The organism is Streptomyces sp. NPDC090108, from assembly GCF_044747185.1.
GTDB lineage: Bacteria > Actinomycetota > Actinomycetes > Streptomycetales > Streptomycetaceae > Streptomyces.
The window spans coordinates 1-57,077 of record NZ_JBIVDQ010000008.1; the positions used below are offsets into that span (position 1 = coordinate 1).

The window sequence follows — 57,077 nt, forward strand, 5'->3', positions numbered from 1 at the left end:
CGGTCGGGGATACCGGCGCGCGGGCCGGCGCCGCGGCCGGGCCCGGCCGGCCGGCCGCGGCCGCGGGGGGGGGGGGGCCGGGGGGGCGGGCCCCCCCCCCCCCCCCGGGGGGGGCGGGGGGGGGGGCCCCCCGGGGGGGGGGGGGGGGGCCCGGCCGGGGGGGGGGGGGGGGGGGGGCGCCGCCCCCCCCCCCCCCCCACTGTGGGCCTGCGCGGAGGTCAGCGCTTGCCGGCCAGCTTCCAGGCCGCGGGCAGCGCGCCCATCGCCAGGGCGGCCTTGACGGCGTCGCCGATGAGGAACGGCACGAGACCGGCCGCGACGGCCTGGGACGCGGACATGTGCGCGGTCAGGGCCAGGTAGGGGACGCCGACGGCGTAGATGACGGCCTCGCCGAGGAGCATCGTGCCGGCCATCCGCAGCGGGGAGCGGTCGGCGCCGCGGCGGGCGAGGGCGCCCACCATGGCGGAGGCCAGCAGCATGCCGAGGATGTAGCCGAAGGAGACACCGGCGCCCGAGGTGCCGCCCGCGAACCACGGCACGCCGACGAGGCCGGCCACGGCGTACAGGGCGAGGGAGAGCAGGCCGCGGCGGGCACCGAGCGCCGTGCCGACGAGCAGCGCGGCGAAGGTCTGGCCGGTCACCGGGACCGGGGAGCCGGGCACCGGCACCGCCAGCTGGGCCGCGAGGCCGGTGAGGGCGGCGCCGCCGAGCACCAGGGCCACGTCGCGCACGCGGGACGCGGGGAGGAGGTCGGCGAGGACGGCACCGGGACGGGCGGTGACAGTGGCGGTGCTCATGTGGACTCCGCAAGTGTGGGCACAGGGGGACACGGTGACGCTATACCGGGGCCCGCGCGCCGATCACCGTCAGCGCTCGACAAAGGGGGAGCCGACCGCTTGGTCGGCTCCATACAAAGATCCCTGGTCACACCGGGTGCGAAGTGATACCGGTCACTGCGCGTGGGCGGCCCGGCTCACTCCGGCGCGGTGGGCGCGGAACTGTAGGTACCCTCCAAACAGGCCGTATGCCCCGTTCCGCGGCCGCCTCTGACCGCCTACCGCACTGGACCCGCCGCTCCCATGCCCAGCAGCACCACCGCTCCGCCCGAGACGCCCCCGCAGCAGCGGGACGGCACCGGCCTCTCCTCCGGTCTCAAGCAGCGCCACCTGTCGATGATGGCCCTGGCCGGCGTGATCGGCGCCGGCCTGTTCGTCGGCTCGGGGGCGGGCATCGCCGCCGCCGGTCCGTCGATCGTCCTCGCCTACGCCCTGTCCGGGCTCCTCGTCATGCTCGTGATGCGGATGCTCGGCGAGATGTCGGCGGCGTACCCGTCGTCGGGCTCCTTCTCCTCGCACGCCGGACGGGCGATCGGCCCCTGGGCGGGCTTCGCCACGGGCTGGTCCTTCTGGATCCTGCAGTGCACGGTCGTCGGCCTGGAGGGCATCGGCGCCGCGCACATCGTCACCGGCTGGCTGCCCGGCACCCCGCAGTGGATGTGGGTGGCGGTCTTCATGGCCGTCTTCTGCGGCACGAACCTGGCCGCCGTGAAGAACTTCGGCGAGTTCGAGTTCTGGTTCGCCGCGCTGAAGGTCGGCGCGATCGTGCTCTTCCTGGCCCTGGGCGCGCTGGCCGTCGCGGGCGTGCTGCCCGGCACGGACGCGCCCGGCGTGTCCCACCTGACCGACTTCATGCCGCACGGCGGCCAGGGCCTGGTGATCGGCATCCTCGCCTCGGTGTTCGCCTACGGCGGCCTGGAGACGGTCACGATCGCCGCGGCGGAGTCGGAGAACCCGGCGCAGGCGGTGGCGAAGGCCGCCCGCACGGCGATGTGGCGCATCGCGCTGTTCTACATCGGCTCGATGGCGGTCGTCGTCACCCTCGTGCCGTGGGACTCGAAGGAGATCGTCGAGAAGGGCCCGTACGTGGCGACCCTCGACCACCTGGGCATCCCCGGCGCCGGCCAGCTGATGAACGTGGTGGTGCTGGCGGCGCTGCTGTCCGCGATGAACGCCAACATCTACGGCGGCTCGCGCATCGCCTACTCCCTGGTCGAGCGCGGCCAGGGTCCGAAGGCGCTGGGCAGGGTGACCGGTGGCGTGCCGCGGGTCGCGGTGCTGGTCTCCTCGGCCGTCGGCTTCTTCTGCGTGCTGCTCAGCTACTGGCGGCCGAAGGACGTCTTCCCCTGGCTGTTGAACGTGATCGGCGCGGTCACACTCATCATCTGGATCGTGATCGCGGTCTCCCAGCTGGTGCTGCGCCGCCGTCTGGAGCGCGAGGAGCCGCAGCGGCTGGTCGTGCGGATGTGGGCGTTCCCGGTCCTCACCTGGGTGGCGCTGGCCGGTATGGCCGCGGTGTTCGTGCTGATGGCCCGGCAGGCCGACACCCGTGTGCAGCTGTACTCGAGCGGCGCGACGACCCTGGCGCTGGCCGTCGCCGGCTACGTCTGGCAGCGGGCGCGCGCCCGGCGCTGAGTCGCGCCGCGCACCGCGCACGCCCCGCCGTGCCCCGAAGGCCCCCACGGACGACACCGTGGGGGCCTTCTCTCATGCGCGGGGCACGTCGAGGTCTCAGCGCGGGGCACGTCGAGCTCTCATGCGCAGGGCACGTTGAGGGAGAGCAGCGCGGTCTCCTCCCCGGTGAGCCGGACCTCGGTCACGGCCGTGTTGGCCAGCCGCGGCAGCACCCGGCGGTATCCGGCCAGCGGGATGTCCAGGAGGGAGCAGAGGGTCAGGCGCAGGAGGGTGTTGTGGGCGACGACCAGCACCCGCTCGCCGGGGTGCGCGGCGGCGATCCGGCGCAGGGCGGCCGACCCCCGCCCGGCCGCCGCCGCCGGGTCCTCGGCGCCGGGGAACGGGTGGGCCACGGGGTCGGCGCGGAAGGCCGCCGCCGCCCGCGGGTCCTCCGCCCCGAACTCGGCGAGGGTACGGCCCTCCACCACGCCGAAGTCGCACTCCCGCAGGTCGCTCTCGCGTCGCGGGGCGAGCCCGAGGGCGCGGCAGGCGGGCTCGGCGGTGACGACGGCCCGTGACACCGGGGAGGTCCAGACCGCGTCCACCGGGCGGGCCGCCGCCCAGCGGCCGAGCTCCTCGGCCTGGGCCCGCCCGGTGTCGGTGAGGGCGACGTCGCTGACTCCCGCGTACCGGTTCTCGGCGTGCCAGACGGTCTGACCGTGTCGGACGAGGAGGAGGGTGGTCGGCTTGGCCATGGGGGCAGTATCCCGGGTCCCGGCGGCCTTCCTCGCGGGGGCACGGGGAGCACCGGGCGCACGGAAAGCGCCGGGCGGCGCACGGGGCGGGACCGCCGCGCGCCCCTGGGGAACCCCGTGACGGGCCCCGAGGGGCTCAGTCCGTCCCGTCGCCCCGGAGCCGGTCGCGGGCGTGGGCCGCCACCGGGGCCGGCAGCCAGCCCCGGGATTCGAGGGCGTCGACCAGCCGGGCGTAGGGCTCGGCGAAGCGGGCGGTGCGGGCGGGGCGGGGGTCGACGGTCGTGCCCGGGCTCGTCATCGCGCGGGCGGCCGCGGCGAGCGTGGGGGCGGCGCCGGTGCCGTGGCGGGCCAGGACGGCCATGCCCAGGGCGGGTTCGGTGCGCCCGGGGACGCGGACCGGGCGGCCGAGGACGTCGGCGCGGAGCAGGTTCCAGTAGGCGCTGCGGGCCGCGCCGCCGGTGAGGGCGAGGGGGCCTTCGAAGGGGGCGCCGAGGTGGTGGAGGTAGTCCAGGCAGAGGCGTTCGGTGAAGGCGACGCCCTGCAGGAGCGCGGCCCAGTGGTCGGCGTCCGAGACGGGGTCGCCGAGGAGCAGTGCCGTCGCCCGCGGGGCGTGGAAGGGGAAGCGCTCGCCCGGGGAGACGAGGGGGTAGGCGATCGCGCCCGAGGGTTCGAAGGCGGCCGCCGCGGCGTCCAGGGCGGCCGCGTCGGCGCCGGGGAAGCGGGCGGCGAGGGCTCCGGCGCCCACACTGGAGGCGCCGCCGGGGAGCCAGGTGCCGTCGGGGGCGCGGTGGTTGTAGACCACGCCGGCCGGGTCGCGCACCGGCTCGGCGGCGGCGCCCTTCAGCACCAGGGTGGTCCCGAGGACGGAGTTCCAGGCGCCCTCGCCGAGCGCGCCGGCGGCGATCTGGGCGGCGCAGCCGTCCGTCATGCCGGCGACGACGGGGGTGCCCGCGGGGATGCCGGTCGCGTCGGCGGCGGCCGGGCAGACCTCGCCGAGCAGGGTGCCGGGGCGGACGACGTCCGGGAGGGTGCCCTCGGGAAGTCCGGCGGAGCCGGGCCAGCGGCCGCGTCCGACGTCGTACGCCGTCTTCAGGGCGTGGCTGGAGTCGGCGGGCACGGGGTGGCCGGTGAGCCGTGCGTTGATCAGGTCGGGCTGGTGGCAGAGGCGGCCGGGGCCGTGGCGGGCGGTGAGCCAGTGGGCCTTGGGCAGGGCCCAGCTGTCCTGCACCGCGAGTCCCGCCGCGCGCAGGGCCGCCGCCTCGGCACCCGCCCGGCCGTCGTCGTACATGAGCGCGGGGGTCGTGGGCCGGCCGCCGGGGCCGGTGAGCAGGACGGTCCCGGAGGTCCCGCACACCGCGAGGCCGGCGACCGTCGCCCCGGTGCCGCGCAGCGCGGCCCGGCAGGCGGTACGGACCGCCTCCCACCACTCCTCCGGGTCCTGCTCGTGCCGCTTCCCCTCCCGCAGGTCCCGCAGCAGGGGGGCCGAGCCGCTGCCGGCGACGGTGCCGCCGGCCGTCACGAGCAGGGCGCGCACCCCCTGGGTGCCGAGGTCGATCCCGAGCCATGCCAACGCCATCACGCCTCCCGCGCTCCGCGACCGGCTGTGCGCACTTCCCACGCCGGTCCGAGAGTTCCCCCTGGATTGCCCGCGCACAAGGGATTGACGGCCAACCGTCGGCGCTTCACGCTCAGTTGTCGAATCGCACCGTCGTGTTGACCGGCCCTGCCCCACCGCCGCACCGGAGGTCACGGATGGACAGGCACGCGCACGGCAGCCGCCGCGTCCGCCGCCGCCCTCCTGCCGACTCCCTCGACGGCTCTCTCGCCGACTGTCCCGACGGCACCCGCGACGGCTTCCTCCGCGACCCCTTCTCCGACTCCAGCGGCCTCTTCTCCGACTCCCGCGCCCCTTTCTCCGGCTCCCGCGGCCTCTTCTCCGGCTCCCGCGCCGCCGTCGCCGCCACGGCGCCTCCCCCGTCCGCCCGCACGGCGGCCGCGTCCGTACCGCCCCGGGCCCACCCCCCGTGCCATGTCCGCGACACCGCGATGAACGAGACGACCGAGACGACCGAGACGACCGAGACAGGAGACTCCCCGCGATGACCTCTGCGGACCCCTTACGCGTGGTGGCCGCCGGTGACCGCTTCGTCCTGCCCTCCCTCATCGGGGAGGCCGTCGCGGACGAGCTGCCCGGCGCGTGCGAGGTGCGCGAGCTGACGCTCGGCTGGCCGCTCGAACCCTTCGGACCGGTCGCCGAGGTGAGCGAGGCGAGCGACGCCGAGGACGAGCTCGTCGACGCCCTGGAGGGGGCGCCGGTGCTGGTCACCCAGATGGGCCCGGTCACCGGACGCGTCCTCGCCGCACGCCCCGAACTGCGGCTGGTCGTGGTCTGCCGGGGCGGCCCGGTGAACGTCAACCTGGACGCCGCCGGCCGGCGCGGCGTGCGCGTGTGCTTCGCGCCCGGCCGCAACGCCACCGCCACCGCCGAGTTCACCGTCGGCCTGCTGCTGTCCGCGCTGCGCCGCATCCCGCAGGCGCACGGACTCCTCGCCCAGCAGGGAAGCTGGGCCGGGTCGGCCTACTACACGTACGAGAACAGCGGCCTCGAACTGGAGGACCTGCCGATCGGCCTGATCGGGTACGGCGCGGTGGGCAGCCGGGTGGCGCGGGTGCTGTGCGCGTTCGGGGCGCGGGTGATGGTGTACGACCCGTACGCGCGCGGGGAGGTGCACGGACTGCGGGTGTCCTCGCTGGACGAACTCCTCACCCGCTCGAAGGTGATCACCCTGCACGCCCGGCTGACCGAGGAGACGCGGGGGCTGATCGGCGCGCGTGAACTGGCGCTGCTGCCGCCCGGCGCGGTGGTGGTCAACGCGGCCCGGGGCCCGCTGCTGGACGAGGACGCGCTGTGCGCCGCGCTGGAGGGCGGGCGGCTGTCGGCGGCGGCGCTGGACACGTTCGCGTGCGAACCGCTCCCGGCGGGCTCGCGGCTGCACGCCCTCGCCGACCGCGTCGTCCTCACCCCGCATCTGGGCGGCGCCAGCCAGGAGGTGGCCCGCAGGGCCGCGCGGATCGCGGCCGCCGAGGTGGGCCGCTGGATGCGCGGGGAGCCCCTCGCGCACTGCCTGACCTGAACCGAGGGGGTGCGATGTACGTCGGGATCGATGTCGGCACGTCCACCGTGAAGGCGGCCGCCTTCGACGGCACCGGGCGCGAACTCGCCGTGGAGGCACGGCCGGTGGGCCTGGACCTGCGCGGCGGGACCGTGGAGCAGGACATGGAGGAGGTGTACGCGGCCGTCCTCGACGTACTGACGGCGCTGACCGCGCGCGTGCCCGGGCCGGTGGAGCTGGCCGGGCTGACGGGGCAGGGCGACGGGGTGTGGCTGGTGGACGCGGCGGGCCGGCCGGTGCGCCCGGCGGCCTCCTGGATGGACGGCCGGGCCCACGGCCTGGTGGACGGCTGGCTGGCGGACGGCACCTGGGAGACCGTCTTCCGGCGCACCGGCGGCGCGATGTTCCCGGGCAGTCCGGGGCCGCTGCTGGTCTGGCTCGACCGGCACGAGCCGAAGTCCCTCGACACGGCGGCCGCGGCGGTCTACTGCAAGGACATGGTCTTCCAGCGGCTGACCGGCGGAAGGAGAGCGGTGACGGACGTGTCGGACGCCTCGATGCCGTTCCTGGACCCGCGCACCCGGAGGTACGACAACCGGGTCGTGGAGCTCCTCGGCCTGACCCACCGCCGCGGGCTGCTCGCCCAGGTCAGCGACCCGGTGGCGACGGGCGAGACGACCGGCGCCGCGGGCGGCGGGGCACACGACGGCCCGGACGGCGGGACGGCGGACCGGGGTATCGGTCTGCCGCCCGGCACCCCGCTGGCGAACGGCCCGTACGACCTGCCGGCCTGCGCGCTGGGCGCGGGGGTCACCGAGCCCGGCGACGGCCTGCTGATCGTCGGGACCTGTCTGGCGAGCCTCGTGGCCACCACCGAACTGGACCTGGCCGGGGAACCGGCGGGGCTGTTCATCTCCACCGACCGGCCGGGCCACTGGCTGCGCGCGATGCCCGCGATGGTCGGGACCGCCGCCCTGGACTGGGTGCTCGGCACCACCGGTGTCCGGCACGCCGAGGTCGACGGCCTGCTGGCCGCGACACCGCCGGGCGCCCACGGGGTGCGTGTGCTGCCGTACTTCGCGCCCTCGGGCGAGCGGGCCCCGTTCGTGGAACCGCGGCTGCGGGCCGAACTGACCGGGGTGTCGCTGGAGTCCACGCCGGCCGATCTGATCCGCGCCACCTGCGAGGGCATCGGCTACGCGGCCCGGCACTGCCTGGCGGCGGCGGGCCTCACCGGGACGCTCGCGGTGTGCGGCGGCGGCACCCGCAGCCCCGCCTGGATGCGGCTCCTGGCCGATGTGCTGGGGCGCCCGCTGCGGGTGGTCGAGGGCGAGGTCGGCGCCCGGGGCGCGGTGCTCGCGGCGGCCGGGCGGTACGGCGTCCCGCTGGACGCGGCGGCCTGGACCGAGCCGACGCAGGTCGTGGAGCCGGACCCGGCGCGGGCGGCGTACTACACGAAGGGGTACGAGGAGCACCTGGAACGGCTGGAGCGGGCCCGCCGGCTGTGCCGGTGAGCCCGCCCCGGCTCGCTCCGCCCGGGGCCGGGTGAGGCTCAGAGGTTGCTGAAGTCCGGGCCCTGGGTGCGGGTGCGCTTGATCTCGTAGAAGCCGGGCACGGAGGCGACGGCGAGGGTGCCGTCCCACAGGCGGGCGGCGTCCTCGCCCTTGGGGGCGGGGGTGACGACCGGGCCGAAGAAGGCGATCTGCTCGCCGTCGGGGCCGGGAACCGCGATGACCGGGGTGCCGACCTCCTGGCCGACCTTCTCGATGCCCTCCTTGTGGGAGGCGCGCAGCTCGGCGTCGAACTCGAAGTCCTTCTGCTCGGCGTAGTCGATCAGCTCGGCCGGGAGCCCGACCTCGGCGAGCGCGCCGGCGACGGCCTCCAGGGTCGGGCCCTCGCCGTTGTTGTGGATGCGGTTGCCGAGGGCGGTGTAGAGGGGGCCGAGAACGTCCTCGCCGTGCTTCTGCCAGGCGGCGGTGACCACGCGGACCGGCTGCCACGCCTTGGTGGCGAGCATCTCGCGGTACTCCTCGGGCAGCTGGTCGATCTTGTCCTCGTTGAGGACGGCGAGGCTCATGATGTGCCAGCGGACCTCGATGTCGCGGACCTTCTCCACCTCCAGCACCCAGCGGGAGGTCATCCAGGCCCAGGGGCACAGCGGGTCGAACCAGAAGTCCACGGGGGTCTTGCCGGACTGGGTCACGGTCTCGGACATGTCTCTCCTCGGAAAGAGTCGTTTGAAAGGGCAACATCCGCCCGCGCATCCCCATTCCCGTGAATCCCTGATGTGTCATGTCAGGGGCGCATGGCAGGATCGGTGCTGTTCCAGAGGTTCCGAGGTGTCCAAGCGACCACGAGGGAGTGCCGCCCGTGCCCGGTGAGAATCTGTCCCGCGACGAGGCCCGGGAGCGGGCCGCCCTGCTGTCCGTCGACGGGTACGACGTGTCGCTCGACCTGCGCTCCGCGGTCGGCGACGCCGACGGGGACGGCGGTCCGCGCACGTTCCGCTCGGTGACCACGGTCAGGTTCCGCTGCGCGGAGCCGGGCGCCTCCAGCTTCGCCGACCTGATCGCCCCGGGCGTCACCGCCGTCACGCTCAACGGCCGCGACCTCGACCCCGGCCAGGTCTTCGACGGCTCCCGGATCCTGCTGGAGGACCTGGCCGCGGAGAACGAGCTGACCGTCGACGCGGACTGCGCCTACTCCCGCACCGGCGAGGGCATGCACCGCTTCGCCGACCCCGAGGACGGCGAGGTCTACCTCTACACCCAGTACGAGCCGGCCGACGCCCGCCGCGTCTTCGCCAACTTCGAGCAGCCAGACCTGAAGGCGCCGTACCGTTTCGAGGTGCGGGCGCCCGAGGGCTGGACGGTGTGGAGCAACGGGGCCGGTGAACTGGCCGACGGGGTCTGGAAGTTCGCGGAGACCAAGCCGATCTCGACGTACATCACGTGCGTGGTGGCGGGTCCGTACCACTATGTGACGGACACCTACGAGCGGGTCTTCGAGGACGGCACGAAGCTGGAGATCCCGCTCGGCGCCATGTGCCGCAAGGGGCTCGCCCCGTACTTCGACGCGGACGACGTCTTCCTGGTCACCAGGCAGGGACTGGACTTCTTCCACGACCACTTCGACTATCCGTACCCGTTCGGGAAGTACGACCAGGCGTTCGTGCCCGAGTACAACCTGGGCGCGATGGAGAACCCGGGTCTGGTGACCTTCCGCGAGGAGTACATCTTCCGCGGCAAGGTGACGCGGGCGTCGTACGAGGCGCGGGCGAACGTCATCCTGCACGAGATGGCGCACATGTGGTTCGGCGACCTGGTCACCATGGAGTGGTGGGACGACCTGTGGCTGAAGGAGTCCTTCGCGGACTTCATGGGCACGTTCGCGAACGTCGGCGCCACCCGCTTCAAGGACGCCTGGATCACCTTCGCCAACCGCCGCAAGGCCTGGGCGTACCGCGCGGACCAGCTGCCCTCCACGCACCCGGTCACGGCGGACATCCGCGACCTGCAGGACGCCAAGCTCAACTTCGACGGCATCACCTACGCCAAGGGCGCCAGCGTGCTGAAGCAGCTGGTGGCCTACGTGGGCGAGGAGGCGTTCCTGGAGGGCGCCCGCCGCTACTTCAAGCGCAACGCCTACGGCAACACCCGCCTGGGCGACCTGCTGTCGGTGCTGGGCGAGACCAGCGGCCGCGACATGTCGGCGTGGGCGCGCTCGTGGCTGCAGACGGCGGGTGTCAACTCCCTCACCCCGCAGGTACTGCTGGACGCCGACGGCCGGGTGGCCGAGCTGGCGGTCGTGCAGGACGCCCCCGAGTCGCACCCCGAACTGCGCCCGCACCGGGTCGCGGTGGGCCTGTACCGCCGTACGCCCGAGGGCGCGCTGGAGCGGTACGCGCGGGCGGAGACCGACGTGGAGGGCGCGCGCACGGTCGTCGCGGAGCTGGCCGGCGCCGAGGCCCCGGAGCTGGTGCTGGTCAACGACGACGACCTGACGTACTGCAAGATCCGCTTCGACGCGACCTCGCTCGCGGCGCTGCGCGCGCACCTGGGCGAGGTGACCGACCCCCTCGCGCGCGCCCTGTGCTGGTCGGCGCTGTGGAACATGACCCGGGACGGGCTGCTGCCGGCCCGGGACTTCATCGGCCTGGTGCTGCGGTTCGCGGGCCGGGAGTCCGACATCGGCGTCCTGCAGATGCTGCACGCGTGGGCGGGCACGGCGCTGGTGCACTACGCGGCGCCCGGGTGGCGGGCCGAGGGCGGGGACCTGCTCACGGAGGGCGCGCTGCGGGAGCTGCGGTCGGCCGCCCCGGGCAGCGAGCACCAGCTCGCCTGGGCGCGCTTCTTCGCCTCGGCCGCCTCCGGTGAGGGGGACCTCGCCCTGCTGAAGGGCCTGCTGGACGGCACGGAGGGCATCGACGGCCTGGAGGTGGACCAGGAGCTGCGCTGGGCGTTCCTGGAGCCGCTCGCGAAGCACGGCGCGGCCGACGAGGCGGTGCTCGCGGCGGAACTGGCCCGTGACGACACGGCGTCCGGCAAGCGCCACCAGGTCCGCTGCCTGGCGGCCCGCCCGTCGGCGGCGGTCAAGGCGCAGGCGTGGGCGCAGGTGGTGGAGTCCGACGCGCTGTCGAACGCGCTGGTCGAGGCGACCATCGCCGGGTTCGCCCAGCCCTCGCAGCGTGAACTGACCGCGCCGTACGCGGAGAAGTACTTCGCGGCGATCGAGCGGGTGTGGCGGGAGCGGTCCATCCAGATCGGCATGGACGTCGTGGGGGGCCTGTTCCCCGCGCTCCAGGACCGGGCCGGGACGCTGGACGCGGCGGACGCGTGGCTCGCGGAGCACGCGGACGCGGCCCCGGCGCTGCGCCGGCTGGTCCTGGAGGCCCGGGACGACCTGGCCCGCTCCCTGCGCGCACAGGCGTGCGACGAGCAGGCGGCGGCCGGCTGATCCATGGCCTGAGCTTCCCCGCTCGGTGACCGTTACGAAATTCGGTCAAGCGGAACCGTAACCCCTGGTCCCACCCGATCGGACCAGGGGTTTTCCGTCGCTACTCGGCATCCGAACACCCGTCCTTTAGTACCGCCTTGTCCTCGTTCGTCGACGAGCGTGTAACAGCGGTTAGGGGTGGGGTCCGGCGCGGGCATCCCGTCGCCATGACGCACAACACCCCGCTCTCCCCCCGCCCCCTCCGTCACCTCGCCGAGGTCCACCGCCGCGTCCTGTCGGCCGCCCAGCTCCGTGCCCACGGGGTGACGACGGCCGAGCTGCACGAGCAGTGCCGTACCGGCGGGCCCTGGCGGCTGCTGCTGCCGAACGTGGTCCTGCTCCACCCGGGCGCGGCGACGAGCGAGGAGCGTCTGCACGGGGCCCTGCTGTACGCCACCCGTGAGTCCGCGCCGGGGGTCCCGGCCCAGCCAGGCGCCGACGGGCCGCACCGCCCGGTGTACGCGGAGGCCGCGATCACCGGCCCGGCCGCCCTGGCCCTGCACGGCTTCCCGTCCACGCCGCCGCTGTCCGCCCTGGAGCGGGTCGACGTGCTGGTCCCCCGCCTGCGCAGGCTGCGCTCGACCGGGTACGTCCGTGTCCTGCGCACCGCCGACCTTCCCGCGCCGGTCACGGTGACGGGCCTGCCGGTGGCGCCGGTCCCGCGGGCCGTGGCGGACACGGTCGCGGAGCTGACGGACGCGGACGCGGACACGGTGCGCCGGCTGCTGGCCGAGGCGGTGCGCGGCGGCCACTGCGAACCGGCCGCGCTGGTGCGGGAGCTGACCCGGGCGAAGCTGCTGGTCCGGCCGCACGTGGTGGACGCGGTCGACGCGCTGCTGGCCGAGGGCCGGGCGATCGCCGAGGAGCGCCTGTACGAGATGGTCCGCGGGTACGGCCTGCCCGACCCCGTCTGGAACGTCGACCTGCGCCTGCCCGGCGGCCCCCACCTCGGCGGTCTGGACGCCTACTGGCCCGGCCAGGCGGTCGCGGTGGAGCTGGACACCCGGGCCCCGCGCCAGGACGAGGACGCGCTGTGGTCGGAGTACGCCCGCAAGCGCGAGCACCTGGAGCGCCTCGGCATCACGGTCGTCCACATCACCCCGAGGAAGCTCCGGGAGTCCATGGAGCAGCAGGCGGCGGTGGTCCGTACGGCCCTGATGGCCGCCGACGAGCGCGACCCGGCCGCGTACGTCGTGGTGCTGCCCCGATGACGCCGGGCCGGGGCTGAGCCGGGGGGGCAGGGCGGGGGGCCAGGGCAGGGGCCGGGGCTGGGGCCGGGGGGGGCCATGGCTGGGGGGCCAGGGTCCGGGGGCAAAGGCCCGGGGGGCAAAGGCCCGGGGGGCAGGGCTGGGGGGCCAGGGCTCGGGTCAGGGCTCGGGTCAGGGTCAGGGTCCCGGGGGGGGGGCAGGGGCCGGGGGGTCAGGGGCCGGGGGCAAAGGCCCGGGGGGGGAGGGGCCGGGAGGCGAGGGGCGAGGACGGGGAGGGAGGAGGCAGAGGAGGGGGCAGGGGGCGAGGGGGGCGCGGGACACGGGAGAGGAGGGAGGACGCGGGAGGGGCCGCCGGGGCCGGGGGGTGCCGGCGGCCCCTCCCCGTGCCGTGCCGACACGCCGCGTTACGGGTCCGGCCCAGGTCATGGGGCTACGCTGATGATCCGGGGACGCACCCCGAGTTCCCGCACCGGCTGGACGGAGAACCGCAGGCCCATGCACCCACGTTCCCCCGCTTCCGGACCCGCTCCCGTTCCCGTCACCGACCGGCACCCCGGCGCCCTGCCGGACGCACCGGCGCGGACGGAGGAACCGGTCGCGCTGCGTCCCGTCGCCCAGGCCGACCTGCCGATGCTGGAACGGTTCCTCATCGATCCCGCCGCGTCCGGCCCCTTCCAGTGGTACGGCTACGCGGACCCGGCGCGCTTCCGCCGCCACTGGGCCGAGAACGGGCTGCTCGGCGAGGACGGCGGCCAGCTGATCGTCGAGGACGCGGGACAGCCCGCCGGGTTCGTCGCCTGGCGCAGGGTGGTGGTCTCGCCGTCCAGCCACTGCTGGAACATGGGCGCCCAGCTGCTGCCCGAGGCCTGCGGGCGCGGGATCGGCACCCGGGCCCAGCAGCAGCTCGTCCGCTACCTCTTCTCCCACACCCCCGTGATGCGGATCGAGGCCGACACCGAGGCCGGCAACATCGCCGAGCAGCGGGCGCTGGAGAAGGCCGGTTTCACGCGCGAGGGCGTGCGCCGGGCCGTCGTCTTCCGGGACGGGAAGTGGCGGGACGGCATCTCCTACAGCGTGCTGCGCGACGACCCGCTGCCCGCCGGCGTGTGAGGCGCCCCCTCAGCCCTTCTTCAGGACCAGCTCCGTGTTCCGGTCCGCCGCGGTGCCCGCGAGGGTCTTGCTGGCGCCCGGTGCGTTGAAGGACAGCTCCCGGTAGAGGGCGGCCAGGCCCGTCTGGGAGAGGTCGGTGAAGTCGGTGCGGTGCGGGGCGGCGGACTCGATCAGGGTGGTGAACAGGGAGAGCGTGCCGTCCTTGTTGTCGACCAGCTCGATGACCCGCGCGAGCTGGGGGTGATCGACGTGCGAGGCGGTGGATATCTCCCAGAAGGAGTGGCCGCCGGAGACCTTGTGCGGCGTGATGACGTTCTTGTGGATGTGCCCGTTCACCCAGGCCAGGACGTTGGGGTGGGCGCCCAGCAGGGAGACGACCTCGGTGCCGCCGTGCCGCCGCTCCGCCGGGCGGGCCGGGTCGGGGCGGGTGTTGGTCATGGTCCTGCTGGTGTGGTGGCTGAAGACGATGACGTAGGAGTCCTTGTTGTCCTTCAGCGTCTTCCCGAGCCAGTTCAGCTGGGCGGTGCCGAGGGAGCCCTCGTAGTGGCCGCCCGCGTCGGTGGTGTCGAGGCTGATGCCGACGACGTCGTCGGAGATGCGGAAGGCGTAGTACTGGGTGCCCGCGTCGAGGTTGGCCGAGGAGTAGCCGTGGCCGGCCGGACCGTGTCCCTGGTGGGCGGGGTCCAGGTGGGCCTTGAGGTAGTCGGCCTGGGTGTAGGGGGCGCGCGACTCGTCGGGAGTGACGGAACGCGCCGCGCGGGCGTGGGCCTTCAGGAAGTCGCGGTAGCCGCTGCCCTTCGGGTCCTTGGCGTTCTTGATGGCGTCCTGGAGCTTCTTGGCGTCGGCGGCGGAGACGCTCATCAGTTTCTTCCCGCCGATGGCCGCCTCGGCGAGGTAGGGGTCGGCGTGGGAGCCGTAGCAGCCGAGCGGCAGGGAGTCGTGGTTGCCGACGGTCGAGTACCAGGGCAGGCCGAGGCCGGGGCTGCGCACCTCGCGGGTCGCGGCGGCGAGGAAGCCCTTCAGATGCGGGAAGCCGAGGGCCTTGTCGCCGTCGCGGACGGCCGCGTCGGGCTGCCAGTACAGCTTGAGCCCGCTGGCCTGGACACCTTCGTAGTGCCGGGGATCGCCCGTGTTCGGGGTGATGCGGCCGCCGCTCATCACTCTCATGAACCACTCCAGTTCGGAGTGGGCGTTGTTGTCGGTGTTGTCGCCGGTGGTCATGACGAAGTGCAGCGGGGCGCCGGTGACGGGCGCGCCGCGCAGCGCGTTGACCCGCTCGACGAGCGAGACGGCGCCGGGCACGGTCAGTGCCTCGTGCGGGCGCCAGGCGTGCGGGTCGTGGGAGCGCAGGTACTCCAGGCGCAGCGGGTGCTGCACGTCCATCAGGTGCAGGTCGGTGAACTGCACGAACGCGGCGAGCGCGGTACGGCGGCCGGCACGGCCGGACCTGGCGGCGGCCAGGTCGGCGCGTACGACCTGCTTCCAGCCGGGGCCGTCGCCCAGGCGCCGGAAGCCGGAGCCCGCGCGCGGGGCGGCGACGGAGGCGAGGGTGGTGCCCTTGGTGTAGGGGGCGGGGGAAGCCGCCGGGACGACCTTGCGCGAGGCGGCGACGGGCGCCTCGGACTCGGCGGCGGCCTGGCTGTCGGTGGGCCGGAGGGCGTAGCCGAGACCCGCGGAGAGGGTGACCGCTCCGGCGGCGGCGAGGACGGTACGGCGGTGGACCGCCGAAGCGGAGGTGTCGACAGAGCGTGTGCGCGACATGGCGCGATCTCCCCGGGTGCGAACGCGTCGGCAGTGGTCGCGGGATGCTCGCCGGAGCGAACTCCCCGCTCGCTCTGGATCGTTGGCATCGGGGATGACTCACGCGTGAACGGGGCCGCAACGCGCGGCGCCGATCACCGTACGTCGATCACGGGGTCCCGGAGCCGGTCATGGAGCGGATCGCGGGCGGCCGGGGGCCGGTCACTCCTCGTTCATCTCCCGGGGCAGGGAAGCGTCCGCCGGGGCCAGATGGCCGGTGGGCGGCCGCTCGCTCCACAGCCGCAGGGCGGTGTCGACGAGCGGGATCCGGACCAGGCCCGGCAGGCTGTCCAGGTGCTGCCAGGCGGCCTGGTCGGTGGACCCGCCGACCTCGTTGCGCAGTTCGCCGCCGGTGATCTCGGCGGAGTAGACGAGCCGTACGCCGTGGTGGTCGACGGGCCGGCGGCCGAACCGGCCGGGCAGGGTGACCCGGCGGGAGTCCACGCCGAGGAATCCGGTCACCGCGACGCGGTAGCCGGTCTCCTCCAGGAGTTCGCGGCGGACGGTGTCGTAGGGGTCCTCCCCGAACTCCATGCCGCCGCCCGGCAGTACCCACTCGTGGCCGCCGCCGGGGGCCGGTGAGCGGGCGAGCAGGAGCTGTCCTTCGCGGACACACACGGCGTAGGCCGCCACCCTCAGCTTCCGTCGCATGCGCCGACGTTAGCGCGCGGTCGCGGGGTTGGCGGGGGAATACTCCGGAGCGGACCAGCGCAGCGGCACGGCCGCCTCGGTGGCGAGGACCTCCGTGACGGTGAAGCGGACCGTGCGTGCGCCGTCGGGGCCGAACCCGGTGTGCGCCTCGCCGGTGAGCTGGAGGGTGGTGCCGGTCGTCCAGTCCAGGAGGAGCAGCCCGGCGCGGGGGTCGGTGCGCAGGTTGCCGAGGGTGAGGAACATGGCGTTGCCGGGATAGTCGGGCCAGGTGAGTTCGCGCGGTGAAGCGACCGTCACGAAGCCGGGGTTGCCGCCGCGGTGGCTGACGTCGGCGCCGGCGCCGTGCACGGTGGCGAGGAAGAAGGTGTCGGCGGACTCGACGAACTCCACCTGTTCTGGCGTCAGTTCGGGCGTGCGGCGCGGGAGGCCGGGTGTGCGGCCCCCGAGGAGTTCGAAGGACTCCCTGCGCTGGATGTATCTGGGGCAGTTGGCGAAGACCTGGTCGGCCTCGACGGCGAAGCCCCGGGAAGTGGGGCGCAGGCGGCCGTTGAGGCGCATCCGACGGCGGGTGCGGGGGTCGAGCGCGAGGGTCCCGACGCGGGTGCCGGGGGTGGCCAGGGCGAGGGCGAGCGGACCGCCCGGGGACAGCTCTCCCCCGGCTCCCCCGGCTCCGGCGGCTCCGGCGGCTCCGGCGGTTCCGGCGGTGACGGACGGCTGCCCGGCAGCGGTGGCGCCGGGCACCGGACCGGCAGCGGGCGTCCGCCCGGGGGCCGTGGTGAGGGACGGCCGCCCGGGGCCGGTGGTGAGGGACATCTGCCCGGGTCCGGTGGTGACCGACATCTGTCCGGGGCCGGTGGCCCGGACGAAGCCGGGTGCTCCGGCGAGCGGCGCGGCCCACACGCGCCCGGTGTCCGGGGCGGCCGCGCCCACGATCAGCAGCGGCTGGAGCTCCAGGAAGGCCGCGGCGACCGGCTTGATGTCCCGGCCCAGGGACCGGCCGACGTGGTCGGCCCGCTCGCGGACGCCCGCCAGATCCTGGAGGGCCCGCGAGCCCGCGTGGTAGACGTCCGGGACGCCGGCCGCACCCACGGCACCCGTCACGCTCGTCGCGCCCGCGGCACCCGTCACGTTCGTCGCGTTCGTCGCGTTCACAGCACCTGTCGCGTTCGTCGCGTTCACGGCGTTCATCGCGTCACCGGTCCTCGCGCCTAGAAGAAACCGCAGGTCGGAGTGGCACCGTGCGGGGCCGGGGCACCCTCGGCGCCGTCGGGGACGGAGATCTCCAGGCGGGTGCCGTCGGGGTCGTGGAAGAAGATCCCGCCCGAGGCGCCGCTTTCCCGGTGGGCGACGAGGCCCTCGTGGGCGAAGACCGCTCCGGCGGCGCGCAGCGCGCTCTCGTAGGCCCGGACCCGGTCCGCCGAGTCGGCGGTGAAGGCGAGGTGGTGCAGTCCGGCGCGCCCGGCGTCGTACGCGCCCCGCGCCTGCTGCCAGAGGGTGAGCACGGGAGTGCCGTCCCCGCCGGGGGCGCCGAGGAAGGCGTAGCGGCGGTCGTCCTCCTTGCCCTCGGCGAGCAGCGGGAAGCCGAGGACGTCCCGGTAGAAGGCGAGGGAGCGGTCGAGGTCGGTGACGTTGATGCCGGTGTGGCCGCTGCGCAGGGTCATGGCTCCGCCTTTCGGTGTTTCTGCCGTCGATGCACTTCTAACCTTCTACAGTCACGCTAGAAGGTTAGATGCGAGGCGTCAACCGCTCACGTAACCTTGAACGGTTAGATGAAAGGGAGTGCCCGATGTCCGCTGCCGCCCGTGACCCGCGTCCCCTCACCGGCGAGCCCCTCGCGCTCGACCTGCTCAACACGCGCTGGAACGAGGAGGGCGCCGGCCGGGACCTGTTCGACCGCCCCGACGGGCTCGCGGTGTGGCTGGCGGCCAACGGGCTCGACGCCGCGCACCCGGCCTCCCCGGAGGCACTGAGCCATCTGCGCCGGGCACGCGAGGCGCTCGCGGTCGCGGTGGCCACCTCCCCGGAGGAGGGGGCCCCGCTCGTGGACGCCGTCCTCGCACACGGCCGCGTCCGGCTCCGGCTGACGGCGCGGGGGCCCGCCGAGGAGCCCGAGTTCGCCGACCCGGCCTGGGGGCCGGCGTGGCTCGCCGCCCGGAACTACCTGGACCTGCTCGCGAAGGCCCCGGACCGGATCCGGGTGTGCGCGCACGACAGCTGCGTGCTGCGCTTCTTCGACACGTCCCGCAACGGCACCCGCCGCTGGTGCTCGATGGCGGCCTGCGGCAACCGTGCCAAGGCCTCCCGCCACTACGCCCGCTCGAAGGACGCCTGAGCCCCCGGGAACCCCTCCCCCGGACCGCGCGGGGAGGCGCATGTCACACCCGGGACGGCGCCGGCCGGGCGGGCGGCGCCGGACGGCACAGATTGCGGCGGGGCGCGCCCGGTGAGGGAATATCTGCAGCTCAACGGGGTGTCGGACGAAGGTCCGGAACCGTCCGCCGGGTGCGTATGTCCCACTCTTCGGGCATGCTCCGCAAAGAAGTGGACAGGCTGGCCGGGGTCGGCCGCATGATGGAAAGGCCCGGTCACGCCGGGTACAGGCACAGAACGGACAGAGGGAGTCACCGTGAGGGTCGGAATCGTCGGAGCCACCGGTCAGGTCGGCACGGTCATGCGCGGGATCCTCAAGGAGCGGGACTTCCCCGTCACCGAACTGCGCCTGTTCGCCTCGGCCCGTTCGGCCGGCACCGTGCTGGACGGCGTGACGGTGGAGGACGCGGCGACCGCCGACTACACGGGCCTGGACATCGTGCTGTTCTCCGCCGGCGGCGCGACCTCGAAGGCGCTCGCGGAGAAGGTCGCCGCCCAGGGCGCGGTCGTCATCGACAACTCCTCGGCGTGGCGCAAGGACCCCGAGGTGCCGCTGGTGGTCTCCGAGGTGAACCCGCACGCGATCGCGGACCGCCCCAAGGGCATCATCGCCAACCCGAACTGCACCACCATGGCCGCGATGCCGGTCCTGAAGCCGCTGCACGAGGAGGCGGGCCTGGAGGCGCTGGTCGTCGCCACCTACCAGGCGGTGTCCGGCTCCGGCCTGGCGGGCGTGGCCGAGCTGCACGGCCAGGCCCAGAAGGTCGTCGCGGACGCCGACAGGCTGACCCACGACGGCTCGGCGGTCGACTTCCCCGAGCCCGGCGTCTACAAGCGCCCCATCGCCTTCAACGTGCTCCCGCTGGCCGGATCGATCGTCGAGGACGGCCGGTACGAGACCGACGAGGAGCAGAAGCTGCGCCACGAGTCCCGCAAGATCCTGGAGATCCCGGGTCTGAAGGTCTCCGGCACCTGTGTGCGCGTCCCGGTCTTCTCCGGTCACTCCCTCCAGGTCAACGCCCGTTTCGCCCGCCCGATCAGCCCCGAGCGCGCGACCGAGCTGCTGGCGGACGCGCCGGGTGTCGTGCTGTCCGACATCCCGACCCCGCTCCAGGCGGCCGGCCAGGACCCGTCGTTCGTCGGCCGGATCCGCCGGGACGAGACCGCGGACAACGGTCTGGCCCTGTTCGTCTCCAGCGACAACCTCCGCAAGGGCGCCGCGCTGAACGCGGTGCAGATCGCGGAGCTGGTCGCCGCGGAGCTGTCCGCGAAGTAGCGCGACGGCGCGCGTCAGGGGCGGCCGCCACCGGGTGGCCGCCCCTGACGCGCGCCCGCCACCGGACCGGGGCATCGCCTTCCCCAGGGCTCCATGGAAGGATGGCGCAACCCACACATAACGAGGAGATGACCGCGTGCCTGGCACAAACCTGACTCGCGAAGAGGCGCAGCAGCGGGCGAAGCTGCTCACCGTTGACTCGTACGAGGTCGATCTCGACCTCTCCGGCGCGCAGGAGGGCGGGACCTACCGGTCCGCGACCACGGTGCGTTTCGACGTCGCCGAGTCCGGTGCCGAGTCCTTCATCGACCTGGTCGCACCGGCGGTGCGCGAGGTGACGCTGAACGGGGACGCGCTCGACCCCGCCGAGGTCTTCGAGGACTCGCGGATCGCGCTGCCCGGACTGCTCCAGGGCCGCAACGTCCTGCGGGTCGTCGCCGACTGCGCCTACACCAACACCGGTGAGGGCCTGCACCGGTTCGTCGACCCGGTCGACGAACAGGCTTACCTGTACACCCAGTTCGAGGTGCCGGACGCCCGCCGCGTGTTCGCCTCCTTCGAGCAGCCGGACCTGAAGGCGACCTTCCAGTTCACCGTGAAGGCCCCCGAGGGCTGGACGGTCATCTCCAACTCGCCGACCCCGGAGCCCAAGGACAACGTCTGGGCGTTCGCTCCGACCCCGCGCATCTCGTCGTACATCACGGCGCTGATCGTGGGCCCGTACCACTCGGTGCACAGCGTGTACGAGAAGGACGGGCAGAGCGTGCCGCTGGGCATCTACTGCCGGCCCTCGCTCGCCGAGTTCCTCGACTCGGACGCGATCTTCGAGGTCACGCGGCAGGGCTTCGACTGGTTCCAGGAGAAGTTCGACTACGCGTACCCCTTCGAGAAGTACGACCAGCTGTTCGTGCCGGAGTTCAACGCGGGCGCGATGGAGAACGCGGGCGCGGTGACCATCCGCGACCAGTACGTCTTCCGGTCCAAGGTGACGGACGCCGCGTACGAGCTGCGCGCGGAGACGATCCTGCACGAGCTGGCCCACATGTGGTTCGGCGACCTGGTCACCATGGAGTGGTGGAACGACCTCTGGCTGAACGAGTCGTTCGCCACCTACACCTCCATCGCCTGCCAGGCGTACGCGCCGGGCAGCAGCTGGCCGCACGCGTGGACCACGTTCGCCAACTCGATGAAGACGTGGGCGTACCGGCAGGACCAGCTGCCCTCCACGCACCCGATCATGGCCGAGATCCGCGACCTCGACGACGTCCTCGTCAACTTCGACGGCATCACCTACGCCAAGGGCGCGAGCGTGCTGAAGCAGCTCGTCGCGTACGTCGGCATGGACGAGTTCTTCACGGGCGTGCAGGCGTACTTCAAGCGCCACGCGTTCGGCAACACGCGCCTGTCCGACCTGCTGGGCGCCCTGGAGGAGACCTCCGGCCGCGACCTGGGGACCTGGTCGCAGAAGTGGCTCCAGACGGCCGGCATCAACATCCTGCGCCCGGAGATCACCGTCGGCGCCGACGGTGTCATCACCTCCTTCGCCGTCCGCCAGGAGGCCCCGGCGCTGCCCGCCGGCGCCAAGGGCGAGCCGGTGCTGCGCCCGCACCGCATCGCCATCGGCTTCTACGACCTCGACGAGGCCGGCAAGCTGGTGCGCACCGAGCGCGTCGAGCTGGACGTCGACGGCGAGCTGACGGCCGTACCGCAGCTCGACGGCAAGCGCCGCCCGGCGGTCGTCCTGCTCAACGACGACGACCTGTCGTACGCCAAGGTCCGCCTGGACGAGGAGTCCCTCGCCTTCGTGACGGAGCACCTGGGCGACTTCGCGGAGTCCCTGCCGCGCGCCCTGTGCTGGGCGTCGGCCTGGGACATGACCCGCGACGGGGAGCTCGCCACCCGCGACTACCTGTCCCTGGTGCTGTCCGGCATCGGCAAGGAGTCCGACATCGGCGTCGTGCAGTCGCTGCAGCGGCAGGTGAAGCTGGCCGTCGACCTGTACGCCGACCCGGCCGCCCGCGAGGCCCTGCTGACCCGCTGGACCGACGCCACGCTGGCCCACCTGCGTGCCGCCGAGGCGGGCGGCGACCACCAGCTCGCCTGGGCGCGTGCGTTCGCCGCGACCGCGCGCACCCCGGAGCAGCTGGACCTGCTGGAGGCGCTGCTGGACGGCACCCAGACCGTCGAGGGCCTGGTCGTCGACACCGAGCTGCGCTGGACGTTCGTGGAGCGCCTCGCGGCGGTCGGCCGCTTCGACGAGGCGGAGATCGCCTCCGAGTACGAGCGGGACCGGACCGCGGCCGGTGAGCGGCACGCGGCCACCGCCCGCGCCGCGCGTCCGACGGCCGAGGCCAAGGCCGAGGCCTGGGCGTCGGTCGTCGAGTCCGACAAGCTGCCGAACGCGGTGCAGGAGGCCGTGATCGCCGGCTTCGTGCAGACCGACCAGCGTGAGCTGCTGGAGCCGTACACGGACACGTACTTCGCGGCCGTGAAGGACGTCTGGGACTCGCGTTCGCACGAGATCGCCCAGCAGATCGCGGTCGGCCTGTACCCGTCGGTCCAGGTCTCCGAAGAGGTCCTGGCCAAGACGGACGACTGGTTGTCCGCCGCCGAGCCGAACGCGGCCCTGCGCCGCCTCGTCTCGGAGTCCCGCGCGGGCATCGAGCGGGCGCTGAAGGCCCAGGCCGCGGACGCGGCGGCCGCCGCCGCGTAACCGGCTCCCGTACGACGGCGAGGGGCGCCCGGCAGCACGCCGGGCGCCCTTCGCCGTGCGCGGGAGCCCTTCGTCGGGTGCGGCCAGCCTTCGCCGTGTGCGGGCGCCCTTCGCCGTGCGTGCCGCCCGGGGCGCGTCCCGCCCGCCGCGCCGCGAGGACGGCGTCCGGATACCGCCGGAGACCGGCCGGGCGGCGGGCCACGCTTGCGGCATGACCACACACACCGCCCGTCCGCTGCCCTCCGCGGCCCTGCGGGAACTGCGCGTCCGCGACGACGCGGGCCGTCCCATGGCCCCCTTCACGGACGAGGAGGGCGGTTCACCGCTGCGCTGCTGTCTGCGGCACAGCGTGCCCGGCGAACGGATCGCCCTGGTGTCGTACGCCCCTCTGCGCCGCTGGGCCGCCGGGACGGGCACCGACCCGGGCGCCTACGACGAGGTGGGTCCCGTCTTCGTCCACGCCGGGGAGTGCTCCGGGCCGGAGGGCGGGTCCCTGCCCTTCACCGGTGCCCGCCGCGCGGTCCGCCGTTACTCCGCCGACGGCCGCATCCTGGGCGGCCGTCTGGTCGAGGACCCGGCCGGAGCGGAGCCGGCTTTCGCGGACGCGTTCGCCGAGGCCTTCGCCGATCCCGAGGTGGCGCTCGTCCATGTGCGGGCGGTGGAGTACGGGTGCTTCCTGTACGAGGTGCGGCGCCCGTAGGCCCCGGCCGGCCGGGCCGCGCTCACGCCCGCCCAGCTGCCCCGCGAGGGTCGCCCCCAGCGCCAGCGCCATGCCCGTGAGCTGGACCGGCGTGAGCGTCTGCCCGAGCAGCGCCCAGCCCAGGGTGGCCGCGGTCAGCGGGGAGAGCGGGCCGAGGAAGCCGGCCCGGGTGGCGGTGAGCCGGCCGATGCCGCGGAACCAGAGCCAGTAGGCGAGGGCGGTGTTGACCAGGGCGAGGTAGAGGTAGCCCCCGGCGGCGCGGCCGTCCAGCGCCGGAGGGGCGCCCTCCACCAGGAGGGCCACCGGGGCGATGATCAGGCCGCCCGCGGTGAGCTGCCAGCCGGTGAGGGCGAGCGGTCCGACGCCGTCGGGGCGTCCCCACCGCTTCGTCAGCACCGTCCCGGCCGCCATCGACGCGGTGGACGCCAGCGCCGCCAGCACCCCGGTCGCGTCGAGCCCGCCGGCTCCCTTGAGGACGACCAGGCTGACGCCGGCCGCCGCCGCGGCACCGCTGAACAGCGCGCGCGGCGCGGGGCGCCGGCCGAGCAGCGGCGCGGAGAGGCCGACGACGAACAGCGGTCCGGCGGAGCCGACGACGGCGGCCGTCCCGCCGGGCAGCCGGTACGCGGCGAGGAAGAGCAGCGGGAAGAACGCGCCGATGTTCAGCGCCCCCAGGACGGCGGCCCGCGCCCACCAGACACCGCGCGGCCGCACCCGGGTCAGGGCGAGGAGCAGCAGCCCGGCGGGCAGGGCGCGCGTCAGGGCCGTGAACAGCGGGCGGTCCGGCGGCAGGAACCCGGTGGTGACGGCGTAGGTGGTGCCCCAGGACACGGGGGCCAGGGCGGTGAGCAGGACGGTGGCTGGTGTCTTCATGACCGGGTTCCGGTGGGTGAGAGAGAGGAGGAGCGGCGCGGAAGGGAGCGGAGGGGGCGCCTGCTGCCGGGAGCCGGTTCCCGCGAGCCGGGAACGCCGTTCCGGGAGGGGGCGGTTCAAGCTCCGACGGGGGTGAGGGGCGGGGTGCCGTCCGTGCGGGTGCCGTCCGTGCGGGTGCCGGCCGTGCGAGTGCCGTCCGTGCGGGTGCCGTCCGGGGGCAGCGGCCGTACCGCTTCCGGGGGCAGCCGGCGCTCCACGCCCAGCAGCAGGCCGGCGGCGGCGGCCGTGGTGAGGATGAGGAAGGCCCAGGGCAGCCGGCCGTCCACCGCGAGCAGGGTGGTGAACAGCGACGGCGTCACGGCCTTCGCCAGGGACCAGGAGATCTGATAGGCCGCCATGTACCGGCCGCGCGCCTCGTCGGGCGCCGCCGACACGGCGAGCACCTCGGCCGCGGGACTGTGGATCAGCTCGCCGGCCGTGTGGACGACGATCGCGGCGGTGAGGGCGCCGCCGAGCAGCAGCGTGCCCTCCGGACGCAGGGTGCCGAGCACGATCTGGAGGGCGAACGCGGCGGCGAACAGGAGCCCGCCCAGCGCGGCCGCCCGGGTGCGCCGGGCGCCGGTGCGGCGGACCCGCGCACCGACGGAGACTCCCGCGGCCGCGCACAGCACGGTGTTGAGCGTGAACGCCGAGCCGGTGAGCGCCGCGGGCGCGTGCAGCCACTCCACCAGGAAGAGCGGGAAGAGCACGGTGAGGGACGAATAGTTCAGCGCGTTCAGGAAGTTGGCGCCGGTCACCATCAGGAACGGGCGGTCGGCGAGGACGAGCCGGTAGCCCGCACCGGTCCGGCGGACCGTGCCCTCGCCGGCCGGACGCACCGGCTTCAGCGGACGCAGCAGCAGCGCGGCGAGCGCGAAGGTGAGGGCATTGCCCCAGGCGGTGAAGGTGAATCCGGCGGGGCCGGCGAAGGCGATGACCATCGAGGCCAGCAGCGCGCCGGCGCCGTAACCGGCGTTCTGGAGCGCCCGGACGGCGGCCTGGAGCCGGTCGCGCCCGGCGCCGCGCGCCACCTCGCCGAGCAGGGCCTGCTGGGCGGCCGGGTAGGCCCGGTCGGCGGCTGCGGTGACCAGGGCGACGAGCGCGAAGGCGGCGAGGGAGCGGGCGAAGGGGTAGCAGGCGAAGCCGGCGGCCCGCACGCCGTAGAGCACGTACTGCACGCGCCGCGCGCCGTAGCGGTCGACGGCCGCCCCGGCGAGCGGGAGCGCGGCGAGCCCCAGGAGTCCGGTGACCGTGAGCACGGCGCCCACGGTCGTGAAGGGCAGTCCGGTGACCTGACGGAAGAACACGAGCGTGAACGGGACGTACATCCCGGTGCCGATGCCGTTGACCGCGGCGGCCGCGGGGAGCGCCCACGCGCCCGGCACCTCCGGGTGCTGTCCGTGCTCCTGCCGTGCCCGGTCCTGCCGTGCCTGGTGCTGTCGTGCTCGATGCTGTCGTGCCCCGTCCTGCCGTGGCATGCCGGCCCCCTCCGTACGCGGTTCGAGAAAAATAGCTTAGCGCTAAGCAACTTACTGTCAAGCTACTTTCTTGCGATCGAACCGTCCGCGGACGGATACTCACCCCATGACCTCCACGCCTCACCCCCGGCAGCCCTCCGGGGACCCCGTCGACACGATCGTCGGCCAGTGGGCCGAGGTACGGCCCGACCTCGACACCCGGGCGATGGAGGTCTTCGGCCGCGTCTACCGGCTGTCGCGCGCGATGGGCGACCGGATGGAGAAGGCGTACGCCCGGTTCGGCGTCTCCCGCGGGGAGTTCGACGTCCTCGCCACCCTGCGCCGCTCGGGCGAGCCGTACACCCTCTCGCCCCGCGAGCTGTCGGCGACGCTCATGCTCACCACCGGCGGCATGACCGGACGCCTCGACAAGCTGGAGCGGGCCGGTCTGCTGCGCCGCTCCCCCGACCCGCACGACCGGCGGGGTCTGCGCGTGACGCTCACGGACGAGGGGCTGACGCTGATCGACGCGGCGGTCGGCGCGGGCCTGGCCGAGCAACAGGACGCCCTGGCCGCCCTCGACGACGAACAGGCCGGCCAACTGGCCGACCTGTTGAGGCGGTTGCTGCAGGGCGCGACGGAGTAGCGGTATCCGGACCGGGGGCCCGGGGCGCGGCGGGCGGCCCCGCCGGACCGGGGAGACGCGGGACTGGATTTCGCCGGACCGGGGCTCGCCGGGCGGGGTTCGCCGGGCCGGGGTTCGCCAGGCCGGGGTTCGCCGGGCCGGGGTCATGGGGTGCTGGGCGTAAGGGACTTGAGGGGTTGCCCCTTGACGCGGAGGGCGGCCGCGGTGGACAGCGGTCCGCCGCGGCCGCCGCTCAGGCCCCCGGCCCGAGGTGCCGGGCGAGGGCCGCCTCGACGTCCGCCGGGGTGGCGTCATCGGCCGCCCAGGCCACGTACCCGTCGGGGCGCACCAGTACGGTCGTCCGCCGCCCGCTCGCCCAACGCACCACGACCGGCTGCCCGTTGCACCGCCCTTCGCACGACGTCCGCTCCTGCCCGGACCGGGAGCCCGGCTCCGGCTGGGGCTGGGTCCCCGACTGCGACTGCGGCTGGGGCCGGGGCTCCGGCTGGGGCTGGGGCTGCGACTGCGACTGCGGCTGGCGCTGCGACTGCGGGGTGATCAGGACGAACCGGCCGCCACGCAGGGCCTCGTACAGCCGGCCGCCGCCCGCCAGGGCCACGTCCGGGACGCGGGTGCCGGTGAGCCGGTGGGCGCCCCGGGGCGCGGGGTAGCGGTAGCCGATGCCCGTGACCTGCCCCATGGCCTTGCGCCGCACGGGGGCGACGGCGCCGAGGAACGCGACGAGCGCGGTGCGGGCCGCCAGCGTCCAGGGCCGCTTGGCCATGGCGAGCCGCACGATCCCGCCACTGCTGCGCAGCACCGTCCTGCCGACCGGATGCCGCTCCGCCTGATAGCTGTCGAGCAGCCCGGGACCCGCGTCCCCGGCGACGGCCGCGGCGAGCTTCCAGCTCAGGTTGGCGGCGTCCTGCATCCCGGTGTTCATGCCCTGACCGCCGGCCGGGGTGTGCACGTGCGCGGCGTCCCCGGCGAGGAAGACCCGGCCGGCCCGGTAGACGGGCGCCTGGCGTTCGTCGCTGTGGAAGCGGGACAGCCAGCGGGCGTCGTGCATCCCGAAGTCCCGGCCCAGCGCCAGCCGGGTGATCTCCTTGACCTCCGCCAGGTCCACCGGCTCCCGCTCGGGGATGTCACGGCCGCGCTGCCAGCCGATCACCCGGTAGTAGCCGTCCCCGAACGGCACGAGGAACGCGAAGGCGTCCCCGACGGCGTTCGCGGTCAGCAGGTTCGGCGGCTTCTCCGCGAGCAGCACGTCGGCGAGGACGACGGACCGGATCACCGACTTACCCGGGAACGGCACCCCGACCGCCTCCCGCACCGCGCTGCGCATGCCGTCGGCGCCGACGACGTACGCCGCCCGCAGCCGCCCGGCCCGCCCGTCGGGACCACGCACCTCCACGGTCACCCCGTCGGCGTCCTGGCTGAGCGCGGTCAGCTCGGTCTCGTACCGGAAGTCCACGCCCGCCTCGGCCGCCCACCGCTCCAGCACCTTCTCCACCTCGTACTGCGGCAGCACCAGGACGTGGCGGAAACGGGTGGGGAGCGTGCTCAGGTCGAAGGTGAGGCCACCGAAGAGGCGCAGCCGCTCCAGGGGCTTGCCGACGGCCTCCAGGTCATCCGCCAGGCCGCGGGCGTCGAGCTGCTCCAGGGTGCGGGCGTGCAGGACGAAGGCGCGGGAGAGGTTGCTGATCCCGTGGGGCCGCTTTTCGAGGAGGGTGACCCGGACACCGGCGGTGGCGAGGTCGCCGGCGAGGAGGAGACCGGTGGGGCCGGCGCCCACTACGACGACTTCGGCTGTGGCTTCGGCTCCGGCTTCGGGAGCGGCTTCGGCTTCAGCTCCGGCAGCGGCTTCGGCTTCAGCCCCGGGAGCGGTGTCTGCGACGGCCGGGGTGCGTGTGGTGCCTGCGGGGCCTGTGGTGTTGCCGGTGTCAGTGTTGTCGGGGGTGCCGGGGTTGTCGGGGGTGCCGTTCATGGTGGCCTCCTGGATGCCGACGCATGTTTGCCAACGCCCGTTGGTCAACAACTGTTGGTCAACGCTTGTTGGCAACGTTAGGACGGCCCGAGCGGGAAGTCAACGACCGTTGGCCACCACCTGTTGGCCACCCACCGTTGGCGCCACCACTCGTTGGCCACCCACCGTTGGCGCCACCACTCGTTGGCCATCAACCGTTGGCCATCGCTTGTTGGCCATCACTCGTTGGCCTACGCTCGTTGGCATGACCGGCAACGCAAGCAGCAGCGGCGCTCGCCGCTCGGACGCCACCCGTACCGCGATCCTCGCCGCCGCACGCGAGCGGTTCGCCGGCGACGGCTACGAGCGGGCGACGATCCGGGCCATCGCCAAGGACGCGTCCATCGACCCCTCCATGGTGATGCGCTATTTCGGCAGCAAGGAGGGTCTCTTCGCCGCGGCCGTCACGCTGGATCTGCGGATGCCCGATCTGACGGAGGTGCCGCGCGAGGAGGTCGGACGGGCGCTGGTCACCCACTTCCTCGAACTGTGGGAGAGCAACGAGGAGCTGACCGCGGTGCTCCGGGTCGGCGTCACCAACCAGGGCGGGGCCGAACGGCTCCAGGGTGTCTTCCGGAACCAGCTGCTCCCGGTGGCGCGGCAGGTGTGCCCCGATCCCGAGCAGGTGCCGGCGCGGGCCGCGCTGGTCGCGGCGCAGGTCCTCGGGCTCGCGCTCACCCGTTACGTACTGCGGCTGCCCGCGGCGATGGCGCTGTCGCACCAGGAGGTCGTGGCGTGGGCGGGCCCGGTCGTGCAGCGGTATCTGACCGCGCCGAGCCCCTGATCCGTACGGGGCTGCGGGGGCGCTGAAGCGGGCCGCCTAAATGCCGGGCCACTGAGCCACCGGGGCGCCCCCGGACTGCCGAGGGCGCCGGACTGCCGAGGGCATCAGGGCACCGCACCGGACCACCGGGGATCGGGCGCGCCGGGGTGGGGAAACGCCGAGGGCGCCGTCCTCGTCCACCCGCGTGCGGCACGCGTGCGGAGCGGAGGACCGGCGCCCTCGGCGAAAAAGAACCGTCGGTGGTGTCGGGCCCTGGTGTCAGGCCTTGGCGCCGGCCTTGGACGAGGAACCGCCCTTGGTGACGCGGACCTTGGAGCGGTCCAGCACCATGACCAGGCCGGCGATGACGGCGAACAGGGCGAGCGGGATCAGCACGTACAGACCCACGGTCTCGATGGCGCTCAGACCTTGGCCGGGGTCGTCACCGTCGTCGCGGGCCAGCGCGAGCGCGGGGGACGACATGAGCAGCATCATCAGCGTCGTACCGGCGGCCAGGGCGCCGGCGCGCAGGGGGTTCTTCTTGTCCACGTTCCCCAAGTTAGCGAACGGCCGGACGGCGCGCGCGCCCGGGGTGCCGACTTCAGGCGCCGGGCGGCCCCGGTGGCTCGCGCAGGACGTCCAGCAGTGCCCTCAGCCGTGGTGAGCCGGTCAGTTGCTCCAGGGTCACCGGGCGTCCGTCCGCGTCCGCGACCGGGAGCCGCCAGTTGGGGTACTGGTCCCAGGTGCCGGGAAGGTTCTGCGGGCGGCGGTCGCCGATGCCGTCGGGGAGCCAGACGCCGATCAGCCGGGCCGGGGTGCGCAGCAGGAACCGGTGCACGGCCTGGATCTCCGCCTCCTCCTCCGTCCCTTCCGCCGGACCTCCCTGCGGACTCTCCGCCGCCGGACCTCCTTCCGGACTCTCCTCCGCCCTCTCCCTCTCCTCGGCCGGGCCGGACGTCCCGCCAAAGGCACCGGCGGCACCGGAGTCCGCGGCGCCGCCCGAGGGTGCACTGGAGCCGGGGGTGCCGTGCGCGGGCGCACCTGAGCCGGGGGTGCCGGGCGAGGACTCGCCGGAGCCGGGGGTGCCGTGTGCGGGACGGTGGTCGAGGAGGCCCAGTCCGTTCAGCAGGGCGAGCCACTCCGCCGCGTCCGCCGTGGCCTCGGCGCGCTCCTCGGAGGCCGGGCGGGTGAGCAGGCCGAGGCGGTCGCGCAGGTCGACGTGCTCGCCGGTGAGCCGGGCGGCGGTGGAGGGCAGGTCGTGGGTGGTGGCGGTGGCCACGCAGTCGGCCCGCCAGCGCTCCGGCGGCAGCGGGCGGCCGTCGCCGTCCCAGTCCCGCTCGAACCACAGCACGGAGGTGCCGAGCACCCCGCGCCGCCCCAGCACCTCGCGGACGCCCGGCTCCACGGTGCCCAGGTCCTCGCCGATCACCACGGCACCCGCGCGGGAGGCCTCCAGGGTGAGGAGGGCGAGCATGGCGTCGGCGTCGTAGCGGACGTAGGTGCCGTCCGTCGGCGGCTGCCCCTGGGGGACCCACCACAGCCGGAACAGGCCCATGACGTGGTCGATGCGCAGGGCTCCGGCGTAGCGGAAGAGGGCCCGCAGGAGCTGGCGGTAGGGGGCGTGGCCGGAGGCGGCGAGCCGGTCGGGGCGCCACGGCGGCAGGCCCCAGTCCTGGCCGCGGGCGTTGAAGGCGTCGGGGGGCGCGCCGACCGACATCCCGGCGGCGAAGTGGTCCTGCTGGGCCCAGGCGTCGGCGCCGACGGGGTGCACGCCGACGGCCAGGTCGTGCACGATCCCGACGGGCATCCCGGCCTCGCGGGCGGCGCGCTGGGCGGCGCGGAGCTGTCCGTCGGTCAGCCAGGCGAGGCGGGTGTGGAACTCGACGCGGTCGGCGAGGGCGGCGCGTTCGGCGGCGGTGGCGGCCGAGCGCGGGTCGCGCAGGGGCTCGGGCCAGCAGGGCCAGTCGGGGCCGTGGCGCTCGGCGAGGGCGTACCAGGTGGCGTGGTCCTCCAGGGCCTGCCCCTCCTCGGCGCGGTAGGCGTCGTAGGCGGCCTGCCGGCCGGGCCCGAGGGGGACGGCGAGGACCAGTTCCAGGGCCTGCCGTTTCAGTTCCCACACCGCGTCGCGGTCGATGAGGGCGTCCTTGTCGAGGACGCCGGCGCGCAGCCGCTCGGCGCGTTCCAGGAGGAGGCGCAGGCGGTCCTGGTCCTCGACATGCGCGTACTCGGGGATCTGTTCGATCCGCAGGTGTACGGGGTCGGGGAAACGGCGTGAGGAGGGCCGGTACGGCGAGGGGTCGGTCGGGGCGCCGGGCACGGCCGCGTGCAGCGGGTTGACCTGCACGAATCCGGCTCCGGCGGTGTGCCCGGCCCAGCCGGCCAGTTCGGCGAGGTCGCCGAGGTCGCCCATGCCCCAGGACCGGCGCGACAGGAGCGAGTACAGCTGCACGAGGAGGCCGTAGGAGCGGGTGGCGGGGGTGGGCAGGCGGTCGGGGGCGACGATGAGGTGGGTGTGGCCGGTGCGTCCGTCCGGCGCGGTGGCCGTCACCCGGTGCACGCCGGGCGGCAGCCCCTCGATCCGGCCCCCGGGCGGCAGCAGCCCCCCGGTCGGGTCGTGGGCCGGCGGCCCGGAGGCCGGGTCGAGCCCGTCCTGCGGGCCGGTCTCGGCCCGGACATGCAGCCGGGTGCCGGGCGGCAGCGCGGTGAAGGCGTCGGGCAGCCTCGGGGAACCGGCCCACCACACGACGGTGGGGGGCAGCAGTTGCTCGCGCAGCTCGCGTTCCCGCGCGGCGAGCGCGGCGCTCACGGCACCGGGGGTGCTCGCGTCGACGTCGAGGGCGGCGAGGGCGGCGATGACGGCGGCCGCGGACACCGCGACCGTGCGGCCGGGGGACGGGCTGTAGGAGGTGGCGACCCCGTGCAGGTCGGCGAGCCGGGACAGCTCCGCGTCGTCGCGCGCCGCGTCCATCTACAGCCCCGCGCCGAAGGAGACCGGGACCGGGTCGGACCCGCCGCCCAGCGCGGTGGTGTCGGCGAGCGGCGGCTCGCTGGTGAGCGGTTCCGCGTCGGGCAGCGGCGGCTCGCTGGTCAGCGGGGTCTCGGCGCAGGCGCTCTCCGCGCTGAAGACGCACACCGGCGCCCAGGAGCCGTCCGCGGACGGCTCCTCCTCGGGTTTCCACTGGGCCGGGATGGGGGCACGAGCCGGTACGGCCACGGGAGGCCTCCTCGTCGTCACGTCGGGTACGGCTTCTGGCGGGTCTCGAGAAGCCCTACCCCGTGGACGCGAAGGCAGACACACAGACACGGACAAGGTGCTGCATATGTCCGGGGTCCGGCCGGATGTCCGCATGCCGGACGGCCGCGGTGCGGCGCGCCGTGGCGTGGCGTGGCGTGGCGGCCACGGTGCGGATGGTGCGGCGTGGCGGACGGCCGCGGTGCGGATGGCGCGGCACGGCGGTCCGCGACAGCGGCACCGACACCAGCACCAGCCATCTCGTGCGGCACTCGTGAACCACCGGCGGCCGGCTCGTCGATAGAGGGGGTGTGAGACTGTTCCGCCCCATGGGGGGCCACCGGGAGAAGGACGGTGCGGACGGTGACGCGGCACTGCTGCGGGCCGTCGCAGCGGGGGACTCGGCGGCGCTGGCCGACCTGTACGACCGGCACGCGGGATGGCTGCACGCGCGGCTGACGCGGCGCTGCGCCGATCCGGAGGTCGTGCGGGAGGTGCTGCAGGACACCTTCGTGACCGTGTGGCGGTCGGCCGCCGGGCATCGCGGGCAGGAGGCCGGCGGCTGGCTGTGGACGATCGCGGCCCGCCGCCTGGTGGACGCGCGGCGGGCGCACGAGCGCGCCACGCGGGTCGCCGGACCGTCTCTGGAGGAGGGGGCGCCGGGGCGGTACGACACCGGCGCCGCGCCCTCCGCCGAGGACCGGGTGCTGGCCGGGCTGGAGTACGGCGATGTCGGCACCGCCCTCGCGCGGATCTCACCGGAGCTGCGCGAGGTGCTGCGGGCGACGGTCGTCGACGGGCTGAGCACCCGTGAGGCGGCCGGGCTGCTCGGCATACCCGAGGGCACGGTCAAGTCCCGGGCCCGCCGCGCCCGGGCCGAACTGCGCGCGGCGCTCGATCAGTTGAACCCGTCTCTGGTGGGAGGCACGGCATGACGAACGCCGGCACGCACATCTGGCACGCCGACGAGGACCTCGCCGGACGGTACGCCGACGGCTCCCTGCCGGAGCCGGAGGCGTGGTCCCTGGAGACGCACGTGGAACGGTGCTCGGGGTGCGCGGCCCTGGTGTCGCGGGCGGTGCGCGCCACGGCGGCGGGACCGCTCCTCGCGGAGATGCGGGAAGCGGTGCTGGGCGCGCTGCCAGTAGCGGCTTCGGTCTCGACCTCAACTCCCTTGGGGTGTACGGCTTCGGCCTCAACCCCCTTGGGGCGTAAGGCACCGGCTGCGGCGGAGGCCGCGGTACCGGCGCCCGGGGTGCCCGCGTGGGGCGGCCCGGTCCGTGAACACCGCCCGGCGGAGGCCGGGTTCACGCGGTCCGGCGCGCTGTCCCGGCTCCGCGGCCTTCCCCGGTCCGCGCGCCTCACGCGGCGTCACCCGCTCCCCCGGTCCGCCCGGCTCCTGTGGGCCGCCGGGCCCGCGGTGCGCGGGGCGTGGCTGCCGGCCGTGCTGGTCGTGGCCGCGGGGGCGATGGCCCTGGGCCTGGGCGGCGGGTTCTCCGGTACGCGGGCGCTGCTGCTGGCGATCGCGCCCGTCGTGCCGGTCGCTGGCGTGGCGCTGTCCTACGGCCCGCACGCCGACCCGATGTACGAGGTCGCGGCGGCCAGCCCGGGCGGCGGACTGCGCCTCGCGCTCACCCGGACGCTGGCCGTCCTCGCGGTGAGCCTGCCCCTGCTGACGTTCACCGGGCTGCTGCTGCCCGCCTCGGGCGCCCCGGCGGCCGCGGCCTGGCTGCTGCCCGGGCTGGCGCTGACGCTGGTCTCGCTCGCGCTGGCCTCCTTCGTGGGCTGCCGCACGGCGACCGGTGTCACGGCGGGCGGCTGGCTGTGCGCGGTGCTCGCGCCGACGGTCACCGCACCGGCCGCCGAGAGCTCCGCACGCGTGGCCGAGCAGCTCTCCCGCTGCCTCGACGGGGCGGGCACGCAGGGCGCGTGGGCGGCCGCGGCCGCTCTGAGCGCCGTGCTCCTGACGGTCCGCCGGTCGGCGTTCGACAACCTGCTCCCCCGCTGAGGCAGGCCCCCCGTTCCGGCGTCGGCCACGGACCGCGCGGCCGCGCCGGCGGTCCCCCCTGCCCACCCGCACCACCCGCACCCCCTGTGTCACCCAGGCCGCCCGCACCACCTGCGGCACCCGTGCCCCTCGCACCACCCACACGATCCGCACCACCCGTGCCCTTCGCACCACCCGCACCATCCGCACCACCTACGCCACCCGCACCACCTGAACCACCTGAACCACCCGAGCCACCCGAGCCACCCGAGCCACCTGACCACCTGAACCTCTGTCACCACCCCGCAGGGCAGCCACGTGCCGCCCTGCGCCGACCCCGATCCGCCGGCGAAGGCGGCCCACGCGCCGCCCGGCCGGCCGGATCCCTGGAGACACCTTGAGTTCTGTACGCGTGACCGGACTGAGCGTCCGGCACAAGAAGACCGTCGTCCTCGACTCCGTCGACCTGAGCCTCGGCACCGGTGTGCACGGGCTGCTCGGGCCGAACGGCGCCGGCAAGACCTCGCTGATCCGGGTGCTGGCGACCGTGGCCCGGCCGGACGGCGGGTCGGTGGAGATCCTCGGGCAGGACAGCGCCGACCGGCGCGGGCGGTCCGGGATCCGGCGCCGGCTCGGCTATCTGCCGCAGGAGTTCGGCTACTACCCGGGCTTCACCGTGCGGGAGTTCGTGGCGTACGTGGCCTGGCTGAAGGAGATGCCCGCCGACCGCACCCCGGCCGCCGTGGAGCGGGCGGTGGCGCGGGTCGGTCTCACGGACCGCATCGACGACAAGGTCAGGACACTGTCCGGCGGCATGGTCCGCCGGGTCGGCATCGCCCAGGCCGTGGTCAACGAGCCGGACGTGCTGCTGCTGGACGAGCCGACGGCCGGCCTCGACCCCGAGCAGCGGGTGGAGTTCCGCGAGCTGCTGCGCGAACTGGGCGCCGACGCCACGGTGGTGGTCTCCACGCACCTGGTCGAGGACGTGGCGACGGCCTGCACGGACGTCACGCTCGTCGACGCGGGCCGGATCGCCTACCAGGGCACGCCCGACGCCCTCACGGCGCTCGGTGAGGTGTCGGACGACCCCGGCGACCATCCGATCGAACGCGGTTACACCGCGGCGCTGCGGGCGCACCGCCGTTCGCTGGAGAACCAGCGGGCGCAGGGTGCCCCGGCCGGTGTGCGGGAGGCGGTGTGATGACGCTCGTGGACGACCGCGAGAGCCGCGGGGAACGCGACGGCGCCGGCAGCCGCGAGAGCGACGGCCGGAAGGGGACCGGCCGGGGCGGGCCGCGCGCGTGGGCCGCGCATCCGCTGCGGGCCGAGTTCCTGCGGGGCATCGCCCCCTGGACCGGTGCCGCCCTGCTGCTGGTGCTCGGCGTGCTGCTGGCCTGCACCAGCAGGCGGTGGCAGGGCGGCTGGGGCGAGACGGCGCAGGAACTGCACACCGCTCTGGTGATCGCCGTACCGCTGGCCGTGGCCGCGGGCTGCTGGCAGGGCGGACGGGAGCGGCGGCGGGGCACCGAGGAGCTGTGGGCGACGGCCGGGCGGGGACCGCTCGTCCGGCTGGCGGCGTCGGCGCTGCCGGTCGCGTTCTGGCTCGCGGTGGGCTACCTGGCCGCGGCGGCCGCGGCCATGGTCGCGACCTGGCCGTACGCGCAGGGCGACCGGCCGCAGCTCGCGTCGCTGCCGGCGGGCGCGGTGGCCGTGGGTGCCGCGGCGCTCGCCGGTCATGTGGCGGGGCGGCTCGTGCCGGCCCGGCCGTTCGCGCCGTTGCCGGCCCTGGCGGTGTACGCGGGCCTCGCGTGGGCGGAGTACGCCTCGACGCCGTGGAGCTATCTGAGCCCCTCGCAGCAGCTCGGGGGGACCGTGGTGCCGGTGTGGTGGCAGCCGGTGGCGATGGCCGCGTGGACGGGCGGTCTGGCCGCGGCGGCGGCGCTGGTGTACGCGGCGCGCCGCCGGTACACGGCCCTGCTGCCGCTGGCCGCCGCGCTGTGGGCGGCCCTGCTGCTGGTGCAGAACGGGCCGGCCCTGTGGGTCCACAACACCCTCGCCGACCGTCAGGTGTGCGACACCTCCGTGACGCCCGCCGTCTGTGTGAACGCCCGCTACGCGGGGATGCTCCCGCAGGTCACCGGCGCGCTGTCGGGGCTCACGGGGCGGCTGGAGGGCGTACGGCATCTGCCCGCGCGCTGGGCGGACCGCCCGGGCGGGCCGCGTGCCGACGAGGTGGAGCTGCCCATGCTGACGCCGATGGGCTGGCACCAGGTGCGGGGGCGGCTGGTCGATCCGCAGCAGTACGCGTGGGAGGCGCTCGCGGCGCTGCAGTACGGCGACTGCCCGGACACCCAGGATCCGCACCGGGCCGCGGTGGACGACGCGGTGGAGCACTATCTGGCGCCCAGTCCGTTCACCGACGACTTCGACGCGAGGGACGCCCGGGGCTCCGCGGCCGACCGGGCGGAGCTGAAGGCGCGGCTGGTGGCGCGCGGGCACTTGAAGGCGATGGGCGAGGCGCAGCGCCGGGCGTGGCTGTCGTCGTACTTCGCCACCACGCGTGACTGCGACGCGAAGGGGGTGCCGGCGCTGTGACCAGGGGATTCTTTCTGTACGCGCGTTCGCGTGCCGTTCCCGCCGCGCTCGTGGGCCTCGCGGCGACCGCCGTCCTCGCGCTCTGGGCGGCTCATGGGCCGGACACCTTCACCGCTCCGGACGGCCGGGTTCCGCTGGTGGTCCTGGCCCCGCTGATGGCGGCCGCGGCGATCGGCGTGAGCCTGCGCACGGCCTCGGCCGAGCTGGAGCGCACGGCGGTGCGCGCCTGGGGGCCGCGCCGGCTGGTGCAGCTGGTGGGGCTGACCGCGCCGGCGGTGGCGCTGCTGTCGGCGGCCGCGCCGGGACACCCGGGCGGGTTCGGGACGCCGGAGATGATCCGCAACACGCTGGGCTGCGCGGGCATCACGGCGGCCGCGGCGGTGCTGCTGGGGTCGCGGCTGAGCTGGCTGCCCGCGTTCCTCTACGTCGCCTTCGTCTGCCCGGCCTCGCAGGGGACGCAGGGGCGCGCGGCCCTGCTGTGGGCCTGGCCGATGCAGCCGGGCGCGCGGCCGGAGGCCTGGGCGGCGGCGGTGGCCGTGTTCGTGGTGGGCGCGGTGCTGTACGCCGTACGCGGGGCGCGTCCCGAGGGGCCCCGCGCCTGAGAGGCGGTGCGGGGCAGGGTGGCGCACCCGGCGGGCTCCGGCAGGGGCCCGCCGGGTGCGCGAAGGCCCGGATCCTCAGGCGGAGATGCCGTCGATCCGGGCCAAGGCGTCGTCCGCGCCGTAGGGCTGCAAGTACGGCAGCCAGCGCGGGTCTCTGTGGCCGGTGCCGATGATGCGCCAGGCCAGACCGGTGGGCGGGGCCGGTTTGTGGCGCAGCCTCCAGCCCAGCTCGACGAGGTGGCGGTCGGCCTTGACGTGGTTGCAGCGGCGGCAGGAGGCCACCACGTTGTCCCAGCGGTGCTGGCCCCCGCGACTGCGCGGGATGACGTGGTCGACGCTGGTTGCGACGCCACCGCAGTACATGCACCGGCCCCCGTCCCGGGCGAACAGCGCGCGCCGGGTGAGAGGAACGGGCCCCCGGTAGGGAACCCGTACGAATCGCTTGAGCCGGACCACGCTGGGTGCGGGGAGTGTGACGGTCGCGCTGTGCAGAAAGGCGCCGGATTCCTCGAGGCAGACGGCCTTGTTTTCGAGGACGAGGACGAGCGCGCGGCGGAGCGGTACGACGCCGAGCGGCTCGTACGACGCGTTGAGGACCAGGACGTGCGGCACGGGTGCCTCCTTGGGCGTCGGCGGCGCGTGGCTCGCGCCGGGACGATCTGCAGTCAGTCTCCCCTCATGCCTGGTGGACGCGCCACCATGTCCCGGTAACGGGCTGGGAGTGTTTTCGACCACATCTGATTCATCCCCCGTGAGGGGGCCGGTTCAAGCCCAGGTGAGCCGGGTGGTCGCTGTCCGGAACGGCACGGGCACACACAATGCCCCGTTAGTGTGGTGGTTCTGTCCCTCCGGTGTCCTTTCCGTGACCTCGGTGACCTCGGTTTCGTGACCTGGGCCGCCGCACCGGACCGGACTACGCACCATGGAGGTACTTGCCGTGTCCCTGCCCGTCGTCCTGCTGGCCGCCGGTGCGTCGCCGTCCCCGTCGCCGTCGCCCTCGGATTCCGGCGCGCCGATCGTGCCCTCGCTCCAGGACGCCCAGCAGAGCGCGACGAACGCGGCGGACTGGGTGGAGCAGAACTGGTCGACCTGGCTCGCGATGGGGCTGCAGATCCTGCTGATCGTGGTCATCGCGGTGGTGCTGCGGGCGGTGGTGCGGCGGTCGATCACCAAGCTGATCGACCGGATGAACCGGACCGCGCAGGAGGTGGAGCACACCGCGCTGGGCGGGCTGCTGGCCAGCACCGAGCGGCGCCGGCAGCGTTCGCAGGCGATCGGCTCGGTGCTGCGGTCGGTGGCGAGCTTCCTGATCCTCGGCACGGCGGCGCTGATGGTGCTTTCCACCTTCAAGATCAACCTGGCGCCGCTGCTGGCCTCCGCCGGTGTCGCCGGTGTCGCGATCGGTTTCGGCGCCCGGAACCTGGTCACGGACTTCCTCTCCGGCGTCTTCATGATCCTGGAGGACCAGTACGGCGTCGGCGACACGATCGACGCCGGGGTGGCCACCGGTGAGGTCGTGGCGGTCGGCCTGCGGGTGACCAAGCTGCGCGGTGCCAACGGCGAGACCTGGTACGTGCGCAACGGCGAGGTGAAGCGGATCGGCAACCTCTCGCAGGGCTGGGCGACCGCGACGGTCGACGTGACCGTGAAGTCGAGCGAGAACCTGGACCGGGTCAAGAGCACGCTGGCCGAGGTCGGCGAGCGGATGAGCAAGGAAGAGCCCTGGAACGAGATGCTGTGGGGGCCGGTGGAGGTGCTCGGCCTGGACAGCGTGCTGATCGACTCCATGGCCATCCGGGTCTCCGCGAAGACCATGCCGGGCAAGTCGCTGACCGTGGAGCGCGAGCTGCGCTGGCGCGTCAAGCAGGCCCTGGACGCGGCGCGCATCCCGATCGTGGGCGGTGCGACGGCCACGGAGGACGTCGAGACCCCGGACCCGTCCGCGGGCGTCGCCGCTCCCTCGGCCTTCGCCAGCAGCACCTCGCCGCAGTCACTGGAGGCGTCCCCGATAGTCCAGCCCCGGCCCCCGGTGAAGTGACCCGGCGGGCGGGGCACGGTCCGGCGGGCCCGCCCGCGTGAAGGGCGAGGCAGCCGGACACGGGTTCGTGTGAAGGCGGGGCATCCCCGCGCAGGTACGTGTGACGACGGGGCATCCCGGCGCGGGAGGCGCCGCGGGTGCCCCGTCGTCGCGTGCGGGACCGCATCACCGTGCCTCACCCGACCGGCGCTCGCCGCGCCCGCCCCGCCGGCCCTCCCCGCCCCCGGCCCCCTCTCTCTTGACGCCCCCTTCACCCCGGGCTTACGTTCCTGTCGGGAGAATAGGAAACTTTCCTAACAGTGATCTTCCGGGCAAGCCGGACGGCGGCCGGAGAGCGGGGGCGATCATGGCAGGGACCACCGGCACACCAGGGACGCCGGGCACCCCGCGCGTCCTGCGGGCCATGAACGACCGGGCCGCCCTGGACCTCCTGCTGGAGCACGGGCCGATGTCGCGGACCCGGATCGGCAAGCTCACCGGACTGTCCAAGCCGACCGCCTCCCAGCTGCTGGCCCGCCTGGAGGCGGCCGGCCTGGTCCGGGTCACCGGCACCAGCGAGGGCCGGCCGGGACCCAGCGCCCAGCTGTACGCCGTGCACCCGGGCGCCGCGTACGCCGCCGGGCTCGACGTCACCCCGCACCGCCTGCGGGCCGCCGTCGCCGACATCACCGGCCGCACGGTCGGCGAGTTCGAGCTCCCCACCCCCGGCCGGCATCCCGACCGGCCCGTCGTCCGGCAGGTCACCGACGCGCTGGACGGCGCGGTGAAGGCCGCCGGACTCACCCGGGCCGACGTCCACCGGCTGGTGATCGGCACTCCCGGCGGCTTCGACCCGAACACCGGCCGCCTGCGGTACGCCTCCCATCTGCCCGGCTGGCACTCCCCCACGCTCCTCGGCGAACTCGCCGCCGCCCTGCCGATGCCCGTCGAGTACGAGAACGACGTCAACCTCGTCGCCCTCGCCGAGCAGCGGCTCGGCGCCGCCCGCGGCCACGGGGACTTCGTGCTGCTGTGGAACCAGGAGGGCCTGGGCGCCGCTCTGGTGCTGGGCGGCCGGCTGCACCGGGGCTGGACCGGCGGCGCGGGCGAGGTCGGCTTCCTGCCGGTGCCGGGCGCGCCGCTGGTGCGCCAGGTGACCCGGACCAACAGCGGCGGCTTCCAGGAACTGGCCGGCGCCCAGGAGCTGCCGAAGCTGGCCCGCGAACTCGGCGTGCCCGACGTGCCGTCGGGGCCGTACACCGAGGCCGCCGAGACCCTCGTGGCCCGTGCCGCCGACCACGCGGACGGTCCGCACCGGGAGCTGCTGCGGGCCTACGCGACCCGGCTGGCCACCGGTCTCGCCTCGCTCGTGTCCGTACTCGACCCCGAACTCGTCGTCCTCAGCGGCTCGGCCCTGACCGCCGGCGGCGAGGTCCTGCGCGGTCTCGTCCAGGCCGAGCTGGAGGAACTGGCGGCGGCCCGTCCGCGGCTCGTCGTCGGTGACGTCCGCGCGCACCCCGTCCTGCGCGGCGCGCTGGAGTGCGCGCTCGCGGCCACCCGGGACGAGGTCTTCGACACCTCCCGCTGACCCGCACCGCCCCGCACCGCCGCGAACAGCACCGCGCCGCCCCGCACCCCCGCGAGCGGCGCCGCCCCGCCCCCGAACAGCACCGAGCCGAAACGCACCGCGCCACCCGTGACCCGCACCGTACTCCGTACCCGTTCCTTCCACCGCCCGGCCCTGGGAGGCCTCGCCATGCCCGAAGTCATACCGTCCGCCGTCCGCAGGACGGCTTTCGCGCTCACCGCGTCGCTGGCGCTGCTGACCACCGCGTGCACCGGCCAGTCCGGCTCCGGGGCCACCGACGACGCCTCCGCGGAGACGACGATCAACTTCTGGCACGCGTGGAGCGCGCCGAACGAGGTGAAGGCGGTCGGCGCCCTGGTCGCCGGGTTCGAGAAGGCGCACCCCAACATCCATGTGCGCGTGGTCGGCAACATGACCGACGACAAGATCAACCAGGCGCTGCGCTCCGGCGGCGACCGCGCCCCGGACGTGATCTCCTCGTTCACCACCAACAACGTGGGCGAGTTCTGCTCCTCGGGCGCGCTGGCCGACCTGAACCCGTTCTTCGAGAAGTCGCACATCGACCCCGCGACGACCTTCCCGAAGGCGATGAACGAGTACACCCGGTTCGACGGCGTCCGCTGCGCCGCCCCGCTGCTGGGCGACGCGTACGGGCTGTACTACAACAAGACGGCGTTCGCGAAGGCCGGCATCGCGCACGCGCCGAAGACCTGGTCCGAGTTCGAGGCCGACGCCAAGAAGCTCACCGTGCCCCGCGGCGACGGCTACCGGCAGCTCGGCTTCATGCCGGACTACCACGGCTGGGAGTCCACCACGGAGCACTACTTCGGGCAGTTCTCGCCGACGTACTTCGGCAAGGACGGCAGGTCCGCGCTCGCCAGTGACCCGGCGTTCGAGAAGGGCTTCGCGCTGCAGAAGCGGCTCGTCGGCGAACTCGGCGGATTCCAGCGGCTGGAGAAGTTCCGGGCCACGCTCGGCGACGAGTGGGGCCCCCGGCACCCCTTCCACACCGGCCAGGTGGCCATGCAGCTCGACGGCGAGTGGCGGCTCGGCATGGCGCTCGACGCCAAGCCGAAGTTCGAGATCGGGGTGGCCCCGCTGCCCGTCCCCGACGACCAGGAGAAGCAGTACGGCAAGGGCTACATCACCGGCACCATCACCGGCATCGCCGCCACCAGCCGCAAGCAGAACGCGGCCTGGGAACTGGTGAAGTACATGACCACGGACACCGACGCGGTGGTCGGCTTCGCCAACGACATCCACAACGTGCCCTCCACGCTCGCCGCGCTGAAGTCCCCGAAGCTGAAGTACGACCCGCGGTTCAAGACCTTCCTGGACATCGCCGCCGACCCCCGGTCGACCACCACGCCCCCCTCGGTCAACGGCGGCCAGTACCTGGTGACGATCCAGCAGCTGGGCTACGACTACGAGAGCGGCAAGGTCACCGACCTGAAGGCCGGTCTGCGGAAGACGGCCGCGCAGATCGACACCGACATCGCGCAGGCGAAGTAGCCCATGGGCACGGTCACTCTCGCGTCCCGGCGCCGCCGGGCGGCCCTGCGCACCCTCGCCTTCATGTCGCCGTGGCTGATCGGCTTCGCGGTCTTCTTCGCCTATCCGCTCGTCTCCACGGTCTACTTCTCCTTCACGCACTACAACGGTTTCGCCCCGCCGCGGTGGAACGGCGGCCAGAACTGGGAGTACGTCTTCTCGCACTACCCCCTCTTCTGGCCGGCCCTGCGCAACACGCTGTGGCTGGTCCTGGTGACCGTGACCCTGCGGGTGCTGTTCGGGCTCGGTGTCGGCCTGCTCATCACCAAGGTCAGGACGGGCACGGGCGTCTTCCGCACCCTGTTCTACCTGCCCTACCTGGCCCCGCCGGTCGCGGCGACCATGGCCTTCGCGTTCCTCCTCAACCCCGGTACCGGCCCCGTGAACTCCCTGCTGGAGAAGGCGGGTATCCCGGCGCCGGGCTGGTTCAGCGACCCGGACTGGTCCAAGCCGGCCCTGACGCTGCTGGCGCTGTGGGGCGTCGGCGACCTCATGGTGATCTTCATGGCGGCGCTGCTCGACGTGCCCAGGGAGCAGTACGAGGCCGCCGAGCTGGACGGGGCTTCCGCCTGGCAGCGGTTCCGTTATGTGACGCTGCCGAACATCTCGCCGATCGTGATGTTCGCCGTGGTCACCGGGGTCATCCAGGCCATGCAGTACTACACCCAGCCGCTGGTGGCCGGGAAGGTCGCCTCGGGCGTGATCCAGGGCGCGGGCGTCCAGTTCGAGCCCGGCTACCCGGACAGGTCCACGCTCACCCTCCCCCAGCTCGTGTACAACCTCGGCTTCCAGCGCTTCGACTACGGCTCGGCCTGCGTGGTCGCGCTGGTGCTGTTCGCGCTGTCCATGGCGTTCACCGCACTGCTGATGCGGCGCCGGGGCGGCCTCATCCAGGCAGGTGACTGACGATGACCCAGGTGCTCGACAGACCGGCCGGGACCGTCCCCCCGGCCACCCGGGCCGGGCGCGCGGCGCGGCGCGGCGCGGCTCTGGAGTGGGTCGCGGTGCACGCGCTCGCCGTCGCCGCGGCGCTCTTCTTCGTCCTCCCCTTCGTGTTCGTGTTCCTGACCTCGCTGATGAGCGACAGCCAGGCGCTGAGCCGGGACCTGGTCCCGCACCCCTGGGAGTGGGGCAACTACCGGGCCGTGCTGCACACCCCGGGCTTCCTGACCTGGTGGCGCAACACGCTGCTGTACGCCGGGCTCGGCACCGTGCTGACCGTGGTGTCGTCCCTGCCGGTGGCGTACGCGCTGGCCAAGTTCCGCTTCCGGGGCCGGAATCTGTCCCTGATGCTGGTGATCTCGATGATGATGCTGCCCCCGCAGGTCGTCGTCGTCCCGATGTACCTGTTCTGGGCGAAGCAGCTGGACCTGTCGGGGACGCTGTGGCCGCTGATCGTCCCGATGGCGTTCGGGGACGCGTTCTCCGTCTTCCTGCTGCGCCAGTTCCTGACGACGATCCCGGACGAGTACCTGGACGCCGCGCGGGTCGACGGCTGCGGCGAGCTGCGTACGCTGCTGCGTGTCGTGCTGCCGATGGCGAAGCCGGGCATCGCGGCCGTGGCACTCTTCCAGTTCTTCTACGCCTGGAACGACTACTTCGGCCCGCAGATCTACGCCTCCGAGAACCCCGGCGCCTGGACCCTCTCCTACGGCCTGGAGTCCTTCAAGGGCGCCCACCACACCGACTGGAACCTGACCATGGCCGCGACCGTGCTGGTCATGGCCCCCGTGATCCTCGTGTTCTTCTTCGCCCAGAAGGCGTTCGTCGAGGGTGTCACGCTCACCGGAGTGAAGGGATAAGCACCCAGTGAAACTCACCGTGGTCGGCGGCGGATCGACCTACACCCCCGAACTCGTCGACGGCTTCGCCCGCCTGCGGGACACCCTGCCCGTCGAGGAACTGGTCCTCGTCGACCCGGACGCCGCACGCCTGGAGCTGGTCGGCGGCCTGGCGCGCCGGATCTTCGCCCGGCAGGGCCACCCCGGCCGGGTCGTCACGACCTCCGATCTGGACGCCGGCGTGGAGGACGCCGACGCGGTCCTGCTCCAGCTGCGCGTGGGCGGGCAGGCGGCCCGGGAACGGGACGAGACCTGGCCGCTGGAGTGCGGCTGCATCGGGCAGGAGACGACCGGCGCGGGCGGCCTGGCCAAGGCGCTGCGCACGGTGCCGGTGGTCCTGGACATCGCCGAGCGGGTCCGCCGCGCCAACCCCCGCGCCTGGATCGTCGACTTCACCAACCCGGTCGGCATCGTCACCCGCGCGCTGCTCCAGGGCGGGTACCGGGCGATCGGCCTGTGCAACGTGGCGATCGGGCTCCAGCGCAAGTTCGCGGCGCTGCTGGGCACCCCGGCCGGGGAGGTGCACCTGGACCACGTCGGGCTGAACCACCTCACCTGGGAGACCGGGGTGCGCCTCGGCGGCCCCGAGGGCGAGGACGTGCTCCCGTCGCTCCTCGCCAAGCACGGCGACGCGATCGCCGCCGACCTGCGGCTGCCCCGCCGGCTGCTGGACCGGCTCGGCGTGGTCCCGTCGTACTACCTGCGCTACTTCTACGCCCACGACGAGGTGGTCGGGGAACTGCGCACCAAGCCGTCCCGGGCCGCCGAGGTCGCGGCCCTGGAACGCGAACTGCTGGAGATGTACGGCGACCCGTCCCTGGACGAGAAGCCGGCCCTGCTCGCCAAGCGGGGCGGCGCGTTCTACTCGGAGGCCGCCGTGGACCTGGTGGCGGCCCTGCTGGGCGGCTCCGGGAGCCCGTACCAGGTGGTGAACACCCTCAACCGGGGGACGCTGCCGTTCCTCCCCGACGACGCGGTGATCGAGGTGCAGTCGGCGGTGGGTCCGGGCGGGCCCGTACCGCTGCCGGTGCCCGCGGTCGACCCGCTGTTCGCGGGGCTGATGGCGAACGTGACCGCGTACGAGGACCTCGCCCTGGACGCGGCCCTGCGCGGCGGCCGGGACCGCGTCTTCCGCGCGCTGCTCGCCCACCCCCTCGTCGGCCAGTACGACAGCGCCGACACCCTGACCGACCTGCTGATCGCGCACAACCGGGAGCACTTCGCGTGGGCCTGACCGCACCTGAGTCCGCGAGCGTTCTCGCCGTCGACGCGGGCAACAGCAAGACCGATGTGGCGGTGGTCACCGCCGGCGGGGAGGTCCTGGCCACCGCTCGCGGCGGTGGCTTCCGGCCGCCCGCGGTGGGCCTGGACGCGGCGATGGACGCGCTGGCCGACCCTGTCGCCCGGGCCCTGGCGGCGGCGGGGCTGTCCGCCGTCACGCATGTCTCCGCCTGTCTGGCCAACGCCGATCTGCCGGTGGAGGAGGAGCAGTTGACGGCGGCGCTGCACGCGCGTGCCTGGGGCGCCTCGACGGAGGTCCGCAACGACACCTTCGCGATCCTGCGCGCGGGCGTGGCCGAGCCCCGGGGGGTCGCCGTGGTGTGCGGCGCGGGCATCAACTGCGTCGGCATGCGTCCCGACGGCCGCACCGCCCGTTTCCCCGCGCTCGGCCGGATCTCCGGCGACTGGGGCGGGGGCTGGGCGATGGCCGAGGAGGCCCTGTGGCACGCGGCCCGCGCGGAGGACGGCCGGGGCGGCCCCACCGACCTGTCCCGCACCCTGCCCGCGCACTTCGGGCTGCCGTCCGTGTACGCGCTGATCGAGGCGCTCCATCTGGACCGTGTCGACCACGCGCACCGGCACGAGCTGACCCCGGTCCTGTTCGCCACGGCGGCCGCGGGCGATCCGGTCGCCCGCTCCCTGGTGGACCGGCTGGCGGAGGAGGTCGCCACGATGGCCACCGTCGCGCTCACCCGGCTCGGCCTGCTCGACGAGGAGACCCCGGTGCTGCTCGGCGGCAGCGTCCTGACCGCGGGCCATCCGCAACTCGACGACCGTATCGCCGCGTTGCTCTGCGAGCGCGCCCCGAAGGCGGACGTGCGCGTGGTGTCGGCGAGCCCCGTGATGGGCGCGGCGCTGCTGGGCCTGGACCGGCTGGGGGCGGGACCGCGGGCCCAGGAACGGACACGGACGCACTGGGAGGGCTGAACACGGCAGCTTTCAGGCGCATGTGACACCGCGTCTGCTGCGGGTGCGGTGGGGCGGGTGCTCCGGGGCGCGCGCTCCGGGGGAACCGACAGGCTTTGCCCGGCGTGTTCGTGGGCAGGGGTGCTCCAGAACCCGGCCACCGGAAGGCCTCCGCCGCGATCCGGCCGGTATGCCGTGAAGGCTGGTGCGGATGTCCCCGCGGACGGTGATACTGGGCGGCGGACGGATGACCATGGGGGAGGTCAGGTGACACACCCGCCGAAGAGCAGCGCGGCGCCACCGGGGGCGGGTCCCGGCATGCCCGCCGCGCCCGCGGTGCCGCCGCGGCAGGTCCCGCCGCGGCCCGCGACCGCGCCGGCGGCCCGTCGTACCGCGTTCGCCGAGGGCGTCGACGCGGTGCGGGCCGCGGCGACGACGGAACCGGGCCGGCTGCGCATCATCGGGGCCGTACTGGCCCTGCTGGTCGTCGCGTTCGGGGCGGTCACGGCGTGGCAGAGCAGCGAACGCGCGGCGGCCGCCGACGACGTGCTGCACCGCAGCCAGCCGCTCAGCTCCGGCGCCGCCGACATCTACCGCTCGCTCGCGGACGCCAACACGGCCGCCTCCAGCGGGTTCCTGGCCGGTGGCCAGGAGACGGCCGCGTCCCGCGACCGGTACGAGAAGGACATCCGTACGGCCGCCGCGGGTCTCGTCACGGCCGCCGCCAACGCCGAGCCCGGTTCGCCGTCGGAGGCGACCGTCGCCCGGCTGAACACACTGCTGCCCGAGTACAAGGGCCTGATCGAACGCGCCCGCACCTACAACCGGCAGGGCTATCCGGTCGGCGGCGCGTATCTGCGGTACGCGAACGAGAAGATGCAGCGGGAGATGCTCCCTGCGGCCGAGTCCCTGCACACCACCGAGAACCAGCGGCTGAGGTCCGACTACGGGGACGCCACGCCGTACCCGTGGGCGGCGGTCGCGCTCGGCGTGCTCGCGCTGGCCGCGCTCGCCTGGGCGATGCACCGCACCTACCGCCGTACCAACCGCCTCCTCAACCAGGGCCTGGCCGCGGCCACCGCCGCGACCGCGGTCGCCCTGCTGTGGCTGCTCGTCGGGCACACCGTCGCCCGCTCGGGGCTCGACGGCTCCTACGAGCACGGCGTCCGCTCGCTGAACGTGCTGCAGGACGCGCGGATCGCCTCCCTGAAGGCCCGCGGCAACGAGAACCTGAGCCTGGTGGCGCGCGGCGCCGAGACCGTCACGGTCGGCGGCCGGACCTACGACGCCTACTACTACGACTTCGACCGGGATCTGTCGGTGCTCGGCAAGGGCCTCGGGCAGGCCGGCCGGCTCGCCGACGACCGGGCGGGCAGCGCCCCGGTCGAGGAGGCCGAGGCCAGCATGAAGGTGTGGAAGCAGCGGCACGCGGCGGCCCGCACCGAGGACGAGAACGGCAACTACCAGCAGGCGCTGGACAAGGTGATCGGGACCAAGGACGCGACCGGCGCGTGCTTCGACAGCGTCGACGGCAATCTGCGCCGGGCCATCGCCCACGAGCAGGGCGAGTTCCGGCAGGCCGCCGGTGACGGACGGGACGCCATGACCGGGCTTCCCGCCGGCGCCGCGGTCCTCACCGTGCTCGGCGCGGCGGCCGCGCTGGCCGGCATCGGGCGCAGGCTTTCGGAGTACCGGTGACAGGGGGCCAGACGATGGACGCGGCACGGGCACGGGCCTCGCTGCGGGGCTGGGGCGGCGTGGGCGCGATGGCGGTGCTGTGCGCCCTGGCGCTCGCCTTCGTCCTGCTGCTGCCGCGCACCCAGGAGCAGACCGGGGCGGGGACGGCGACGGGCGGACCGGGGGTGACCGGCGGCAGCCAGGCGCGCGCCGATTCCTGCGAGGACTCCGAGGCGCAGAAGCAGACGCTGTCCCCGTCCGGCGCCGACGGGGACACCATCGACGCCATCAAGTCCCGTACGGGCGCCAAGCGCAAGCTGATCGTCGGGGTCGACCAGAACAGCTACCGCTGGGGCTACCGCAACCCCAACGCCGCGGGCGCGGAGCTGGAGGGCTTCGACATCGACCTCGTCCACCGCATCGCCCAGGACATCCTCGGCGACCCGGACGCGGTGCAGTTCAAGGCGATACCGACCAGCAGGCGCATCCCCGCGATCCAGGACGGCCAGGTCGACATGGTCGTCCGCGCGATGACCATCACCTGCGAACGGCTCGGCCAGGTCGCCTTCTCCGCGCCCTACTTCAAGACCGGCCAGCAGGTGCTCGCCCCCAAGTCGTCCCCGATCAAGGGCTATGACGGCACCCTGGCCCACAAGAGGGTGTGCACGGCGTCCGGTTCGACCGCGTACAGCAAGCTGAAGGCCGACCGGGACCGGGGCGCGCTGCCCGCCTCCACCGACATCTCCACGACCGTCCCCAACCAACTCGACTGCCTGGTAAGGCTCCAGCTCGGCGAGGTCGACGCGGTGGTCACCGACGGCGCGCTCGCCGCGAGCCAGGCCGCCCAGGACCCGACGGTCGAGCTCAAGGGCAAGGCGTTCACGACCGAGTACTACGGCGTGGCGATGAAGAAGGACGCGACCGATCTGGTACGCCGGGTCAACCGCGTCCTGGTGGACTACCGCGCGAGCGGCTGGCAGGCGTCGTACGACACCTGGCTGTCGGCGACCCTGGGCAAGGACTCGGGGCCGTCGAAACCGCCCGCGCCGCAGTATCTGCGCAACAGCTGACCCGCCCGGGACCGGGCCAACCACACAGCAGCGAGAGGTGATCGATGGGCGTCACGGACCCCGCCGGGCCGGTGATGGACCGGGACGAGGTGGACCGTGCGCTGGCGCGGCTCGGCCAGGAGCACGAGGCGATCGAGACCTCGCTGCTGGCCCTCCAGGACCACGCGGGCCGCAGACTCCTCGAAGGAGCCGCGCTGACCGGGGTCACCAAGGACCGCTGGGCGGTGACGGAGGTGTCCGTCACCCTGCTGTGGACCTGCTTCGACGCCTACACCGACGCGCTGCGCTCCGCCCGGGAGATCCGCTCCCGGCGCCGCTGGTCCAGCCGCGAGGACCTGGTCGCGCTGACCGGGCTGCTGCGCGGCGACAGCGTCACGGTGGCCGGCGGCGCCGCTCCCCTCGGCACCGGCAGGCTCAGCGAGACCTTCTCGCTGGTCTCCCTGGTCGACCGGATGAACGAGCTGTACGCGTCCTCGCTCGACGTGGTCGTCAGCGCCGACGCGGTCTGGTCGGCGCTGCCCGCGCGGATCGACCTGCTCGCGGCCGAGCTCGGGCGCACCCGCAGGCTCGCCCACTCCGTCGGGGTCCGCCCCGGGGAGCACCCGGCGGGCGACGACCTGGAGCGGATCACCCGCACGCTGACCGGGCTGCGCGAGGACGTGATCAGCGACCCGCTCGCCTTCTGGGTGCCGGCCGAGGGCAGTTCGGCGCCCGGCGGCGGCCGCCCGGACACGACGGTGTACGACCGTGAGGCCCGCGCCCTGGAGGACGTGCGGCGGGAGATCGAAGCCGTGCTGACCGTGCGGCAGGACGCGGAGGAGCGGCTGATCCGGCTGCGGGACCTGCTCTCCCGCGCGGACCGCACCCTCGCCGAGGCGCGGACCGCGCGCGGCGAGGTGCTGGCGAAGATCGCCGCGACCGAGGTGCCCGTGGTCAGCGGGCCACCGACCGCGCTCCAGGAGCAGCTGGCGGCCGCCGCCGAGTACCGGCGCCAGGCGCGCTGGCACCGGCTCTCCCCGCTGCTGGAGTCCCTGGAGCGGAAGGCGGAGGACGAACTGCTGCGCGCCCGCGAGTCGTTGACGGAGGTGACCGCGCCGCTCGCGGTGCGGGCCGAGCTGCGCGGCCGGCTGGACGCCTACCGGGCCAAGGTCGCCCGGCACGGCCTGGCCGAGGACCCGCTGCTCATCGAACGGTACGACGCGGCGCGGCGCATGCTGTGGAGCGCGCCCTGCGACCTGCGCGTCGCCGAACAGGCCGTGCTGCGCTACCAGCAGGCCGCCGCCGAGTCGCTCGGCACACCGCGGGTCCCCCAGCAGGGCGGCCCTCAGGACCACGGGAGTGAGTCGTCATGAGCCAGGCACCACGGGCCTGCCAGCGGCCGGGCTGCGAGGGGGCGTACGAGGACGTCGGCGGCGGTGAGCTGTACTGCGACACCTGCGGTCTGGCGCCGGTCGTGCCGGCGCCGTCCCCGGCCGCGGCCGGGGACGGACTGGTCTCCTCGCCGGCCACCGGGATCACGGGCGGTGGCGCGGAGTCGTCGGGCACCGGCGGTTCCCGCGCGGGAACCCGCGGTTCGCGCACCTCCTCGCAGTCGTCGAGGTCGCGGCGTTCGGTGTCCGGGCGGCTCTCGCGCGCCCAGTCGGGCCGGTCCACGAGCCGTTCGGTGTCGGTGCGCAGTTCGGGCTCGTCCTCCGGCACCTCCGCGCGGGGACGGCTGGGCGCGGGACTGGTCGCGGTGCCGCAGGTGCCGCGGCCCGATCCGGGCGCGATGGCGCTGGAGAACCCGGAGGTGCCCGAGCGCAAGCGGTACTGCTCGCGCTCCGACTGCGGTGCTCCGGTGGGGCGTTCACGCGGTGACCGGCCGGGGCGCACGGAGGGCTTCTGCACCAAGTGCGGCCACCCGTACTCGTTCGTGCCGAAGCTGCGGGCCGGGGACGTCGTGCACGGCCAGTACGAGGTCGCGGGCTGTCTCGCGCACGGCGGCCTGGGCTGGATCTACCTCGCGGTGGACCGGGCCGTCGCCGACCGGTGGGTGGTGCTCAAGGGCCTGCTGGACACCGGCGACCAGGACGCGATGGCCGCCGCGATCTCCGAGCGCCGGTTCCTCGCGGAGATCGAGCACGCCAACATCGTGCGGATCTACAACTTCGTGGAGCACCTGGACCAGCGCACCGGGTCGCTCGACGGCTACATCGTCATGGAGTACGTCGGCGGCAAGTCGCTGAAGGAGATCGCCAACGGCCGCCGCACGCCGGAGGGGCGGCGCGATCCGCTGCCGGTGGAGCAGACCTGCGCGTACGGCATCGAGGCGCTGGAGGCGCTCGGCCATCTGCACAGCCGCAACCTGCTGTACTGCGACTTCAAGGTCGACAACGCCATCCAGACCGAGGACCAGCTCAAGCTGATCGACATGGGCGCCGTGCGCCGCATGGACGACGACGAGTCCGCGATCTACGGCACGGTCGGCTACCAGGCGCCCGAGGTCGCCGAGACCGGCCCGTCGGTGGCGAGCGACCTGTACACGGTGGGCCGTACCCTCGCGGTGCTCGCCTTCGAGTTCCAGGGCTACACCAACGTCTACGTGGACTGTCTGCCCGATCCGGACACCGTCGAGGTCTTCCGGCGCTACGAGTCGTTCTACCGGCTGCTGGTGCGCGCCACCGACCCCGACCCGGCCCGCCGGTTCGCCACCGCCCAGGAGATGGCCGAGCAGCTGACCGGCGTGCTGCGCGAGGTGGTCTCGCTGCAGACCGGGCAGGCACGGCCCGCCCTGTCGACGCTGTTCGGGCCCGAGACGAAGGTCACCGACACCGAGCTGTTCCCGGCGCCGCCCGGTGACGTCTCGCTGCTGGGCGCCCGGCCGGCCGGCGGCAGGAGGGCCCGGGAACGCCTGCGGGCTCCGGCGCCCGGCGGGACACCGGTGGCACTCCCCGCGCAGACGCGGGGGCCCGGGCGGACCCCGCTCACGGCGCCGGTGTCCGGACCCGTCCCGGCGCCCCTGGTCAGGAACGTCGACACGGCCGCGGCCGCGCTCGCGCTGCCCGTGCCGCTGGTCGACCCCGCCGACCCCGACGCCGGTTTCCTCGCCGGTCTCATGGCCTCGGCCCCGGCCGAGCTGATCGCCGCGCTGGAGTCGGCGCCGGCCAAAACCGTGGAGACCCGGCTGCGGCAGATCCGCGCCCTGCTGGAGAACGGCGACCACGGTACGGCGCTGACGCGGCTGGCCGCGCTGGAGGAGGAACGGCCCGACGACTGGCGGGTGGTCTGGTACCGGGGCGTGACGGCCCTGGCCACCGGCGACTTCGAGGGCGCCGCGCTGGCCTTCGACGCGGTCTACGACGCCTTTCCCGGCGAGGCGGCGCCCAAGCTGGCGCTCGGCCTGTGCGCGGAGGTGCTGGGCCAGCTGGACAACGCCGCCGAGTACTACCGGCTGGTGTGGGCCACCGACCCGAGCTTCGTCAGCGCCGCCTTCGGACTGGCCCGGGTCCGCCTCGCGGCCGGCGACCGGGGCGGTGCCGTGCGCACCCTGGAGTCGGTGCCGGAGTCGTCCATCCACTACACGGCGGCCCGGGTCGCGGCCGTGCGCGCGCGGCTCAGGCAGCGCACCGCGGGCAGGGACGACCTGCCGTTCCAGGAGGACCTGACGGCCGCCGCCGGGCAGATCGAGGCGCTCCAGGCGTACGGTCTCGATCCGGCGCGCCGCGAGCAGTTGTCCGCCGAAGTACTCGGCTGCGCGCTGGACTGGATACTCTCCGGAGGTCAGGACGCCGCCGGGCCCGCGGCCGGCGGACGGGTGCTGCTCGGCAGCGGTCTGGACGAGCGGGGCCTGCGTTTCGGTCTGGAGCGCGCCTACCGCACGCTGGCCAGACTGGCACCGGGCGGCGAGGAGAGGATCGAGCTGGTGGAACGGGCCAACCGTTACCGCCCCCGGACGTGGGTGTAGTTGATGTCGCAGATGCCCCAGCAGGCCGCACTGTCGAAGTGCCCGAGCTGCACGGAGCCGCTCGAGCAGGGTGACCTCTTCTGCGGCGCGTGCGGATACGACCTCTCCGTCGTGCCCGCCCCGCCGCAGGACCACCCGACGCTCACCATGACCGGCTCCCCGGTGCCCGGGGAGGCGGTGGGCTGGCCGGCGCCCGAGCCCGGTTCCGGCAGCACACCGCCGGCCGCGCACCGGGCGGCGGACGTGCCTGGTACCGACTCGGGCGGCTCGCCGCTGTCCGGTCCGGGCGCCGGCACCGCCGTACCGCCCATGCCGGCCGCGCCTCCCCCGCCCGTCGTGGCGCCCGCCGTGGCGCCCGCGGCACCGTCACCGGCACCGGGGCAGGCCTCGCCCGGTGTGCGGTTCGACCGGCCCGACGAACCCGACGACTATCCGCTGCAGGCCCCGGACCCGCGCGCCGCCGCCGACCCCGCCGCCGCGCCGGACGGCGCCGCCGGTACCGACGGTGCGGTCTGTGTGGCCTGCCGGGCGGGCCGCGTGGACGACGACGGCTACTGCGAGAACTGCGGGCACGCCCAGCCCCGCGAACGCGACCACATGGAGCGGGAGGAGGGCCCGGTGGCCGCCGTGAGCGACCGCGGCCTGCGCCATCACCGCAACGAGGACGCCTTCTCCGTCGCCCGGACCGCGCTGCCCGACGGCGCGCCGGCCCTGCTGGCGGTCGTCTGCGACGGGGTGTCCTCGGCGACCCGCCCGGACGAGGCCTCGCTGGCCGCCGCCCGCACGGCCGGGGACAGCCTGCTGGCGGCCCTGCCGCGCGGCACGCACCCACAGACGGCTCTGCACGAGGCGATCGTCGCCGCCGCGCGGGCCGTCGACGCGCTGGCGGAGGAGCCCGCGCCGGACCACGAGCACGCCCCGCAGCAGAACGCGCCGGCCTGCACCATCGTCGCCGCCGTCGTCACCTCCGGGCTGCTGGTGGTCGGCTGGGTCGGCGACAGCCGCGTCTACTGGGTGCCCGACGACCGCTCCGGCCCCCCGGCCCGGCTCACCGAGGACGACTCCTGGGCCGCGCAGATGGTCGCGGCCGGGCTGATGAACGAGGCGGAGGCGTACGCCGACGAGCGCGCCCACGCGATCACCGGCTGGCTCGGCGCCGACGCCTACGAACTGGAGCCGCACACCGCGTCCTTCAAGCCGGACCGGCCCGGCACGGTGCTGGTGTGCACCGACGGCCTGTGGAACTACGCGGAGACCGCCGAGGAGATGGCCGAGGCGCTGCCGCGGGACGCGGCCGCACGGCCGCTGCACAGCGCCCGCGTGCTGGTCGGTCACGCCCTGGACGGCGGCGGCCACGACAACGTAACAGTGGCGGTCCTGCCGTTCCCCGCACCGCCGCAGGGGGCAGGATCGGCCTGAGGCCGTAGAACGGCGCCGCACGACGCACCACACACGAGTGCACGACGCACCACACACGAACGCACGACGCACGACCGTACGGGGAAGCAGCGGCGGACCGGAGGGGACCGGTCCGCACCGCACACACGGTCCCGCCGTCGCGGGGGTCCTGGGGGGGATGTGGACAGCATGGCCAATTTCGCGAAGTCGAACGTGCCGCGGTTCTCGATGGACGTGTACCAGAACGAGTACCTGCCGGAGGGCGGCCGCGAGGTCAACGCGATCGTCACGGTGACCGCGACGGGCGGGGGCACCGCCGGGAGCGCGGTCCCGCGGGCGCAGGCGCCGGGGCAGGGGCCGTCCGCCGCGGTGGTGGTGATGGTGGACTGCTCGGGCTCGATGGACCATCCGGCGGCCAAGATGCGCAACGCGCGCGACGCCACCGCCGCCGCGATCGGCACCCTGCGCGACGGCACGCACTTCGCGGTGATCGCCGGCACCCACGTCGCCGAGGAGGTCTACCCGGGCGGCGGGCGGCTCGCGGTCGCGGACGCCACCACCCGCGAACAGGCCAGGCTGGCGCTGCGCCGGCTCGGCGCGGGCGGCGGCACCGCCATCGGGACCTGGCTGCGGCTCGCCGGCCGGCTGCTGTCCTCGGCGGACGTCGGCATCCGGCACGGCATCCTGCTCACCGACGGACGCAACGAGCACGAGTCGCCGCAGGACCTCAGAGCCGCGCTCGACGACTGCGCCGGGCGCTTCACGTGTGACGCGCGGGGCGTGGGCACCGACTGGGAAGTGAAAGAAGTCACAGCGGTCGCCTCGGCGTTGCTCGGCACCGCCGACATCGTCGCCGATCCGGCGCATCTCGCGGGCGACTTCACGCGGATGATGGAGACGGCGATGGGCAAGGAGGTCGCCGATGTCGCCCTGCGGGTGTGGACACCGGTCGGCACGACCGTCAGGTTCATCAAGCAGGTCGCTCCCGCCGTCGAGGAACTGACCGGCCGGCGCACCGAGGCGGGGCCGCGCGCGGGCGACTACCCCACCGGTTCCTGGGGCGACGAGTCCCGCGACTACCACCTGTGCGTGGAGGTGCCGGCGGCCGGACTGGGCCAGGAGATGCTGGCGGCCCGGGTGTCGCTGGTCGTCCCGCAGGCGGACGGCCCGGCGCTGAACCTCGGTTCGCAGGGCCTGGTGCGGGCCGTGTGGACCGACGACATGTCGGCCTCGACGTCGATCGATCCCCAAGTCGCCCACTACACCGGGCAGGCCGAACTGGCCCGGGTCATCCAGCAGGGACTGGACCTTCGCAAAGCGGGCGATTTCGACGGAGCAACGGCCAAACTGGGGCGCGCTGTTCAACTGGCGGGTGAATCCGGGAACGCGGATACTGCGAAACTGCTTGCGAAGGTGGTGGACGTGGTCGACGTCGCGACAGGTACTGTGCGGTTGAAGACGAAGGTCGCCGAGGCCGACGAGATGACTCTCGAGACCCGGTCCACGAAGACCGTCCGCGTGAAGAAGTAATGACGTAGCAGGACTTGCCAGGCCCTGATGAGAAGGGGAAGCGCCGACATGCCGACCTGCCCGAACGGACACCAGTCGGGTTCCGACGACTGGTGCGAGGTGTGCGGTCACCGCATGGCCGGTGCCGTACCCCCGCCCCCGCCCCCGCCGGGCGGAGGCTACGGCTTCCCGCCGCCGCGCGGCGGCTCCGCCCCGGAGCCGGAGCTGTGCCCGCAGTGCCGTACGCCCCGTGAGGGCGGCGCGCCCTTCTGCGAGGAGTGCCGGTGGAACTTCCTGACCAACACGGCCACCTCGTACACCCCGGCCTCACCGCCGGCCGGTCCGGCGTCGCCGCGTTCCTCCCAGCCCCTGTTCCAGCCGCCGAGTTCGACGTACGGCGGCGGTGACGGGTACGAGTACCAGGGGTCGCGGCCCTCGCAGGTGAACCGTCCGGCCGAGCCGATCCCGTCCTTCGGCAGTGAGCCGTCCGGCCCGACGCCGTTCGGCGTCGAGCGCGGCCCGTCGGGCGGCCGGTCCGGTCCGGGTGGCCCCGGTGGACCCGGTGCGCAGGGCGGGTTCGGCGGTCCCGGCGGGACGGCCGGCTCCGGTGGTTTCGGCGGCCCCGGCGGGTCGGGCGGCTCCGGTGGTTTCGGCGGGTCGGGCGGCTCCGGTGGCCCGGGCGGTTTCGGCGGCCCCGGTGGTCCGGGGGGCCCCGGCGGGTCCGGCGGTCCTTCCGGTTTCGGCGGCGGTCAGCGTCCGTCCGGTCCGCCCTCGGGCTTCCCCGGCGCTCCGGGGCAGGGCCCCGGCGGTGCCGGCGGCCAGGGCGGTCCCGGCGGCCCGTCCGGGTTCGGCGGTGGTCCCGGGCAGGGTCCTGGCGGCCAGGGCGGTCCCGGCGCCCAGGCGCCCTCGGCCTTCGGCGGCGCCCCCTCGCGTCCCGCTCCCCCGACCTCCGGCGG

At 74.4% G+C, this 57,077-nt stretch carries 46 protein-coding genes and 1 pseudogene (1 of these 47 running past the window's edge); 32 read left to right on the plus strand and 15 right to left on the minus strand.

The features are described 5' to 3' along the window. Positions 1-218: 218 nt before the first annotated feature. On the minus strand, positions 219-797 hold the full coding sequence (locus ACIPRD_RS26375; RefSeq protein ID WP_356397359.1) for a biotin transporter BioY: 579 nt from the start codon (positions 795-797) through the stop codon (positions 219-221). Positions 798-1,079: 282 nt separating this feature from the next. Between ACIPRD_RS26375 and ACIPRD_RS26380 the strand changes: the two genes are divergently transcribed. Continuing rightward, on the plus strand, positions 1,080-2,471 hold the full coding sequence (locus tag ACIPRD_RS26380; protein ID WP_356397356.1) for an amino acid permease: 1,392 nt from the start codon (positions 1,080-1,082) through the stop codon (positions 2,469-2,471). Positions 2,472-2,590: 119 nt separating this feature from the next. Here ACIPRD_RS26380 and ACIPRD_RS26385 read toward each other — a convergent pair whose 3' ends face one another. Both ACIPRD_RS26385 and ACIPRD_RS26390 read right to left on the minus strand, forming a co-directional pair. After that, positions 2,591-3,205 carry a histidine phosphatase family protein gene (locus ACIPRD_RS26385; RefSeq protein WP_356397353.1) on the minus strand — a complete coding sequence of 205 codons (615 nt, stop codon included), beginning with the start codon at positions 3,203-3,205 and terminating at the stop codon, positions 2,591-2,593. A gap of 136 nt (positions 3,206-3,341) precedes the next feature. Continuing rightward, positions 3,342-4,781 (minus strand): FGGY-family carbohydrate kinase, encoded by a 1,440-nt coding sequence (locus ACIPRD_RS26390; protein ID WP_401566486.1) that lies wholly within the window; start codon positions 4,779-4,781, stop codon positions 3,342-3,344. Between the two features lie 176 nt (positions 4,782-4,957). Here ACIPRD_RS26390 and ACIPRD_RS26395 point away from each other — a divergent pair, with 176 nt between their 5' ends. Genes ACIPRD_RS26395 through ACIPRD_RS26405 form a run of 3 tightly spaced genes read left to right on the plus strand, consistent with a single transcriptional unit; the run spans position 4,958 to position 7,832 of the window. After that, complete coding sequence (locus tag ACIPRD_RS26395) at positions 4,958-5,308, plus strand: hypothetical protein (protein WP_401566488.1); 351 nt, start codon at positions 4,958-4,960, stop codon at positions 5,306-5,308. Continuing rightward, positions 5,305-6,339, plus strand: coding sequence for a 2-hydroxyacid dehydrogenase (locus ACIPRD_RS26400; RefSeq protein ID WP_356397347.1), 1,035 nt, complete (start codon positions 5,305-5,307; stop codon positions 6,337-6,339). The genes ACIPRD_RS26395 and ACIPRD_RS26400 overlap by 4 nt, the downstream gene beginning before the upstream one ends. Before the next feature lie 14 nt (positions 6,340-6,353). Further along, positions 6,354-7,832 carry an FGGY family carbohydrate kinase gene (locus tag ACIPRD_RS26405; RefSeq protein ID WP_401566490.1) on the plus strand — a complete coding sequence of 493 codons (1,479 nt, stop codon included), beginning with the start codon at positions 6,354-6,356 and terminating at the stop codon, positions 7,830-7,832. Between the two features lie 38 nt (positions 7,833-7,870). Here the strand turns inward: ACIPRD_RS26405 and ACIPRD_RS26410 are convergent, their stop codons facing one another. Further along, a complete protein-coding gene (locus ACIPRD_RS26410; protein WP_356397341.1) occupies positions 7,871-8,533 on the minus strand; it encodes a DsbA family protein in 663 nt (220 codons plus the stop codon). A gap of 155 nt (positions 8,534-8,688) precedes the next feature. On the opposite strand from ACIPRD_RS26410, the gene pepN (ACIPRD_RS26415) reads away from it, so the two are divergent. From pepN (ACIPRD_RS26415) to ACIPRD_RS26425, 3 genes are all read left to right on the plus strand, one after another. Then, a complete protein-coding gene (gene pepN, locus ACIPRD_RS26415) occupies positions 8,689-11,274 on the plus strand; it encodes an aminopeptidase N (protein WP_401566493.1) in 2,586 nt (861 codons plus the stop codon). A gap of 206 nt (positions 11,275-11,480) precedes the next feature. Next, the gene (locus tag ACIPRD_RS26420) at positions 11,481-12,524 is read left to right on the plus strand and encodes a hypothetical protein (protein WP_356397335.1); all 1,044 of its coding nucleotides are present in this window, start codon (positions 11,481-11,483) and stop codon (positions 12,522-12,524) included. A gap of 492 nt (positions 12,525-13,016) precedes the next feature. After that, the gene (locus ACIPRD_RS26425; RefSeq protein WP_356397332.1) at positions 13,017-13,631 is read left to right on the plus strand and encodes a GNAT family protein; all 615 of its coding nucleotides are present in this window, start codon (positions 13,017-13,019) and stop codon (positions 13,629-13,631) included. A 9-nt stretch (positions 13,632-13,640) separates the two neighbouring features. On the opposite strand, the gene ACIPRD_RS26430 is transcribed toward ACIPRD_RS26425, so the two are convergent. From ACIPRD_RS26430 to ACIPRD_RS26445, 4 genes are all read right to left on the minus strand, one after another. After that, on the minus strand, positions 13,641-15,392 hold the full coding sequence (locus ACIPRD_RS26430) for a TIGR03767 family metallophosphoesterase (RefSeq protein WP_401566496.1): 1,752 nt from the start codon (positions 15,390-15,392) through the stop codon (positions 13,641-13,643). A 201-nt stretch (positions 15,393-15,593) separates the two neighbouring features. Next, a complete protein-coding gene (locus ACIPRD_RS26435; RefSeq protein WP_356397327.1) occupies positions 15,594-16,082 on the minus strand; it encodes an NUDIX hydrolase in 489 nt (162 codons plus the stop codon). A gap of 9 nt (positions 16,083-16,091) precedes the next feature. Then, positions 16,092-17,171, minus strand: a complete 1,080-nt coding sequence (locus ACIPRD_RS26440; protein ID WP_401567021.1) for a pyridoxamine 5'-phosphate oxidase family protein — start codon at positions 17,169-17,171, stop codon at positions 16,092-16,094. A 119-nt stretch (positions 17,172-17,290) separates the two neighbouring features. Beyond that, positions 17,291-17,743 carry a VOC family protein gene (locus ACIPRD_RS26445; RefSeq protein ID WP_401566498.1) on the minus strand — a complete coding sequence of 151 codons (453 nt, stop codon included), beginning with the start codon at positions 17,741-17,743 and terminating at the stop codon, positions 17,291-17,293. A gap of 125 nt (positions 17,744-17,868) precedes the next feature. Here ACIPRD_RS26445 and ACIPRD_RS26450 point away from each other — a divergent pair, with 125 nt between their 5' ends. The 4 genes from ACIPRD_RS26450 to ACIPRD_RS26465 all read left to right on the plus strand — a co-directional run bounded on the left by ACIPRD_RS26450 (position 17,869) and on the right by ACIPRD_RS26465 (position 23,141). Further along, positions 17,869-18,414: a CGNR zinc finger domain-containing protein gene (locus ACIPRD_RS26450; protein WP_401566501.1), complete on the plus strand. Its 546-nt coding sequence runs from the start codon at positions 17,869-17,871 to the stop codon at positions 18,412-18,414. 294 nt (positions 18,415-18,708) lie between these two features. Further along, positions 18,709-19,728, plus strand: a complete 1,020-nt coding sequence (locus ACIPRD_RS26455) for an aspartate-semialdehyde dehydrogenase (RefSeq protein ID WP_356397316.1) — start codon at positions 18,709-18,711, stop codon at positions 19,726-19,728. A gap of 136 nt (positions 19,729-19,864) precedes the next feature. Then, positions 19,865-22,441 (plus strand): aminopeptidase N, encoded by a 2,577-nt coding sequence (gene pepN, locus ACIPRD_RS26460; protein WP_401566503.1) that lies wholly within the window; start codon positions 19,865-19,867, stop codon positions 22,439-22,441. Between the two features lie 211 nt (positions 22,442-22,652). Continuing rightward, positions 22,653-23,141, plus strand: coding sequence for a DUF1203 domain-containing protein (locus tag ACIPRD_RS26465; RefSeq protein WP_401566506.1), 489 nt, complete (start codon positions 22,653-22,655; stop codon positions 23,139-23,141). On the opposite strand, the pseudogene ACIPRD_RS26470 reads toward ACIPRD_RS26465, so the two are convergent. Both ACIPRD_RS26470 and ACIPRD_RS26475 read right to left on the minus strand, forming a co-directional pair. Continuing rightward, positions 23,142-24,014: pseudogene (locus ACIPRD_RS26470) on the minus strand (EamA family transporter); the annotation flags it as partial. A 116-nt stretch (positions 24,015-24,130) separates the two neighbouring features. After that, on the minus strand, positions 24,131-25,531 hold the full coding sequence (locus ACIPRD_RS26475; RefSeq protein ID WP_401566509.1) for an MFS transporter: 1,401 nt from the start codon (positions 25,529-25,531) through the stop codon (positions 24,131-24,133). 106 nt (positions 25,532-25,637) lie between these two features. Between ACIPRD_RS26475 and ACIPRD_RS26480 the strand changes: the two genes are divergently transcribed. Continuing rightward, positions 25,638-26,156, plus strand: a complete 519-nt coding sequence (locus tag ACIPRD_RS26480) for a MarR family transcriptional regulator (protein ID WP_356397305.1) — start codon at positions 25,638-25,640, stop codon at positions 26,154-26,156. Between the two features lie 232 nt (positions 26,157-26,388). Here the strand turns inward: ACIPRD_RS26480 and ACIPRD_RS26485 are convergent, their stop codons facing one another. Beyond that, complete coding sequence (locus tag ACIPRD_RS26485) at positions 26,389-28,122, minus strand: FAD-dependent monooxygenase (RefSeq protein ID WP_401566512.1); 1,734 nt, start codon at positions 28,120-28,122, stop codon at positions 26,389-26,391. A 244-nt stretch (positions 28,123-28,366) separates the two neighbouring features. On the opposite strand from ACIPRD_RS26485, the gene ACIPRD_RS26490 reads away from it, so the two are divergent. After that, positions 28,367-28,945: a TetR family transcriptional regulator gene (locus ACIPRD_RS26490; protein ID WP_401566514.1), complete on the plus strand. Its 579-nt coding sequence runs from the start codon at positions 28,367-28,369 to the stop codon at positions 28,943-28,945. Between the two features lie 258 nt (positions 28,946-29,203). Here the strand turns inward: ACIPRD_RS26490 and ACIPRD_RS26495 are convergent, their stop codons facing one another. Genes ACIPRD_RS26495 through ACIPRD_RS26505 form a run of 3 tightly spaced genes read right to left on the minus strand, consistent with a single transcriptional unit; the run spans position 29,204 to position 32,138 of the window. After that, entirely contained in the window at positions 29,204-29,473 is a 270-nt protein-coding gene (locus ACIPRD_RS26495) for a hypothetical protein (RefSeq protein WP_356397296.1), read from the minus strand. A gap of 52 nt (positions 29,474-29,525) precedes the next feature. Further along, positions 29,526-31,892 carry a 4-alpha-glucanotransferase gene (gene malQ, locus ACIPRD_RS26500; RefSeq protein ID WP_401566517.1) on the minus strand — a complete coding sequence of 789 codons (2,367 nt, stop codon included), beginning with the start codon at positions 31,890-31,892 and terminating at the stop codon, positions 29,526-29,528. Further along, on the minus strand, positions 31,893-32,138 hold the full coding sequence (locus ACIPRD_RS26505) for a hypothetical protein (protein ID WP_356397291.1): 246 nt from the start codon (positions 32,136-32,138) through the stop codon (positions 31,893-31,895). A 347-nt stretch (positions 32,139-32,485) separates the two neighbouring features. On the opposite strand from ACIPRD_RS26505, the gene ACIPRD_RS26510 reads away from it, so the two are divergent. The 5 genes from ACIPRD_RS26510 (at position 32,486) to ACIPRD_RS26530 (ending at position 37,340) form a co-directional block, all read left to right on the plus strand. After that, positions 32,486-33,091 (plus strand): RNA polymerase sigma factor, encoded by a 606-nt coding sequence (locus ACIPRD_RS26510; protein ID WP_401566519.1) that lies wholly within the window; start codon positions 32,486-32,488, stop codon positions 33,089-33,091. Further along, complete coding sequence (locus ACIPRD_RS26515; protein WP_401566522.1) at positions 33,088-34,164, plus strand: zf-HC2 domain-containing protein; 1,077 nt, start codon at positions 33,088-33,090, stop codon at positions 34,162-34,164. The genes ACIPRD_RS26510 and ACIPRD_RS26515 overlap by 4 nt, the downstream gene beginning before the upstream one ends. Before the next feature lie 391 nt (positions 34,165-34,555). After that, the gene (locus tag ACIPRD_RS26520; RefSeq protein ID WP_401567024.1) at positions 34,556-35,344 is read left to right on the plus strand and encodes an ABC transporter ATP-binding protein; all 789 of its coding nucleotides are present in this window, start codon (positions 34,556-34,558) and stop codon (positions 35,342-35,344) included. Then, a complete protein-coding gene (locus tag ACIPRD_RS26525) occupies positions 35,344-36,738 on the plus strand; it encodes a hypothetical protein (protein WP_401566525.1) in 1,395 nt (464 codons plus the stop codon). Before ACIPRD_RS26520 ends, ACIPRD_RS26525 begins: the two co-directional genes overlap by 1 nt. Continuing rightward, positions 36,735-37,340 carry a hypothetical protein gene (locus tag ACIPRD_RS26530; protein WP_401566528.1) on the plus strand — a complete coding sequence of 202 codons (606 nt, stop codon included), beginning with the start codon at positions 36,735-36,737 and terminating at the stop codon, positions 37,338-37,340. Before ACIPRD_RS26525 ends, ACIPRD_RS26530 begins: the two co-directional genes overlap by 4 nt. 75 nt (positions 37,341-37,415) lie before the next feature. On the opposite strand, the gene ACIPRD_RS26535 is transcribed toward ACIPRD_RS26530, so the two are convergent. Beyond that, positions 37,416-37,952 carry an HNH endonuclease gene (locus ACIPRD_RS26535; RefSeq protein ID WP_356397279.1) on the minus strand — a complete coding sequence of 179 codons (537 nt, stop codon included), beginning with the start codon at positions 37,950-37,952 and terminating at the stop codon, positions 37,416-37,418. A gap of 310 nt (positions 37,953-38,262) precedes the next feature. Between ACIPRD_RS26535 and ACIPRD_RS26540 the strand changes: the two genes are divergently transcribed. The 14 genes from ACIPRD_RS26540 to ACIPRD_RS26605 all read left to right on the plus strand — a co-directional run. Continuing rightward, a complete protein-coding gene (locus ACIPRD_RS26540; RefSeq protein WP_356397276.1) occupies positions 38,263-39,378 on the plus strand; it encodes a mechanosensitive ion channel family protein in 1,116 nt (371 codons plus the stop codon). 346 nt (positions 39,379-39,724) lie between these two features. After that, the gene (locus ACIPRD_RS26545; RefSeq protein ID WP_356397273.1) at positions 39,725-40,945 is read left to right on the plus strand and encodes an ROK family transcriptional regulator; all 1,221 of its coding nucleotides are present in this window, start codon (positions 39,725-39,727) and stop codon (positions 40,943-40,945) included. Between the two features lie 168 nt (positions 40,946-41,113). After that, positions 41,114-42,457, plus strand: a complete 1,344-nt coding sequence (locus ACIPRD_RS26550) for an ABC transporter substrate-binding protein (RefSeq protein WP_401566533.1) — start codon at positions 41,114-41,116, stop codon at positions 42,455-42,457. A gap of 3 nt (positions 42,458-42,460) precedes the next feature. Then, positions 42,461-43,402, plus strand: coding sequence for a sugar ABC transporter permease (locus ACIPRD_RS26555; protein ID WP_356397267.1), 942 nt, complete (start codon positions 42,461-42,463; stop codon positions 43,400-43,402). Between the two features lie 2 nt (positions 43,403-43,404). Next, positions 43,405-44,298, plus strand: coding sequence for a carbohydrate ABC transporter permease (locus tag ACIPRD_RS26560; RefSeq protein ID WP_401566536.1), 894 nt, complete (start codon positions 43,405-43,407; stop codon positions 44,296-44,298). 7 nt (positions 44,299-44,305) lie between these two features. After that, positions 44,306-45,571, plus strand: coding sequence for a 6-phospho-beta-glucosidase (locus ACIPRD_RS26565; RefSeq protein ID WP_401566539.1), 1,266 nt, complete (start codon positions 44,306-44,308; stop codon positions 45,569-45,571). After that, positions 45,562-46,545, plus strand: a complete 984-nt coding sequence (locus ACIPRD_RS26570; protein ID WP_356397259.1) for a BadF/BadG/BcrA/BcrD ATPase family protein — start codon at positions 45,562-45,564, stop codon at positions 46,543-46,545. Before ACIPRD_RS26565 ends, ACIPRD_RS26570 begins: the two co-directional genes overlap by 10 nt. 297 nt (positions 46,546-46,842) lie before the next feature. After that, a complete protein-coding gene (locus ACIPRD_RS26575) occupies positions 46,843-48,222 on the plus strand; it encodes a hypothetical protein (protein ID WP_401567026.1) in 1,380 nt (459 codons plus the stop codon). A gap of 14 nt (positions 48,223-48,236) precedes the next feature. Then, positions 48,237-49,271 carry a glutamate ABC transporter substrate-binding protein gene (locus ACIPRD_RS26580; RefSeq protein WP_401566542.1) on the plus strand — a complete coding sequence of 345 codons (1,035 nt, stop codon included), beginning with the start codon at positions 48,237-48,239 and terminating at the stop codon, positions 49,269-49,271. A gap of 44 nt (positions 49,272-49,315) precedes the next feature. Continuing rightward, a complete protein-coding gene (locus tag ACIPRD_RS26585; protein ID WP_401566545.1) occupies positions 49,316-50,623 on the plus strand; it encodes a hypothetical protein in 1,308 nt (435 codons plus the stop codon). After that, positions 50,620-53,214 carry a tetratricopeptide repeat protein gene (locus tag ACIPRD_RS26590; RefSeq protein WP_401566548.1) on the plus strand — a complete coding sequence of 865 codons (2,595 nt, stop codon included), beginning with the start codon at positions 50,620-50,622 and terminating at the stop codon, positions 53,212-53,214. Before ACIPRD_RS26585 ends, ACIPRD_RS26590 begins: the two co-directional genes overlap by 4 nt. A gap of 3 nt (positions 53,215-53,217) precedes the next feature. Continuing rightward, on the plus strand, positions 53,218-54,633 hold the full coding sequence (locus tag ACIPRD_RS26595) for a protein phosphatase 2C domain-containing protein (protein ID WP_401566550.1): 1,416 nt from the start codon (positions 53,218-53,220) through the stop codon (positions 54,631-54,633). 168 nt (positions 54,634-54,801) lie between these two features. Further along, on the plus strand, positions 54,802-56,142 hold the full coding sequence (locus ACIPRD_RS26600) for a VWA domain-containing protein (RefSeq protein WP_401566553.1): 1,341 nt from the start codon (positions 54,802-54,804) through the stop codon (positions 56,140-56,142). 48 nt (positions 56,143-56,190) lie between these two features. Beyond that, positions 56,191-57,077: the 5' portion of an FHA domain-containing protein gene (locus ACIPRD_RS26605; protein WP_401566556.1), read on the plus strand. Its footprint extends 685 nt past the window's final position; only the first 887 of its 1,572 coding nucleotides appear in the window; the start codon lies at positions 56,191-56,193; its stop codon lies beyond the right edge, outside the window.

Excerpts from the sequence above, each read along its gene's own strand:
- ACIPRD_RS26375 (WP_356397359.1), bottom strand. The coding sequence starts at position 797 with ATGAGCACCGCCACTGTCACCGCCCGTCCCGGTGCCGTCCTCGCCGAC.
- ACIPRD_RS26380 (WP_356397356.1), top strand. The coding sequence starts at position 1,080 with ATGCCCAGCAGCACCACCGCTCCGCCCGAGACGCCCCCGCAGCAGCGG.
- ACIPRD_RS26385 (WP_356397353.1), bottom strand. The coding sequence starts at position 3,205 with ATGGCCAAGCCGACCACCCTCCTCCTCGTCCGACACGGTCAGACCGTC.
- ACIPRD_RS26390 (WP_401566486.1), bottom strand. The coding sequence starts at position 4,781 with ATGGCGTTGGCATGGCTCGGGATCGACCTCGGCACCCAGGGGGTGCGC.
- ACIPRD_RS26395 (WP_401566488.1), top strand. The coding sequence starts at position 4,958 with ATGGACAGGCACGCGCACGGCAGCCGCCGCGTCCGCCGCCGCCCTCCT.
- ACIPRD_RS26400 (WP_356397347.1), top strand. The coding sequence starts at position 5,305 with ATGACCTCTGCGGACCCCTTACGCGTGGTGGCCGCCGGTGACCGCTTC.
- ACIPRD_RS26405 (WP_401566490.1), top strand. The coding sequence starts at position 6,354 with ATGTACGTCGGGATCGATGTCGGCACGTCCACCGTGAAGGCGGCCGCC.
- ACIPRD_RS26410 (WP_356397341.1), bottom strand. The coding sequence starts at position 8,533 with ATGTCCGAGACCGTGACCCAGTCCGGCAAGACCCCCGTGGACTTCTGG.
- ACIPRD_RS26420 (WP_356397335.1), top strand. The coding sequence starts at position 11,481 with ATGACGCACAACACCCCGCTCTCCCCCCGCCCCCTCCGTCACCTCGCC.
- ACIPRD_RS26425 (WP_356397332.1), top strand. The coding sequence starts at position 13,017 with ATGCACCCACGTTCCCCCGCTTCCGGACCCGCTCCCGTTCCCGTCACC.
- ACIPRD_RS26430 (WP_401566496.1), bottom strand. The coding sequence starts at position 15,392 with ATGTCGCGCACACGCTCTGTCGACACCTCCGCTTCGGCGGTCCACCGC.
- ACIPRD_RS26435 (WP_356397327.1), bottom strand. The coding sequence starts at position 16,082 with ATGCGACGGAAGCTGAGGGTGGCGGCCTACGCCGTGTGTGTCCGCGAA.
- ACIPRD_RS26445 (WP_401566498.1), bottom strand. The coding sequence starts at position 17,743 with ATGACCCTGCGCAGCGGCCACACCGGCATCAACGTCACCGACCTCGAC.
- ACIPRD_RS26450 (WP_401566501.1), top strand. The coding sequence starts at position 17,869 with ATGTCCGCTGCCGCCCGTGACCCGCGTCCCCTCACCGGCGAGCCCCTC.
- ACIPRD_RS26465 (WP_401566506.1), top strand. The coding sequence starts at position 22,653 with ATGACCACACACACCGCCCGTCCGCTGCCCTCCGCGGCCCTGCGGGAA.
- ACIPRD_RS26475 (WP_401566509.1), bottom strand. The coding sequence starts at position 25,531 with ATGCCACGGCAGGACGGGGCACGACAGCATCGAGCACGACAGCACCAG.
- ACIPRD_RS26480 (WP_356397305.1), top strand. The coding sequence starts at position 25,638 with ATGACCTCCACGCCTCACCCCCGGCAGCCCTCCGGGGACCCCGTCGAC.
- ACIPRD_RS26485 (WP_401566512.1), bottom strand. The coding sequence starts at position 28,122 with ATGAACGGCACCCCCGACAACCCCGGCACCCCCGACAACACTGACACC.
- ACIPRD_RS26490 (WP_401566514.1), top strand. The coding sequence starts at position 28,367 with ATGACCGGCAACGCAAGCAGCAGCGGCGCTCGCCGCTCGGACGCCACC.
- malQ (WP_401566517.1), bottom strand. The coding sequence starts at position 31,892 with ATGGACGCGGCGCGCGACGACGCGGAGCTGTCCCGGCTCGCCGACCTG.
- ACIPRD_RS26510 (WP_401566519.1), top strand. The coding sequence starts at position 32,486 with ATGGGGGGCCACCGGGAGAAGGACGGTGCGGACGGTGACGCGGCACTG.
- ACIPRD_RS26515 (WP_401566522.1), top strand. The coding sequence starts at position 33,088 with ATGACGAACGCCGGCACGCACATCTGGCACGCCGACGAGGACCTCGCC.
- ACIPRD_RS26525 (WP_401566525.1), top strand. The coding sequence starts at position 35,344 with ATGACGCTCGTGGACGACCGCGAGAGCCGCGGGGAACGCGACGGCGCC.
- ACIPRD_RS26540 (WP_356397276.1), top strand. The coding sequence starts at position 38,263 with ATGGAGGTACTTGCCGTGTCCCTGCCCGTCGTCCTGCTGGCCGCCGGT.
- ACIPRD_RS26545 (WP_356397273.1), top strand. The coding sequence starts at position 39,725 with ATGGCAGGGACCACCGGCACACCAGGGACGCCGGGCACCCCGCGCGTC.
- ACIPRD_RS26550 (WP_401566533.1), top strand. The coding sequence starts at position 41,114 with ATGCCCGAAGTCATACCGTCCGCCGTCCGCAGGACGGCTTTCGCGCTC.
- ACIPRD_RS26555 (WP_356397267.1), top strand. The coding sequence starts at position 42,461 with ATGGGCACGGTCACTCTCGCGTCCCGGCGCCGCCGGGCGGCCCTGCGC.
- ACIPRD_RS26560 (WP_401566536.1), top strand. The coding sequence starts at position 43,405 with ATGACCCAGGTGCTCGACAGACCGGCCGGGACCGTCCCCCCGGCCACC.
- ACIPRD_RS26575 (WP_401567026.1), top strand. The coding sequence starts at position 46,843 with ATGCCCGCCGCGCCCGCGGTGCCGCCGCGGCAGGTCCCGCCGCGGCCC.
- ACIPRD_RS26580 (WP_401566542.1), top strand. The coding sequence starts at position 48,237 with ATGGACGCGGCACGGGCACGGGCCTCGCTGCGGGGCTGGGGCGGCGTG.
- ACIPRD_RS26585 (WP_401566545.1), top strand. The coding sequence starts at position 49,316 with ATGGGCGTCACGGACCCCGCCGGGCCGGTGATGGACCGGGACGAGGTG.
- ACIPRD_RS26590 (WP_401566548.1), top strand. The coding sequence starts at position 50,620 with ATGAGCCAGGCACCACGGGCCTGCCAGCGGCCGGGCTGCGAGGGGGCG.
- ACIPRD_RS26595 (WP_401566550.1), top strand. The coding sequence starts at position 53,218 with ATGTCGCAGATGCCCCAGCAGGCCGCACTGTCGAAGTGCCCGAGCTGC.
- ACIPRD_RS26600 (WP_401566553.1), top strand. The coding sequence starts at position 54,802 with ATGGCCAATTTCGCGAAGTCGAACGTGCCGCGGTTCTCGATGGACGTG.